The sequence below is a fragment of the Pontibacter sp. Tf4 genome (assembly GCF_014212495.1).
In the GTDB taxonomy this organism is placed as follows: Bacteria; Bacteroidota; Bacteroidia; order Cytophagales; family Hymenobacteraceae; genus Pontibacter.
In genome coordinates this window covers 57,672-115,342 of sequence record NZ_JACKZC010000011.1, presented here as the reverse complement: position 1 = coordinate 115,342, position 57,671 = coordinate 57,672, and the positions used below count along the sequence as shown (strand labels likewise).

The following is a 57,671-nucleotide window of genomic DNA, read 5'->3' as shown; positions in this document are numbered from 1 at the left end:
GCTTTTATTTATGGCATGGTAAAGGGCGCTTATGATTACCGTGTAAAGCGCGTAACGCTAAAATTCCCGAACCTGCCACAGGCCTTTGATGGCTTTAAACTGCTGCAGATTACAGACCTGCACACCGGCAGCTTCCACTCCACAGAACCGTTGCAGGAAGCCGTGCGCCTGATAAATAAACAGGAAGCGGACGTGGTACTTTTTACCGGCGACCTGGTGAACAACGTTGCCACCGAACTATACCCGCACCTGGACACACTGAAGCAGATCAAAGCTAAAAAAGCTGTATACTCTGTGCTGGGCAACCACGATTATGGCGATTACGTGACATGGAGCAGCGCGGCAGCTAAAAAGCAGAACCTGCAAAACCTGATGGAAGCACAGGGCAAAATGGGCTGGCAACTCCTGATGAACGAGCACCGCCTGATTGAAAAGGATGGGGAGCAGATTGCTATACTTGGTGTGGAGAACTGGGGCAACCGCGCCAACTTCCCGAAATACGGAGACCTGCACAGTGCTCATGCCGGTACTGAGAAGGTACCGTTTAAAGTACTGCTTTCGCATGACCCATCGCACTGGGATGGCGAAATAAACCAGAAATATACCGACATAGACCTGACCTTATCGGGGCATACGCATGGCATGCAGTTTGGCGTAAACATACCCGGCTTAAAGTGGAGCCCTGTGCAGTATGTGTACAAGCAGTGGGCAGGCCTGTACCAGAAAGGGCGCCAGTACCTGTATGTAAATACAGGCCTCGGCTTTTTAGGCTACCCGGGTCGTGTAGGCTTTTTACCGGAAATAACCGTGTTCGAATTAAAGAAGGCCTGACAGTAACAGCAACTATAGCAACGGACCAGCTCCTAAGGGTTGGTCCGTTTTTGTTTGGGCCCGCCAACTCCTGCCTGTTTAACTTTACCTGGCACTGCACGTAAAAAATCAGACGCACCGGCGCCGATATCACGCCAACTGGCGCTGCACCTATGTAAAACGCAAGAAAACAAACGATGAAAAAGATATTATATCCCGTAAGCCTCGCCACAGCCTTGTTGCTGGCTTCCTGCTCCGAAGACAGAGGTACAACGTATGAAGTAGCGGATGCCAACGAAAATGATAGAGTTGAACCAAACCAGCTGAACAACTATAACAGACCCGGCACCGCTGCCACAACAAACGTAACAACTGAAACCCCGGCTCAGCAAAACCTGTCGGCAGAGCAATTGGTCAGAGACTACTATACCCATAACAACCCTGTAGAATTCTATCATTTTACTGCTACCGAGCGAATGGGTGGTCTGGCACCGGGAACTGCTAAAACGGCAGCAATGGACTCAAGCAAGACCATTACCACCACTAACAACCAGACAGGCAAAACGCAACCAAACAGCGCAATGCCGCAAACAACTACAGCCGATACACAACCTGCCAGAACAGAAGGAACAGATAAACAGACTATCCAGAATTCGAACAAAGGCAAAGCCACAACCAAAAAAACTGATAAGAAAAAAGAACGGCTTACTCCATATAACGACAACTAACAACTTACAAGCTCAGAAAACACGCGAAATCGCCTGCAAACCAAAATTTGCAGGCGATTTTTTGTTGGCCTGAACGCTACTGAACTATAGTTACAGCATAGCTATAGTTATAAATTTTGGAGCTGGCATACTTTTTAACCATCTTTGGCGTATTACAGGCAGCCTTTATAACCTGCTACTGCACCCAACCTGTTACATGCACCGGTATCTCAATCTTACAGGCTTAATCCTTTTGCTGATGTTGCTCACCTGGGCACCAGCGCTGGCGCAACGCAACGTAAGAATCAGTGGTACCGTACTCGGCCCCGATAAAAAAACACCCGTGCCAGGCGCAGGCATTGTACGCTATGGCACCACCAAAGCAGTTATCTCCGACACCGAAGGTAAATTCCTGATAGATGTTGCGCCTCAGGACACCTTATTGATACGCGCCGTTGGCTATAAGCCTATTCTATATCTGCCACGTCACATGCCGGTTTCGGAAATGCGCGTAACTATAGTTATGCAGGAAGATAGTGTGATGCTGGGCGAAGTGGAGATCACCAACCGCCCTTCGCAGGAAATGATACAGCGTGCCCTGCGCAACATGAACCGCCCGGACCCTAACTATGTCAAAAATCCGGCGTACGTGCCAGCGCCTAAAATGCCACCACCACCTCCGCCACCGCCACCCACGGTGCTAACGCCTATCAGCCTGTTATATGACCTTTTTTCGAGGGAGGGCAAGGAGCTGAGAAAAATGAAAGAGCTGTATTTTTTACAGGAACTGGAGCGCCAGAAAAAGGAGCAGGAAAACTATAACCGCTTTTTTAAGGATAACACCGGCTACGAAGAAAAAGAACAGTAACAGCCAAACAAATCTGATGTCCGTAAGTTAGCTAAAGCAAAAAACGGCACCATGAAAATAGGCTACCCCTGCATTAACCAGTCGCTGGACTGCACTTCTTCCCGCACTTTCCGGCTGGCCTCGTATTCCGATGAGCGGCTGATAGAGACCGTACAGCTAAACCTGACCTGTCTGCAGCGCATCCTGGAATATAACGTGCAGCACGGGCTGTATTTTTTCAGGCTCACTTCAGATCTGGTGCCTTTTGCCTCGCATGAGGTAAATCAATATAACTGGCAGGAGCATTTTAAAGAGCAGTTTGTGCAGCTGGGCAACTATATCAAACAGCACAATATGCGCATTTCCATGCACCCCGACCAGTTTGTAGTGCTCAACTCCCCTAACCCCCAGACGGTAAACAACAGCATTGCCGAACTGGTGTACCAGGCCAGCATCCTCGACCTGATGGAACTGGATACCACCGCCCGGCTACAGATACACGGTGGCGGGGCCTATGGCGACAAAGGCTCAGCTATAGATCGTTTTGCAGATGTATACCATACCCGGTTACCTGAGAGCGTGAAAGCCCGGTTATGTGTAGAGAACGACGACCGCACCTATAGTTTGCTGGACTGTCTGCGCCTGCACGAGTTAACCGGCATGCCCATTATTTTTGATAACCTGCACCACGAATGCGTGAACAACGGAGAGCCGATGCGGGAAGCCGTAGAGATTGCTGCCAGCACCTGGCAACCAGACCGGGATGGCATTTTAATGATGGACTACAGCGCACAGGCGCCTGCCGAGCGAAAAGGCAAACACGTGCAAACAATATCCGAAGAGCTTTTCCACGATTTTTTAGTGGAGACCGAGGGGCTGGACATGGATATTATGCTGGAAATAAAGGATAAAGAAGCCAGTGCCCTGAAAGCAGTAGCTGTTGCAGGCAGCCTTGGCCGTTTATAGTATAGTTGCTAACTGCGTATAGATCCACTCGGCCAGTTGCCAGAGTAGCCACAGCAGCAGTACAAACAGCACAATTACTCCGATAACAACTCCAAGGATAACACCTTTGCCGCTGCCCTGGTATTTGCCTTCCTCGTAGTGGCGGGTAAGCAGGCGCACATTGCGTTGGTTTGCCTTAAAGAAAAAGTCGAAGAAGTTGCCAAGAATCGGGATGCTCCCGATAATCGTATCGAGGGTTATGTTCAGCAGCATCAGGGCTACCACTTTCCCGCTGGCACCATGTCGCGCCATGGTCATCACCAGCATAGCCGATACCCCAAACGAAGCCAGATCGCCGGCCACCGGAAACAAGCCAAGCAAAGGGTCTAACCCAAACCTGAAATTTGTGCCCGGAATCCTGAACTGGTTATCCATGAGTTTGACCATGTGGTTTACCCACTTCAGTTTTTCGGTGTGCGGCGTGCGGCTGTAGCGTATTTCCTGCGGTTCCATCATAGCCGCTTATACGCTTATATAGCTATAAAGTATACTTTAATTTGCTGCTGACTATAGCAGCTATAGTTACCCAAACTATAGCACGTTAGTCGCGGCGCTTATACTTGTTCTGCTTAAAATTTTTCTTTTTGCGGGCATCCCACTTGTCGTTGCGGCTCTCCTGGCGGTTGCGCTCAAAACGCATGCTGCGGCCGTCGTCATCCACAACTATGGCTTTTCGTCCATTCATGGGGTTGCAGGAAGCGCCCAGCAGACAGATAAAGGTAAATAACAGAAGGTGTCGAAGTATTTTCATAGGTATAAAGTAAAGGGGCTAAAACAGTTGCGAACCACAACTATAGCACATAAAACAAACTGAGGTTACTTTATACTTCGATTTGATTTATTGGTTTTATTCAAGAACAGATAAAATTTATTTAATAACTGTAGCATAGTGAATTTACTATATTTATAAACCTATATTTATTTATTTTTGTACTTTCGCCTCCAACTTGCTGATCTGATCTTGAAAACAACTTATATGCGTGCCTTCACTATTACTCTTCTGCTTGCCCTTAGTGGCTATAGTTACTCATTTGCTCAGAAAGACAAAGAGAAAGAGAAAAAACAATACGACCAGGTAGACAGGTATTTTTACAACGGGATGCTGCTTGTAGCGTCAGGAGGAAAATTTGGTTACCTGAACACCGCGTTTGAAGAAGTGGTACCACCGCGTTACGATGATGCACAGACCTTTTACAGGATGGTAGCTATTGTGAAAGCCGGAGGTAAATATGGCATGATCAATACACAGGGCGTAGAGATCATCCCTCCTGTTTATGATCAGATAAAACACCTGAAAGGCGACCTTTTCCTGATCCGGAAAGAAGACGGGTATGGAATTGTTGACAGAACAGGCACTGAGTTGGTTGCACCGGAATTTGAGAGCATACGCTGCACTAAGGCCGGCCTGCTGGAAGTGAAGCGAAACAACCGGGTCTTCATGATTGACCGGCAAGGCCAGCAGATCATTCCGTTGCAGTATGTACTCACCTCCAAAAAAGCTGCTAACTACTGGCTCTTTAAAACGATGTCATGGGCAAAGTAAGGCCGCTTAACCAAAGCGTTTGTACTTGGGCAGGCTCAGGTTATATTTTACAGCCAGTAACCGGATAACAATGATAAGCAGGGTAGCTACCAGAAACGACGTAGTACGATGCACTTCTAAATTAGCCATACCAATATAGACAAAGGCACCAGCCAGGCAGGCGCTGGCATATACTTCCTTTTGAAAAATAACCGGCGTTTCATTGGTAAGCGTATCCCGGATGACTCCACCCATTACGGCCGTAAACATGCCCATAATGGCAGCAATTACCGGGTGCACCCCAAGACTCAGCGCTTTTTCTACGCCCACTACTGTAAACAGTGATATTCCCATGGTATCGAACAGGAGCAGTGTACGGCGCAGGCGCAGCAAATGCTTGTAAAAAAGGGCTGTGAAAAGGATTGCTATAAAAATAGTGTAGAGAAACTGCACATCCCTGATCCAGACCAGCGGGTAACTGCCGAGCAGAATATCGCGCAGCGTACCGCCTCCGATGGCTGTTACAAAACCTGTAAACGCAGCTCCAAACCAGTCCTGGTCTTTTTCATCAACGGCCAGCGCTCCTGATACAGCAAAAAAGAAGGTTCCAATCAGTTCAAGTATGTATTGTATTTCCAATGGCTCAGGTAAATTAAATCCGGTAAATATAGCGAGTTAAGGCGAAAAGTGCAGCCGCAGGCCTATTGACCACATTATCCGGATAGTACCGGCAACAAAAAAGCCCCTGAACCAGAGGCTTCTGCTTTTGTGCCGTTATCTTCCGAAATCATCCTGTACCCGAACAATATCATTTTCATCAGACGGGTTGGCTGCATCGGTGTGGCGCCATATTTCGGCCAGTACGCCCCAGTCGCTGAGGCCTACCAGGCGGTGCCGCTCTCCCTGGTGCAGGGTTATAGTTGACTCCGGCAGCAATCGCTTTAACTCGCCTTCTTCGTCGGTATCGCTGGTTACAACGCCTACTTCACCTTTCAGTACTTTCCAGATCTCGGCACGGCGATGATGGTATTGCCACGAGAGGCGTTTTTCCGGGGCAACTATAAGTATCTTGGGGCTCAGCTTGCCCGAAATTTTAAGGTCTTCTACAGGTATCTGGTTAAAATACACTTCTGCAAAGCGGGCAGCCTGCTCTTCGTTGATCACAAAAAAACCGCCCCAAGGCCTGTTCAGGTCTTTGTCTGCTATGCTAAAGCCCTGGTTGGTAAGCTCTTTCTCAACTTCGCTGAAAAGCGTCTGCTTATCTTCTAATAAACTCATCATGATAAGGGTGCTCTATAAGGGTAAACTAATGTGTATAAGTAAAGAACAATACTTACACGCAAGGCTTTAGGTTACTGAATATGATTATTAAATGTTTACCTGAACCCAGTAACAGCAGACACTGCATCCGGAGTCTGGTATACATCACTAAATGGCCCGCCATTTTTGTAAACGACGGGCCTTGTTACCGCAAAGGTAAGATTTCTGGTTTACCAGCATAGTATAAGCAGTAAAAATGTTCTGTCACCAAGCCAGGTTAACTGAATCTGCCTTTACGGGCTTTTTTAAGCAGTTCGCGCCGGTGCATTTTGGCAAGTTTCTTTTTGCGAACAGCTTTTTTCAACGAATCGTTGTAGAAGTCTTTTTTGGCAGATTTAAATATGCCTGCACCTACCGCAACGGCAGATTTGTTGCTGCAGGCCAGACCGGTGCCAGCGGCAGCATGAAGCGGGATAGCCAGTATGGCCATCGTAATGCAAAACAAAAGGATTTTTAAGGGTTTCATGAGTGTAGTTATATATAGTTTTATATTGATAATACAATACACCCTTAAACCTATCACATGTATAAAAGTTTCATAATATATAATTTATTTTATTTATTATTGAATTTAACAAACAGGAAATTCCAATCTATAGCTGAAAACAAGCTAAAAAGACCTATATTATTAACGAAACGACAAACTTGGGCTCTTTCAAAATCCAGGCACATTTAGCCCAACCTAAACAGGATAAGTACACTTAGAGAGAAACAGAACTATAAGTCTGGAAACGTACCAACTATAGCATATAAAGGAAAAGCACAGTAAACTATAGTTAGCTGAAACTATAGATTATAGCCCGAATAAAAATTACTGAGTACCCATTAAAAGTCCACTACAACTATAGCCTGCTTCTTATCAGATAACCAGCCGCACGCCACCCATCTGTTGCAAACTATATGGAAAGTGGTCGCCGGGCGAGCCAATGAACATGAAGTTCTTGGGAATGCCCCATTTGCGTGAAAGCTCCTGTACCAGTTCCGGCCCGAAATGTCCTTTCATAACTATAAAATCGACTTCCAGTTCCGGGTATGCTAGATCAAGCACTTCTACTTCGTGCATCAATCTTTTGGGTGGCACCTCCCCTTCCCGGAGCACATTCACGATCTTCAGCCGGTTGGTATGCTCATTTTCCACAATGTAACGCATCACTTTGTTGATGTTGGCAATATTATCGCCCCGGGTAAAGAACACAAACTGCTGTGCCCGGATAGCGTGGATCAGACGGATGATCTTGCGGGAATTGATGGGAAGCCTCTTTTTGATTTTCCGCTCTATCTGCCGCACCAGGTAGGTCAGGAAGATCAGCAGTTCGATCCGGTACAGCATTATAAATACGACCGATACCGTCGGGATAAAATATTTCAGGAAGACCCAAACATAGGCCGGGTTTAAAAGTGCGTTACCGACCAGTGCTGCCAACACTGCAACTATAGCTACAAACAATACTAGCGCGGAAGCACGCACCGGACGTGGCAAGCGGTTTCTTCGGAATTTAAGCAGGATATTGCCCAGCCCGAATAAAGCCATCACCGACAGAAAGGAAATGGTATACACGCCTGCCAGTGCCCCAATGTCACCGCGCGTAATGAACAGGATAGAAACGCACAACAGAAAAAAGCTGATGATAATGAGGTAAGGAGATCCCTTCTTGTTCATTTTCAGCAGAAACTGGGGTAAGCAGCGGTCCAGCGTCATACGTTGTACCAGTCCTGTCATTCCAACATAAGAGGTTAGCACGGCACCGCTCAGTACCAGCGCAGCATTCACGGAAACAAGTATGGCAAGCCACTGGCCGCCGGCAACCTCTCCTAAATAGGCCAGCAGTGCTGTCTGGTTTTCGGCTACGGCTGCCATAGGAATAATAGCAATGGCCAGAAAAGCTGTGAGCGGGTTAAAAATGGTGACTGCCAGCCACATATTGCGCAGCGTTTTCGAGAAGACTCCCGGTGCCTGCTCTTCCACAAAATTGGCCGAACTCTCAAAACCTGAAATTCCCAGCATAGCGGCTGCAAAACCAAAAAACAGCGCCTGCCATATACTCCCCTTCAGTGGCTGGCTATAGTTTAACGCCAGGGTATCAAACCCATGCCCAAACAGGTAAATAAAGCCTACCAGCACCAATAATGTGAGCGTGGAAATGTGCGTGATAAAAATGATGATAGCCACAACTGAAGACTCGCCGATGCCCATGATGGTAAGGCCCATAAAAACAGCTAACAGTATGATAGTTGCTAACACTATAGGGAGCCCGGCCCAGAGATGATGTACATAATGCATGGCCTCGCTGGCCGAAATAACGGCAGTAGCCATGTAAGACAGGAGCGTGAGGCAGGCTGCCAGCGAGGCTGTGGCTTTGCTGGTAGTGTTAAGCAGGGCATTGTAGGCCCCGCCGTTTAAGGGTAATGCCCCCACCACTTCCCCGTAAATAGACCGGAACAGGAACAGCACGCCACCAACCATCAGCAAGGCGATCCAGGCATACTGGCCCGCATAAATAATTGCCAGTGCAGATACATACAAACAAGAGGAAGTAATGTCGTTACCGCAAATGGCTGTGGCCGCCAATTCTTTTAGTTTAGGCGGGTGCGATGGCGCCACGGCGGTAGATGAATCCTGCTGCATAAGGCCTTTATAAAAATACCATACAGTATACGGCCCGTAAGCTGAAGATGTAAAAAATTACCATGTAAATACGACACAGTTTTGTACGCGCTACAGCGGCTTTATAGTATTTGCGTTTGCTATAGTTTCCATGTACACGTCAGAAAGGTGCGGCATTAGAATAGCCCCATAGCGGCAGAACTTTATTAGACTTTTCGTAGTGCTAACTGTTCAGAGGTAAGAATACGCCCTGACCCACCTCAGAAAACATACCCTAAACTGGCACACCAGCAACGAATTATGTAGATTTAAGCATGCTACAAAAAATCAACCTCACCTCTTTCAAAGACTTTTTAAAATCCGGATCAGCAGGCGGCTTTATTTTAATGGCCTGCGTTGTGCTGTCTTTAATCATCGCCAATTCGCCCCTTGGCCCCGGCTTCGAACGTTTGCTGGCGCAGCAAATAGGGTATGAATCAGAAGCGCTGCAGTTAAGATACCCTGTTCTGCTCTGGATCAATGACGGCCTGATGGCTATATTCTTTCTGCTGGTAGGGTTGGAAATAAAACGGGAGTTGGTGGAGGGAGAGCTATCTTCCTTTAAGCAAGCGGCCCTGCCTGTGTTTGCCGCCATCGGCGGGATGCTGGTTCCGGCGGTGGTGTATAGTTTGTTCAACCAGGGCACCGCTACCGCTAATGGCTGGGGAATACCTATGGCAACCGATATTGCCTTTGCCATTGCCGTAATAACGCTTCTGGGCAAACGGGTGCCGCTATCTTTAAAGGTATTTTTAACGGCACTGGCTATTGTGGATGACCTGGGTGCCATTGTGGTGATCGCCTTGTTCTACTCAACAGAAATGCACCTGAATTACCTCTTATATGCAGCAGGCGTTTTCGCGCTGCTGATTGTCTTTAACCGGATGGGCGTAAAGAATATCTGGCTTTACCTGTTGCCAGGCGTCGTGATATGGTATTTTATCCACCATTCAGGCATACACGCCACCATTGCAGGTGTGCTGACTGCGTTAACACTACCTACCACTCCTGACGAAACAGAATCTCCGCTGGAGAAACTGGAGCATGCCCTGACCAAACCTGTCAACTTCCTGATCATGCCGGTTTTTGCGCTGGCCAATACCAATATTACATTTGAGATGAGCATGCTGGATGGGCTTACCAGCACCCTGGGAATGGGAATTATTTTTGGCCTGTTAATAGGCAAACCGATCGGGATTGTCTTTTTCTCCTGGTTGTCGGTAAAATTAGGAATCAGTACTTTACCTGCTGGTACCAAATGGCTGCAGTTTGTTGGCTTAGGCTTACTGGCTGGCATCGGGTTTACCATGTCTATCTTTATCGCACTGCTTTCTTTCGATGATCCGGCTTTTCAAACGCAAGCTAAGTTTGCTATTCTGGTAGCATCTGTAATTGCAGGTTTGTCAGGTTACCTGTTCCTGAGGAGGCTGGGTGCAAAGAACGAACTGACCGATGTGCCCATCACACAATAATTGTCGTGGATTCTTACGAACTACTAAAGCCGTTCCTGAAATGACAGGCTTCTGTTAGCAGATTTCATAAAAGTGTTTGACTGATATCAGAACAGAAAACAAAAAAGGGCTTCTACATAGCGTAAAAGCCCTTTTTTTATAAATGATTGTGGAGTAGCAGGGATTCGAACCCTGGTCCAGACAAGGAAACCGTCGTGCCTTCTACATGCTTAGGTTTATTCGGATTGTCGGGAGCTTGCAAGTATAAACCAAACTTATGCGCACTCCTTAGGTGCTTTAGTTTCGCCTGTGCACCACACCTTTACACAAGCTAGTAAATCGGATCGAAGCCTCTGATGTGCAGGCAGATTTACGAAACCTGCACGAGACTATGGCTAGTGCTTAATACCTAGATTAAGCAGCCATGGCGTAGTTATATTCGCCAGTTATTGTTCGAACGGATTTTTAACAGGTGGTACGTTCATCACCCGACATGCTTACACGCAATCTGCACAAGCTGTCAATTCCGGTCTACCCCATAAATTAAAGAACGAATTCTTGCTGCTTTTATACTTCAAGAAGTATGCCACAAACATACGCAATTTTATCGTATTCCGATGTCTGGCAGCTGTTATTTAAACATAACTATAGTTCGTAAAGTTCAGCTATTATAAGTTCAAAGCCCTTCCTCGGCGCGCATGGCTGCACACCTCGGAAGGGTTTGGGGTAAGCTAAACACAAACTAATCTGTAACTATAGTTATTTCCGGGCAGTGCCTGTTTTAGTGCTTGTTTCCGGGGCCTGGTAAAAATCTGCTACCGAGGTAGTGTATTTGCAATAGTCCAGTGGATTAACGATCTGGAAAACCTTTGGCTCTTTGGCTCCAACCGGCAGCAGCATCAGCGACAACTTGCCATCTATAGTTTTGCGATCCAGGGCTATGCCTTCGCGGTTATCAAATTTCACATCAAAGTAGTACAGGTACGGGTAGATCCAGTTCACGTATTGCGCTTTACTGGTACCCGACAAGCTTCTTATCTCCAGTTTATCATAGTTGTTGGCTATGGCCTGCTGAAACTCCACTGCATTGAGCGGCACATTGTTCAGTACCGGCATCACGTCGAACTGGCCATCCAGCAATACCCACTTCTTCAGGTCGGGCAGGTAAACTTCCAGCAACACGTGGCCGGCACCAAATTCAGTCGTTTCTACTTCTTTCATCTTTAAACCCAGGCGGCGAGCCGGTAACCCAATGGAATTAAGCGCGGCAGCTGTAACAGTACCGTACTCCACACAACGAAACTGTTTACCTTGTTTTACTTCGGCCAGAATCGTCAGCGCATCTGGTTGCGAGGGCTGGTTCATGCCGTTATGGTCCCACTGTTTGTGCACCCAGTTCACCATGCGCAGGGCTCTTTCGGTGTCGTTGGCAGCACCGGCAACTATAGCATCCAGGTTGTACTGCTCACGCAGGGTGTTCAGAAACTCGTTGTTCTGGTTCTGCTCATACACAAAACTATAGCCCGGCTTTGTAGCAGCCTTGTTAAATTTGAGGGCCTCAAAACCATAGCCTTTAATTTCGGTCAGTGCGTAGTCTTTGTTATTGAGCAGCACATAAAACTGGTGCGAAGAACCCGGCTTTACGGTAAAGCTGATGGAGTCGGAATCAGTATAGAAAGAGAACTTCACTTTTTTGTTGTGCACGGGTACTTTCAGTACATCCACGGCTAGCTCCGGGGTAATGTTCCAGTTGCCTTTTACCCATTCAGTGCCAACTTTATAGTCTGCAACTTTACTGGTAGCCTCTAGTACAGGCAGGCCTTTGTATGTTTTCTGAGCAATAGCAGGAGCTACCAGCACCAGCATTACAAGTAAAAATGATAATGACTTTTTCATGGTTTTAGATTGTACTTATAGTTCGGAAATAGTAATTCTTATTCTGTTCTAAGCGAAGTGACCGGGTTAGCTATAGCTGTTTTAATGGCATGGAAGCTCAGCGTAATGATAGCTATAACTATAGTTGAGATGAAAGCCGAAGCGAAGATCCACCAGCTCATGTCGGTGCGGTCTACATAGTTCTCCAGCCAGCCGTTCATAAAATACCAGCCCAGCGGCAAGGCAATCAGGTTCGCAATCAGCACCAGTTTCAGGAAACCCTTGCTCAGCATGTACACAATACTGGCCACCGATGCACCCAATACTTTGCGGATACCGATCTCTTTGGTGCGCTGCTCGGCTGTAAATAAGGCCAGCCCAAACAAACCGAGGCAGGAAATAAAGATGGCAATGATGGCAAAATATTGCGTTAACCTACCCATTACAGCTTCGCTTTTGTACATCTTCTCAAAGTCTTCGTCCAGGAAGTGGTACTCAAACGGGAAAGCAGGATTGTGGCGCTTCACGATCTGCTCTACTGCTGCCAGCACTTCGGGCATCTGTCCGGGTGCAATGCGTGCGTACAGGTAGCGTTGGTTGGCATCCTGTAACCTTAAAATAAGTGGCTGCATGCTGCTGTGCATCGAGCGGGAATTAAAGTCTTTCACCACGCCAACTATATGCCCTTTGATGTTCCAGATCTGGATCGGCTGCCCTACCGGGTCCTGAAGTTGCATCAGGCGTACAGCTTCTTCGTTAATGATAAAGGCTGATGTATCAGTGCCAAAATCTTTTGAGAAATCGCGGCCATCTTTCACCTGGATGCCCATGGCATTTGCATAGTTATAGTCCACAGCCATCATCCCAAACAGCACATTTGCATTAGGGTCTTTTCCTTTCCAGTGCACATCACCGGTCGAGTTGCTGATATCAAGCGGGATCTGGTCGGAAGCGCTCAGTCCTACAATACCCGGTATATTCTGCAGGTCACGTTTCAGTACTTCATACTTTTTGCCAAGGTCACCGTCCAGCTGAAAGTAAAGGACATTTTCGCGGTTAAGGCCAATGTTTTTGGTGCGAATATAGTGCAGCTGCAGGTATACCACCAGTGTGCTGATGATAAGCAGGCCGGATAAAATAAACTGAAACACTACCAGCCCTTTGCGGAAAACGGAGATGCGCTTACTTACTTTACTTGTGCCCTTCAACACCACTACCGGGTCGAAAGACGACAGGAAGAAAGCCGGGTAACTGCCCGATAGAATTCCGGTAACTATAGCCACACCGAATAACAGCGAAAGCAAGGCCGGGTCGCTCAGGTCCAGCGTTATAAACTTGCCGGTAAGCTCGTTAAAGTGCGGCAGCAAAATACCTGTCAGGTTTACGGATACGAACAGCGCCAGAAAAGCCACGAGCATCGACTCGATCATAAACTGCTTTATGAGTGAGGATTTGTTTGCCCCGATGGCCTTGCGCACGCCTACTTCTTTGGCGCGTTTGGCAGAGCGGGCTGTAGCCAGGTTCATGAAATTGATACACGCAATGGCAAGTATAAACACAGCGACCACCGAAAACAGGCGCACGGTTTCTATTCTGCCGCCCCCGGCTACTTTGGTGCCGTTAAATTTGCCGTACAGATACATTTCGCTCACCGGCTGCAGAAAAAGCTCTGTGTCGTCGTCTTTGCTGTACTTGGTTATATGATTTTTAATTTTCTCGTTAAAAGCCACTAGGTCGGTGCCCGGCTGCAGCTGCACAAACGTACGGATGCCATTGTTATCCCATCTTTTCAGCCAATGCCCGTCCGGGTGGTTTATCAGGTCCCCTAACGGAAGTACCCAGTCAAACTGCATAGAGGAGTTTTTAGGCGCATCCTGCATCACGCCGGTCACTTTGTAGCTGTCGCGGTTATCTACTTTAAATATTTTGCCCATGGCCTCTTCAGCAGAACCAAAGAACTGGATGGCTACTTTCTCAGAGATAACAATAGAATTAGGATTTACCAGCACCTGCCGCGCATCGCCGTGCAGCAACGGGAACGAGAACATCTCAAAAAAAGCGGGATCTGTATAACGGCCATCTACTTTCAGAATTTTATCCTGGTAGGTCAACAGCTTTTTCCATTCCCAGGTAGAGCTACGCACAGCATGTTTTATTTCCGGAAAGTCTTTTTCCAGGGCTTCGGCCAACGGACCGGGCGTGGCATCGGTTGTCAGGTTGTCGGCCCCCGGGTAGCTCTGCAGTTCCATTAACCGGTACAGGTTATCGGTATCCTGATGAAAACGATCAAAGCTCAGTTCGTCGCGCACCCACAGCAATATCAGGATGCTACAGGTCATGCCCAGCGCCAGCCCCGAGATGTTGATCAGGGAAAAAACTTTGTGGCGCAGCAGGTTGCGGTAGGCCATTTTGAAGTAGTTCTTGATCATAGTTCTGGAAATTTATTGGCTCAGTAAAAAATCTTCTTTTTGAACAGCAGCAGGTATTTGCCTGCACACTGCCAGGTATATAGAAATTTGAATGCCACTTTTACAAAAAGCTATAATTCAAACACTTACGCAAAACCAAAACTATAAAACTGTACGCTTCCGATACACAATCTGCGTGAACACCTGTGCGGTAGCGTTACAGCATTTTACCAGACAAACTATAGCAAATTGCACTGTAGCAATACTGTAACTTAAAAGAAAGGCGCTGTGAAATTAACCTATAGTTCAGTTAGTATAAATCCCCGAATAATTTATTTAAATTCGGTATCAGAATAGGAAATGCTTGTACTATGGCCACAGGAAAAACCGGTAAAGTTTTAATAGTTGACGATGAAACCGACGTGCTTTTTGCACTGAAAATGTTGCTGAAAACGGAGGTAAAAGAAGTGGTGACTGAAAAAAATCCGGACAACCTTATCAGCCTGCTATCCAAAGAGAAGTTTGATGTCATTTTCCTGGACATGAACTTTAAAAGCGCACTGAATACCGGCAACGAAGGCCTTTACTGGTTGCGCCAGATACTGGATAAAGACAAAGACGCCACCGTTATCCTGATCACGGCGTATGGCGATGTGGAGCTGGCAGTGAAGTCTTTAAAACAAGGCGCACACGACTTCATCGTGAAGCCCTGGCACAACGACAAGCTGCTGGAAACACTGCATAACGCCCTGAATGCCAAAGGCGGCAAAAAAACCGGCAAGCAAACTATAGCCACGCAGCAGACAACCATTCTTGGCCAGTCCGAAGCTCTACAGGATATCCTTTACAAGATCGAAAAAATTGCCCCCACCGAGGCCAACGTGCTCATACTGGGTGAGAACGGAACAGGCAAGGAACTGGTAGCACGCGCACTTCACGAGAAATCCTTCCGCGCAAATAAGCCTTTTGTGAGCGTGGATGTAGCTGCCCTGACCGATACTTTATTTGAGAGTGAGCTGTTCGGTTTTAAAAAAGGCGCTTTTACCGATGCCAAAGAAGACCGGAAAGGCCGTTTTGAAGCTGCCAACGGTGGCACGCTGTTCTTAGATGAGATCGGGAATATTTCGCCGGCCATGCAAGCCAAGCTGTTAACGGTGCTGCAAAACCGGCAGGTAACACCGCTTGGCTCCAACACACCCGTGCCGGTGGACATCCGGCTGATATCGGCAACCAACGAACCGATTTACGAACTGGCAGCCAAAAACCTGTTCCGTAAAGATCTGATCTACCGCATTAATACCGTAGAGATCACCTTGCCCCCGCTGCGGCAGCGCCACGGCGATGTGGAGTTGCTGGCCCGGCACTTTGCGGAAATCTATGCGCTGAAGAACCATAAACCGGTACCGGAGTTTGCACCTGCCACCCTACAAAAACTGAATCAGCATAGCTGGCCGGGCAACGTGCGCGAATTGCAGCATGCCGTAGAGCGGGCCATCATTCTGGCCGAAAACAACGTGCTGCAACCACAGGACTTCACATTCTCGGCCATGGAGCTGGCACCTGTTACCCAAACTATAGCTTCGTTTGCTGCAGAAACCAACATGCCGCTAAGCGAGATAGAGCGCGAAACCATACGCCGCGTGATCGAAAAGAACAAAGGCAACATCTCGAAGGCTGCCAAAGAACTTGGCCTTACCCGCACCGCCCTTTACCGCCGCCTGAACAAATATGATATCTAAGCGACTGGAGCTCGGGTTGTTTGTCCGGTTTACACTTTTGCTGGGCATGATGTACCTTACCGTGCAATACCTGACCAACTATACCTGGCTGCAGGTAACATCGGGTATACTGATTATGCTGGCGCAACTATGGGAGATGGCCCGTTATGTAACCCGCAGCAACAACGAGCTGGCCAAATTTCTGGAAGCAGTAAAACAGCGTGATTTTTCGCAACGCTTTAACGAGAACACAAACTCCTCATTACAACAGCTGCACAAAGCGTTTAACCTGATCAACAACACATTTAAGCAACTGCACATCGAGCGCGAGGCCCAGTTCCAGTACATGCAAACCATACTACAGCTGGTGGATACCGGCATAATGGCTGTAGATGCGGAGACTGGTGAGGTAGAATGGGTAAACGACGCGTTTAAAAAGATGCTGGGCGTGCCCTATCTGAAGAGTGTGAACAGCCTGGAGAACCGCTACCCTGCCCTGTACGAGTCACTGCAAACTATAGCATCAGGAGAAACAACCCAGGTGAAACTCAAATTACCTGCCGGTCAGGCGCAGTTGCTGGTGTCGGCTACGGCCTTTACTATGCAGCACCGCAACCTGCTGCTTATAGTTCTGAAAAACGTGAGCGCCACCGTAGATGCCACCGAGACCGAAGCCTGGCAGAAACTGCTCCGCGTGATGACGCATGAGATTATGAACTCGGTAGCCCCTATTGCCTCGCTGGCCGATACCTTAGGCAAACACCTGCACCTGGAGCGCGAACGCTATAGTTCAGAACCTGAAGCCGTAGTGGATGTAGAACTGCTGGAAGATACCGAAGAAGGCATTGGCATCATTAAAAAGCGCAGCGAAGGGCTTTTACGTTTCACGCAGTTTTACCGCAATCTCAACAAGCAACAGCACCTGAACCTGACTACCATTTACGTGCAGGAGCTTTTTAAAAGCATAGATGCCCTGATGCGCCCGCGGCTGGAAGAAGAAGGTATCAGCTATAGTTGTAAAGTATCCCCCACAGAATTAACTATAGTTGGCGACGTGAACCTGCTGGAACAAGTGCTTATCAACCTGATTACCAATGCACAGCGCGCGGTTCGGGAGCGGCAAAATCCACAGATACTGCTGGTAGCCCGGCCACAGGAAGACAAAATAACTATAGAAGTGCTCGACAACGGCTCCGGCATTCCGGAAGAGATACTGGAAAGCATTTTTATTCCCTTCTTTACTTCGCACAAAGACGGCTCCGGCATCGGACTTAGCCTTTCCAAGCACATCATGCACCTGCACAAAGGCACTATTCAGGTAGAAAGTGAAGTGGGAGTTGGTACTACCTTTAAGCTGACTTTCTGATTAATTTCAGCGCGTATCTTTATAAAGATCTCATAAACATCAGTGAGCTCTTCAAGGCTGCTTAGTTTAACAATATTTATGCAATTATAGATTTATCAAAGTTAAATATAGACAATATCTATGAACATAACTCCCTGAGATAGAGTATACCGGTTAAGTTAACGTATTAATCATCAACCGGTATCGCGCCATGAATGAAAACAAAAAGTACCGCACTGCCAGCACAGGCAAGGGCCACAAAGGCAATGGCCAGGAAAAAGGCCGCACACTTACTACCCGCCAGGGCCACCCCGTAACCGATAACCAGAACATCCGGACAGTAGGCAACCGTGGACCGGCTACCATGGAGAACTACCACTTCATCGAAAAGATCTCGCACTTTGACCGGGAACGTGTGCCGGAACGTGTGGTGCATGCCCGTGGCGCCGGCGCCCATGGCGTATTTAAAGCCTACGGCACCGTTGGCAACGACCCTGTCGAAAAATTTACCCGGGCCAAGGTCTTTAAAAAAGGAAAAGAGACACCAACCTTTGTTCGTTTCTCTACGGTAGGCCACGGCACCCACTCCCCCGAAACCCTGCGCGACCCACGTGGTTTTGCTGTTAAATTTTACACCGAAGATGGCAACTGGGACCTGGTAGGCAACAACCTCAAGATCTTCTTCATCCGCGATGCCATGAAATTTCCGGACCTGATCCACTCACAGAAACCGGACCCGGTTACTAACATCCAGAGCGCAGAACGTATTTTCGACTTTTTCTCAGGCACACCCGAAGCTACCCACATGGTTACGTTCCTGTACTCGCCGTGGGGCATACCGGCCAACTATAGACAGATGCAGGGCTCGGGAGTGAACACCTATAAATGGGTGAATGCAGACGGCGAGGCCATGCTGGTAAAATACCACTGGGAACCGCTGCAGGGCATCCGCAACCTTACACAGAAAGAGGCACAGGAGATACAGGGCAAGAACTTTAACCACGCCACCCAAGACCTGTACGAAGCCATAGAGCGGGGTGATTTTCCGGAGTGGGAACTGAATGTGCAGCTCATGAGCGACGACGACCACCCCGAACTGGATTTTGACCCGCTGGACGATACCAAACTATGGCCGAACGATAAATTTCCGTGGTACCCGATTGGCAAAATGACCCTGAACCGCAATCCGGTAGACTACTTTAACGAGGTAGAGCTTTCCGCGTTTGGTACTGGTGTGCTGGTGGACGGGCTTGACTTTTCGGATGATAAGATGCTGCAGGGCCGTACCTTCTCCTACTCCGACACCCAGCGGTACCGCGTGGGGGCCAACTACCTGCAGCTGCCTATAAATGCGCCTAAAACACACGTAGCTACCAACCAGCGCGGCGGCCAGATGGCTTTTGACACAGACTTTGCAGAAGGCCAGAACATACACGTGAACTATGAGCCGTCGATTTTAGGTGGTTTACAGGAAGCGCCGAAGCCGGGCAAAGATTACATGCCTCGGTACGAAGCCAACCTCATGCGCCAGGCCATTGACCGCGCCAACCCGTTTAAGCAGGCCGGCGAAACGTTCCGCAGCTTCGAAGACTGGGAACGCGATGAACTGATCAATAACCTGGGCAACGACCTGGCCAAATGCGACCCGCGCATACAGGAAAAAATGCTGAGCTACTTTACCCAGGCAGATGAAGAGTATGGCAGAAGAGTGAAGGAAAGCATTGAGCGGGCAGTGAAAGAAGCGAAAAAAACAATGAAGCACGACCTGCTGGAAGGCACAGATGGCCCGCTGGGCAATGTAACCGGCGAGCAGGCTGTGGAAGAAGCGCAGACAAGATCACATTCCGCTAAACCATACTAAGGTTTACATCAGTAACGTATAGTTTCTACTTTAAAACCGTGGTCAGCCCTATAAGCTGGCTACGGTTTTTTTATGCCTTTCATCCTCATTCAGAACAGGTGCACTTTTTACAACACTATAGTTTTTTAACCCTGTTGCCAACTATAGTTTAAGTTGAATATTTTTTTGGATTAATATACTTTACACCGTACAACAATGCTTATTTTCGCGCTCCGTTATTCCCAACCTACTATGAAAAAACATTACCGCTCCGAAAACGATTGCCTGAACTGCGGCAACACAGTACCCGATAAGTTTTGTACAAACTGTGGCCAGGAAAATCTCCAACTCCACGAAAGCTTCCTGCACCTGATGCTGCACAGTGTTGGCCACTACTTCCATGTTGAGTCGAAGTTTTTTAACAGCCTGGTCCCACTTTTCACGAAGCCGGGCTTTTTAACCAAAGAGTATTTTGCCGGCCGCCGTGCATCCTACCTCAACCCGTTCAGCATGTATATTTCTATCAGCATCCTGTTCTTCTTTCTTTTCACGGCTAACACCAACATCAACCAAAAAAAGATACTGAAAGAGAAAGCCGGCGCCGGTAAAACTATAGTTACCGAAAGACCGGAAGAGAAAATACCCGTGAAAGATAATATTAGCATAAACGGATGGGATGTACCGATAAAGGGCCTTAACGCTAAGTTCCGGGAGGTGAAGCAAGATGAGTTAAGAAGTGCGCTTTTCAAAAATAAGCTGGTAAGCCACCTGCCTAAAACAATGTTCCTTTTGCTGCCTCTGTTCGCCCTGATTCTTAAACTGGTAAACATCCGGTCTAAAAAGTTATATGCCGAGCACCTGATCTATTCCATTCATGTGCATTCGTTCCTGTTCCTGTTCGGGGCTATCCTTATTGCGCTAAAGTGGTTGCTGCCTTTCTTATCAAGCTGGATTTTGCTGGCCGGATTTATAGTTTCAGTCTGGTACATTTACAGATCTATGCGCACCATGTACAGGAGTTCGCGCTGGCGTACAGTTTCCAAATTTATGATGCTGGCCTTTGCGTACACTTTCCTGATGCTGCTTAGCTGCTTTGGTTTAGTGCTGATAACTTTGTATTCAGTGTAGCAACCTCTTAACCCGCTACTCAGCGTTTCGGACTTCAACCATTATACGTTACCCGCGTTCATATCTACATAGTATAAAACTATAGTTGTCAGCAACTTATACATAACGTAGAATTATGAGCGCGCAACCCCTGCAACAACAGGTAACTGCTATTTTAGCAACCGCCGGTGTAACGGTAAATGGTACTGCGCCATGGGACCTGCAGGTGCACGACAACCGCTTTTACAAACGTGTGCTTACAGAAGGTACCCTGGGTTTGGGAGAGGCGTACATGGATGGCTGGTGGGATTGCGAAAACATAGACCAGTTTGTTTTTAAAGCAATACGGGCTGACCTGTACAGGCAGGCAAAGCTTGGGTGGCGTTCGGTGCTACAGGTGTTGCTGGCAAGGCTTTTTAACCTGCAGGGCAAAGGCAGAGCCACCCGAAACGCACAGCGCCACTACGACATAGGCAACAAACTATACCAGCTTATGCTCGACAAGCGCATGAACTATAGTTGCGGCTACTGGAAAGATGCCAATAACCTGGACCAGGCCCAGGAAAACAAGCTCGACCTGATCTGCCGGAAACTATACCTGCAACCGGGGCAGCGCGTGCTGGACATTGGCTGCGGCTGGGGTGGTTTTGCAAAATATGCAGCCGAAAACTATGGCGTTGAGGTTGTAGGCATAACCGTCTCGGAAGAGCAGGCTGCACTGGCCCGGGAAATCTGCAAAGGGCTACCCATTGAGATACGCCTGCAGGATTACCGCGACCTGCAGGAACAGTTCGACCACATCGTTTCGGTGGGGATGTTTGAGCATGTTGGCTACCGTAACCACCGCCGGTTTATGCAAACGGCCGCCCGTTGCCTGAAAGAGGATGGCTTGTTTCTGCTGCACACCATCGGCAGCAATTTTTCCAGGGTCGCCGCAGATCCGTTCACAGACACCTACATTTTCCCGAATTGCCTGATCCCTTCCGTTAAACAGCTGGGTAGCGCCATGGAGCATCTTTTTATAGTGGAAGACTGGCACAACTTCGGACCGTATTACGACCTAACTCTGGTGGCCTGGTTCCGGAACTTTGACTTCAACTGGTCCCAGCTGCAGGGCGAATATGGCGACCGCTTTTACCGCATGTGGAAATACTACCTGCTCTCCAGCGCCGGCTCGTTCCGGGCACGCAACAACCAACTATGGCAACTGGTACTTTCCAAAAAAGGAACTATAGGCGGCTACGAGGCGGTGCGGTAAACTATAGCATAAGATGGTAAGGGAAGTCACCCTTGCCGAACTATAGGTTAGGCCTCTGGCCCCATAAGAGCTGAAACTATAGTTTGATACATGCCATTTGCAAATTGGCCCCATAGTCAGCCACAAGTTACGCTACTGCTAAACTTGCGGCATAATACAATCCTGAAAATCATAAAATCCTGAAAATCCTGATTCAGACTAAAGACGCAAAGTATTGTGCCTCTACAAATACCAAACACCTTTCTTTTTCTAACTTTTTAACTTCCCAACTTTCTAACTTTCCAACTATAGCCCGTGGATAACTCTATGGAAAACTGTTGGATAAAAAGCCGTCGCATCTGAGCTTCAGATTGATTATCTTTGTAGTAATGGAAAATTTCGTAGTATCAGCGCGTAAGTACCGCCCGAGCACGTTCGATAGCGTGGTAGGGCAACACCATATAACCAACACCCTGAAAAACGCCATCAGCAGTAAGCACCTGGCGCAGGCATTTTTATTTTGCGGTCCGCGTGGGGTGGGTAAAACTACCTGTGCCCGTATTCTGGCCAAAACTATAAACTGCCAGAACATTACCCCGGAAACCGAAGCCTGCAACGAGTGCGAATCCTGCCGTAGCTTTAACAGCAACAGCTCGTTCAACATCCATGAGCTCGATGCCGCTTCCAACAACTCCGTAGAGGATATCCGGAACCTGGTGGAGCAGGTGCGCTATGCCCCGCAAACCGGTAAATATAAGATCTATATCATAGATGAGGTGCACATGCTCTCTAACCAGGCCTTCAACGCCTTTCTGAAGACGCTGGAAGAGCCGCCATCGTATGCCATTTTCATTCTGGCTACCACCGAGCGCCACAAGATCATCCCAACCATCCTGTCGCGCTGCCAGATCTTCGATTTTAACAGAATCAGGATTGAGGACATGGTGCGCCACCTGGGTAATATTGCCCAGAAAGAGAACATACAGGCCGAGCCCGATGCACTGCACCTGATCTCGCAGAAAGCAGATGGCGCATTGCGTGATGCCTTGTCAATTTTCGACCAGATGGTAACCTTCTCGGGCAGCAATGTAACCTACAAAGCTACCGTAGAGAACCTGCACATCCTGGATTATGATTATTATTTCCGGCTGACGGACGACCTGCTGAACCAGAACCTGTCTGGCGCAATGCTGTTGTTTGATGAGATCCTGAAGAACGGTTTTGATGCGCATAACTTCCTGATCGGGATTGGCGAGCATTTCCGTAGTCTGCTGGTTTGCAAAGATCCTCAGACGGTACAGTTACTGGAAGTATCGGATAATATCAAAGCTAAGTATGCCGAGCAGTCTGCCAAATCTTCGGTATCGTTCCTGTTATCGGGCCTGAACCTGGTAAGCAGCTGTGACACCAACTATAAGAGCAGCAAAAACCAGCGCCTGCACGTAGAGCTGTGCCTCATGAAAATGGCGCACCTGAATGCAGCCCTGAGCTTTGCGCAAAACGGAGCAGAACCAAAAAAAGCTAAGGTAGCGGCGCCGGCACCAGCCCCTACCACATCAACAGGTGCCATTCCTTCTGCTACCATGCAGCCTACTCATGCCAATGGCACTGTTCCGTCGCAGCAAATGCAGCAACCGGTTCCGGCAGGTAGCATACCATCGGCAGAACTGCAGCAGCCGCCAAAGCCGCAGCACATAACGCCTGATGCGCACGTGGCACCACCGGCTCCAAAGGCGCCTGTAACATCGGCTCCGCCTGCACCATCCAAGCCTGGTTTGCCACCGCAGAAAAAGCTGAGCAAGCTGCCAAGCTTAAAAGACCTGCAGCAGGCCCCGGCAACAAACGCAGCCACTACTACAGCCGAGGAAGCAGAAGAAGCTGCTTACGGCACGTTTGTACCCGTAGACCAGGCAAAACTGAAAACGGCCTGGCATGCTATCCTTCGCCGCAAGAAGGACGAAAACATGATGGACTATACGCTCCTGAACCGCCAGTACCATGTAAGCGAGCAGAACGAGATCACGCTGCACCTCGATAACCATGTGATGATGGACCAGTTCTCGGCACTGCGACCGGCGTTGCTTGCTGAGCTTAAAAGCCAGCTCAACAACAGAACTATAGTTTTAAGAGCCGAAGTAGTGGAGATACAGGACGAGAAACGCCTTTATACCTCGCAGGATAAGTTTAACTACCTGGCCGAGAAGTTCCCGGTTATAGTTGACCTGAAACAGCGCCTTGGCCTCGATACCGATTTTTAATTTGTAATATACTATCTTCGTATAGTCACAAACATTACCTAAAAACCAAACTATGACAGTTAAAAAGGGATTATCCCTGTTTTTGGTTGCGTCTGCTTTTACATTAACCCAGTGTAAGAACGAGATCACCCAGACACAGGCTACAACCGGGGCTACTGCTGAAGCCAAAGCCGAAAAAGAATATAAATACGAAACAGCACCAAACGACCCGCTGAACGCCCGCATCTACACCCTGGATAACGGCCTGAAAGTATATTTATCAGATTACGAAGAAGCGCCACGTATCCAGACCTTTATTGCGGTGCGTGCCGGTTCTAAAAACGACCCTGCCGATGCCACCGGCCTTGCCCACTACCTGGAGCACATGGTGTTTAAAGGTACCACGGAACTGGGAACCCAGAACTGGGAAAAAGAGAAAGTGGAGCTGGATAAGATTGAAGCGCTTTACGAAAAATACAGAGCGACGAAGGACGAGGCTGCCCGCAAAAAGATCTATGCACAGATCGACTCTGTTTCGGGAGTAGCCGCTACGTATGCTATCGCCAACGAGTACGACAAAATTCTGAGTGCCATCGGGGCAAAAGGTACCAACGCCTATACCTGGGTAGACCAGACCGTTTACACCAACGACATCCCGAGCAACCAACTGGAGCGCTGGATAGAACTGGAAGCCGACCGTTTCGGCGACATGGTGCCACGTATTTTCCATACGGAGCTGGAAGCTGTGTACGAAGAGAAAAACCGTACGCTGGACAACGATGGTTGGAAAGTACAGGAAGCGATCAGTGCTGCCCTGTTCCCGACGCACCAGTATGGCTCGCAGTCAACTATAGGAACTATAGAACACCTCAAAAACCCTTCTATCACCGAGATCAAGAAGTACTACAACAAGTATTACATCCCGAACAACATGGCCATTGCCATGAGCGGCGATATTGATTTTGATCAGACTATAAAACTGATTGACAAGTACTGGGGAAGCATGGAAAAGCAGCCGGAACCAGCATTTGACGTTGCCCAGGAAAAGCCTATTCAGAAGCCAATTGTAAAAGAGATCCTGGGTCCGGATGCAGAGAATGTATCCATCGCCTTCCGTACGCCGGACATTAATTCTAAAGATGCCCTGGTGGTAAACATGATCACCAACCTGCTTTACAATGGCCAGGCCGGTCTGGTAGACCTTAACCTGAACCAGCAGCAGAAAGTATTGCAGGCCTATGCCTACGACACGCCTATGAAAGATTATGGCATGTTCCGGATGACGGGTATGCCACGCCAAGGCCAGACACTGGACCAGGTTCGTAATCTGTTATTGCAGCAGCTGGAGCTGATCAAGAAAGGCCAGTTTGACGAGTCGCTGATACAGGCGGTGGTGAACAACGACAAGATAAACACCATGAAGGCGTATGAAGAAAACAGCAACCGTGCTGATGCCTTTGTATCTGCCTTTATTTATGAGATGCCGTGGCAGAAATTTGTGAGTCGCCCGGCTGAGTTTGCCAAAATAACGAAGCAGGATGTAATGGATGTGGCTAATAAATACTTCCAGAACAACTATGTGATTATTTACAAAAAGACCGGCAAAGACCCGAACGCTCAGAAAGTAGAAAAGCCTGCCATTACGCCGGTAGCCGTTAACCGCGATGCACAGTCGGAGTACTATAAGGAGTTTATGGCAAAAGAAGTAGCGCCACTACAGCCTGTGTTCATCGACTATAAGAAAGACATTACAGAGTCTAAGTTAAAGCAGAATATCCCGCTTCTTTACACGAAGAATAAGGATAACGGCTTGTTCCAGCTTTACTATATCCTGGACATGGGTACCAACAACGACCCTAAACTGGGCATGGCTGTGAACTACCTGAAATACCTGGGTACCGATAAATACACTGCTGAAGAACTTCAGAAAGAGTTTTACAAGCTGGGTACTTCGTTTGATGTGTTCTCTTCCGGCGACCAGGTGTATGTAAGCTTAACAGGACTTGATGAGAACTTTGAGAAAGGCCTGAACCTGTTCGAAAGTGTACTTGCCAACGCCAAACCGGACCAGAAAGCTCTGAACGACATGGTTGCCGGCATGCTGAAAGCCCGCGAAGATGCCAAGAAAAACAAAGGCATTATTCTGCAGCAGGCCATGATGAACTATGCCAAATATGGCCCTAAGAATCCGTTCAACACGGTAATGAGCGAGAAAGAGCTGAAGGCTGTAAAACCGCAGGAGCTGGTAAACATCATTAAAAGCATTCCGACCTACGAGCACCGCGTGCTGTACTATGGCCCACGTGAAACAGATAAGCTGACAGTTGCCCTGAACGCAGGCCACAACGTGCCAGCTACGCTTAAGCCGGTGCCTGCCGAGAAGGTTTACAAGGAGATAGATTTTACGCAGCCAACTGTTTACTGGGCGGACTATAACATGGTACAGGCCGAGATGATGTTTGTGAGCAAATCTGTTCCTTATAACAAAGACATTATTCCGGTAGTGCGCCTTTACAACGAGTACATGGGTGGCATTGTGTTCCAGGACCTGCGTGAGTCTAAAGCGCTTGCCTACTCTACTTACTCCAGCTATGGCACTGCTTCTAAAAAGGATCGTGCAAACTACCTGGTGTCTTACATCGGGGCGCAGGCCGATAAATTAGCAGAAGCTATGGCAGGTATGCAGGCACTGTTAACCGATATGCCACTGGCAGATGCCAACTTCCAGAACGCGCAGGCGGCCTTACGCAACAGCATTTCTACGGAGCGTATCACAAAATCTGATATCCTGTTCAATTACGAGCGTGCCAAGAAGTTAGGCCTGACCTACGACATCCGCCAGGATGTGTACCAAAGCGCTAACACCATGACTTTTGACCAGTTAAAGGAGTTCCAGCAGAAGTATGTTAAAGCCCAGCCACAAGCTATATTGGTGATCGGCTCGAAAGACAAGCTGAACTTTAAAGAACTGGAGAAATACGGTAAAGTGAAGCAGCTGACTTTGAAGGAGTTGTTTGGATATTAATAAAGATGTTAGATGTTAGTATTTAGATATTAGACTAAAACAAAAGCGGCAGCCAACTATGGCTGCCGCTTTTGTTTTATCCGGGCTTATGCTTTGGCAAATTATAGAACTATAGAAAAAGAGGTTGTTAATCCGGTTAATATTTTGGTTTGTCTAAAAGTATAACCCGACAGTGCTATAGTTGCTATAGTTGCTATATTAGTAAACCAGCTATACTCAAATACATCGGTAACCTTAAAACCTTGCATATGGAAAACAGGCTAACTTACACAAAAGCGATACTACTTCTTTTATCAGGTATCGTTTCTATTATTTTGATGTTCTTAGTTGGATCAGAAAGCAACGCCTATGGTTTTTTAACGGGCTATGGTTACACAGCTTCTTTTTGTGGAGCAGTAGCTATAGTTTACACGTACCTCAAAAAATCAGGAAGTAAGGAAACGCAGGGCTGAGTAATTATAAATCAAGAATAAGCATTACCGCTTTGCCAGCACCTCAGCAACACTAGTCCACTTAATTTCAGGATAACGGTTATTATCCAGAGGCTCCAGCTTTGGTAAGCCGGTAAACATATCGCGCATGTACTGCATGCCCTGCCAGGCCGGAAAAACATCTTTGCTGTCAGGCGTAAGTGCTTTGGTTACTTTAATGATCGCATTCAGCAAGCCCAGTCCGCCAACCCTTAACAGTCCAAATTCTTCTCCGGTAGCTTTCGTGGCCGCATCTCTTAAACTATAAACATTCAGTACATCCCCAGCAATGCGCAGGTAACGCGGTGTGGTGGGGTCGAGTGCAGCTGCTGCGGTATAGTCTGCTGTATTCTGTATAGTTGTAAAATCCATTAGTTGGTCTGGGTTGCCATAGTACATTACCTTTTTTATCGGGAACAGAACGATAGGCGCCTGCCCGGTAAGCAGATCGGCAAACATGCCGCAAAGTATAGAAGTCGCTGCTATTGGTGCTTTGTCTAAGCGTTCTTTAAATTCTTTCCGGAAGTCCAGGTTGCGGTTATTGCCGTAGGGCAGCTTCGTGAAATCGATGGCGAAGTCGGAGGGGATAAAACGGGGAACACCGGCCGCTACGGCTGCATTCAGCAACAACGTTTGGATGCCAACTATAACATAATGCAGCCCCGACAGCGCCGAAACTACACAACTTGCCCCTTCACAAGCTTTCGTTAACTCAGCAGCATTATGGAAATCAACTTCAACTATAGTTGCTCCCGCTTTTTGTAAGGCATCTACTTTAGCTTTGTCGCTATCGTTCCGAACGAGTACTCTAACTATAGCTCCTTTCTCAAGAAGCGACCTGGAAATGCGTCCGCCTAAATCTCCGGTGACTCCTGCTAAAACTATAGTTGGTGTTTGTGATGTGTTGTTTTCCATAGTTGCTTAGTTACTATGGTTTGTAACAGGGATTTATGGGAAAGGTTGTGGTGGCACTAAAAGGGCATGTCTGCCAGTAGGGTTGCAATTGGCTAAAAAATAACTTTCTAATTTAGACAAGTATTTTTCTGAAGCTGTTTCGGATTTGTAATCCGGAACCCTGTTAATTGCGGATTTGCAATCCGCATGCTTGTTAGAGTAGTTACTGCCTTTGCCATTGCGGATTACAAATCCGCGGCTATCATGCTCTTTCGGATTGCAAATCCGAAAGAGCATGATAATCATAGCAATTATAAATTTTCACTAATTTCGGATAGTAGCCTCTAAAGCTTATATTGATAATAATTTACCACCATGAAGTTATACTTGATTTCGACCTTATTAGCGGCTGTAATTATCATAGCATCCAGTTGTAATACTGATAATAGGAAGGGAATAGATATAAAGTCTGAAATATCAAATGACAACGCTAATCAAGCATTAAAGACCTGTATTAGCGAAATAAAAATTATATACCCAGACCCACAAACAGAAGCACCTGATATAGTTGAATTTTATATTAATAGCACTGACTCAAGTTTAAATCACATATTAAAGACTAAATCTATAGAAAACTTATTATTTATAGAAGGTGATCAATCGGGTGGAGAAGAAAGTAGGTTTGGATCAGGAATTAAAATAACAGAATTAAAGAAGGATTACTTTAAGCTACATTACATAACAAGTCACTTTAGGGGCTATCCTGTTGATACAGTAGAAGAGGAAGGTTCAGATTTTCTGGTACCTATTGCCAACCCGGCAACTATACCTGTTGATACAGTAGAAGAGGAAGGTTCAGATTTTATACAAACTGCACAACTTGTAATAACTGATAAAAATGGTAAACAATGGAATATCAAATCCTGCTCTCAATTGCCTTAATCAAAAAAGGCCACCCGATCTCTCAGGCAGCCTTTTCTATTTATACTTTATACTTCAGATTAGAAGTTAGCTAAAGCAGCGTTCAGTGTTTCGCTAGGGCGCATGGCTTTGCTGGTCTTCTCTTCGTTCGGGTGGTAGTAACCGCCGATGTCAACTGGCTTACCTTGTGCTGCGATCTGCTCGTCTACGATCTTCTGCTCGTTGTCGGTTAGTTCCTGAGCCAGCTTCGTGAAGCGGTCTTTCAGCTCCTGGTTCTTGGTTTGCTCGGCAAGTGCCTGTGCCCAGTACATAGCCAGGTAGAAGTGGCTGCCACGGTTATCGATGCCACCTACTTTACGGGCCGGCGACTTGTCTTTCTCCAGGAACTCAGCGTTTGCTTTGTTCAGGGCTTCTGCCAATACTTCAGCCTTCTCGTTTTTGGTTTTGTAAGCAAGGTCTTCTAAAGAAACTGCCAGTGCCAGGAACTCACCAAGCGAATCCCAACGAAGGTAGTTTTCTTCAATAAACTGCTCCACGTGCTTCGGTGCAGATCCACCAGCACCTGTTTCGAACAATCCACCGCCATCCAGCAACGGAACAATAGAAAGCATTTTAGCACTTGTTCCTAATTCAATGATCGGGAACAGGTCTGTCAGGTAGTCGCGCAGTACGTTACCGGTTACTGAGATAGTGTCTTTACCCGCTTTGGCACGCTCGCAGGTATAACGCATCGCTTCTACCGGCGACATGATCTTGATCTCAAGGCCGTTTGTATCGTGGTCCTGCAGGTATTTTTCTACTTTCTTGATCAGGTTTGTATCGTGCGCACGCTGTGGATCTAACCAGAAAATAGCAGGTGTGTTCGTGATTCTTGCTCTTGTAACGGCCAGTTTCACCCAGTCCTGAATCGGAAGGTCTTTTGTTTGGCAGGCTCTGAAAATGTCGCCTTCTTCTACTTTCTGCTCCATCAGCGTATTGCCGTTCGCATCAACTACACACACCGTACCAGCAGCTTCCATCTGGAAAGTTTTGTCATGCGAACCGTACTCTTCTGCCTTCTGCGCCATTAAACCAATGTTCGGCACGGTACCCATTGTAGTCGGGTCGAAAGCGCCATTCTCTTTGCAGAACTGGATCACTTCCTGGTAGATCTGGGCATACGAACGGTCCGGGATGATCGCTTTGGTGTCGTGCAGTTTGCCATCCGGTCCCCACATCTGTCCAGACGAACGAATAGCCGCCGGCATAGAGGCATCGATGATCACGTCGCTTGGTACGTGCAGGTTGGTAATGCCTTTATCAGAGTTTACCATTGCCAGTTCTGGGCGATTGGCCATCTCAGCTTTAAGGTCTGCTTCAATCTCGGCACGCTTCTCAGCAGTCAGGTTCTGTATCTTAGCGTAAACATCACCTAAACCATTGTTGGCATCCACACCAATTTCTTTAAACGTAGCGGCGTGCTTGGCAAAAGTATCTTTAAAGAAAACAGTCACCGCGTGGCCGAACATAATAGGGTCAGACACCTTCATCATGGTAGCCTTCAGGTGCAGCGACAGCAGGATGTTATTGTTCTTCGCATCTTCTATCTCTTTCTCCAGGAACGAGCGCAGTGCGTTTTTGCTCATCACTGATGAATCCATCACTTCGCCGGCTTTCAGGGCAATTTTGTCTTTCAGCACTTTGGTCTCGCCGTTGGCGCCAACAAACTCAATGCGTACATCGGTTGCGCTATCAACTATAACAGACTGCTCGGTACCATAAAAATCGCCGCCGCTCATGTGGGCCACGTGTGTTTTAGAGTCTTCAGTCCATTTACCCATTGAATGTGGGTGCTTTTTAGCGTATTGTTTCACCGCATCTGCTACACGACGATCCGAGTTACCCTCGCGCAATACAGGGTTTACCGCGCTACCCAGGATTTTAGCATAACGTGCTTTGGCATCTTTCTCAGCATCGTTCTTCGGGTCGGCAGGATAATCCGGGATGTTGTAACCTTGTGACTGAAGTTCTTTGATGGCTTCTGTCAGCTGAGGGATTGATGCACTGATATTTGGCAATTTGATGATGTTCGCCTCTGGTGTTTTGGCAAGGTCGCCCAGGTACGCCAGGTCGTCGTTCTGCTTCTGCTCTGCTGTCAGGTTCTCCGGGAAGGCAGCAATGATACGGCCAGCCAGGGAAATATCTCTTGTTTCTACTTCAATATCAGCTGCTTTGGTAAAAGCCTGCACGATAGGTAAGAACGAGCGCGTAGCCAACGCCGGCGCTTCATCGGTAATGGTATAGATAATTTTTGATGCTTTTGTACTCATTTTTCTCTTAGGTTAAAACTATACTTGCTCCTTCCGGAACAGGTATAACTACGTAGTGTTTAAATCAGCTTAAGCCAACGTTGCCATCGGGCAAGGTCGGGATAGCAAATATAAGAGTCTTTTTAATACAGGGTACGGAAATACCCACCTTTACTAACTATAGCCGGATTATTTACGAGGCCGGTCCGACAAAGCGGCGGCAGGTAAAGCAAACTATAGTTCAGAACAGCAGGCACCCGGCAACCACCATGTTTTAAATAAGTTACATCCGAAATTTCTGCTCCTGGCAACCGGCAATTAGCACAGTCACCCTGCAAAAATTTAAAACCAAACTATGGGTATTACGTCTTTAGTGAGGTGCTTTCCGTTTTTAAGCGCCCCTTATACCTATGCACCTACATGTAGTGAAGATATTTTACAGACTCATTCTGTTTTTGCTGCTTTTTACCTTACCGCAACTCCTGGCTGCACAGCCGGCCCGTATCATGTGCCTGGGCAACTCTATAACACAGGGCGATGAGAACTATGCAAGCTACCGTTTTCCGCTCTGGAAAAAGCTGGTAGATGCCGGCGCGGAGTTTGAATTTGTGGGATCGCACAACAAGAACAAGTGGGGCGCAGACTCGCCGCAGCAAAATGCCACCTACAAAGGCAAAACCTTTACCAACGTAAACGAAGCGCACTGGGGCTGGCGCACCGACCAGATCCTGCAGGGAAATGAGGACGACCAGGCAGCCGGCAAATTAGCCGACTGGCTGCAACTATACACCCCGGACTATGCCCTGCTGCACCTCGGCACCAACGATGTTTTCCAGGGACAGCCAAACACCCAGACAATAGAGGAGATAAAAGAAGTGATCAGGCAGCTACGGGGCAAAAACCCGGTAGTACGCATTTTACTGGCCAAACTCATCCCCACTACCCGCGACAAAACAGCCAGCGATGAAATTGTAGCGCTAAACAATCTGATAGGTACACTGGCGCAAAACCTGAATACTGCTGCCTCCCCGGTTATAGTGGTAGACCAGTATTCCGGTTTCGATACAGCCACAATGCTGCGCGATGCGGCACATCCCAACGACCTGGGCGATCAGAAAATGGCAGAAACCTGGTACAATGCTATCGCGCCGCTTATTGCGCCGCTGCCGGTAACGCTGGTAAGCTTCAGCGCCACGGTTACTCCAGAAAATAAAGTACAACTGAACTGGGCCACGGCTTCGGAGCAGAACAATGCTTACTTCGAGATACAGCGTACCCTGGATACGACAGGCCAGTTCACTACAATTGGTAAGGTAGCCGGGGCCGGCACTACCCAGCTGCCGGTAAACTATAGTTATGTAGACGAAACAGCTCCGATGGGCGAACTATACTACAGGCTGAAACAGGTTGACTATAACGGAAAGATAACCTACTCTGCCACCGTGCATGCCTCCGCCATACCAGACGACCGTATGCTACAGGTGTACCCGACGGTAGTAGCCCAGGAGCCCGTAACGATAGATATACTGCTGCGCCAGGCCAATGCACCGGTCACCATCTCGGTCTATACTATAACCGGCAAGCACGTGAAAGACCTGACTGGCGCAACCGATGCAGCAGGGCATTTCAACTATAAACTGAACACGGCAGACCTGGATGGCAGCGGCCTGTATTTGGTGCGGGCAGTGGTAGGAACTACAGAGCTGCAGAAGAAATTTATAGTGAAATAGTGCTCACAAACTATAGTTACCCTGTTCCTTCAGAAGTGTTATTACTTCCTGGTCGGTGGTTTGGGTAAACTCTTTATAAAACTGCCCTACTGCCTGGAAGTCGGGTGGCGTCAGCAGGCAAATCACTTCGTCTACCTGCTCTTTCAGTTTTACTATTGCTGATGGTGGCGCGACTGGTACGGCTACGATAACTTTTGCAGGCTGCTTTACTTTTACCAGGGCTATAGTTGCCTGTAAGGTTTTTCCGGTTGCTATCCCGTCATCTACTATAATCACCACTTTATGCTGCAGCGGCACCGTCTCGCGGTTGCCCATAAACAGCCGGTATTTTTCGCGAAGGCTTTCCCGTACGCGTTCTGCTTCGGCGGTTACATAAGATTCGGGTACGGCTATAGTTGGGTCTGTGATGATACTGTTCAGGCTAACGGCACCGATGGCATATTCAGGGTTTGCGGGATGGCCGATCTTTTTAACCAGTGCCAGGTCTAAAGGCATGTGCAGGTACCGGGCAATGGGCGCAGCAACCGGCACCCCTCCGCGAGGAATGGCCAGTACTACGCCATCCTGGCCTTTATAGTTTGCCAGTTGCGCAGCCAGTAGTTCCGCTGCTTCCTCCCGGTTCCGGATCATATTCACCTGGAATTATGAATTCATTACTTCAAAAACTTTACTCCTGCATATTCACACATTCAATTATTCAGAATTCAGTTATTCAAAATTACTCATGGTTGATTTTGCCGCAACGGGTGCTGTTTGCCCGGCTCAAGGTATTTTCTGAACCAGTCTGTGGCTAACTGTGCGGCCATCTCCAGGGCGCCGGGCTCTTCGAACAGATGGGTGGCATCAGACACTATCTCCAGGTCTTTTATGCCTTGCAGCATATCCTGCGCCTGCATATTTAGCGCAAGTACTTCTTCATCTTTGCCGCCAACTATAAGCAGTACGGGTGCCTGCACATCAGCTAAGACCGGCGCAGCCAGATCTGGTCTGCCCCCGCGGCTTACTACAGCTTTTATAATATCTCCTAAGGCAGCCGCAGCCCCCAAAGCCGCAGCAGCACCTGTGCTGGCTCCAAAATACCCGATGTTCAGGTTGTTAATCCGTTCATCTTTTTCTATCCAATAGGTTGTCTGAATCAGGCGTTGCGTCAGTTTGGTTATGTCGAAACGGTTGCTCTGGCTTCTGTCCTCTTCCTCGGTAAGCAGGTCGAAAAGCAGGGTGGCAAACCGGGAACGCTGCAGGTGCTCTGCCACAAAACGGTTACGGGAGCTCAGGCGGCTACTGCCACTGCCATGGGCAAATACCACAAGGCCTTTGGCGTTCTCCACCACGGCCAGGTCTCCAGGCAAAGTCGCATCGTCCAGCTGGATTAAAACTGTGTCGTTAAAGCTATAGTTTGTTTCCATAGATATCAGGTAATGTGCGTGTTAAGTAGTACGCCGGTGCAGGTATAGGGTTGGTGGTATCTGATCCTGCAGCGCTGCTTACCCGTATGCAGGTAAAACAGCCACACCATGCCACGAACCATACACTATCTTTTCATCGCATTTATAGTTTATAGTTGCCAGCCCCGGGAGCAAACTATAGAGACCAGCACTGCCCGGCAACAAACAGACTCGCTGGAAGCAATACAGGAAGAGCCGGTACGCCAGCCGGAAACTATAGCCACCGACACGCCAAACTTTACAACTGCTTTTAACCGTTTCTTTTCGGCACTCCAGACCTCTGACACGGTAACTATAAACACCTTTATACACCCGGAAAAAGGGCTCTGGGTAATTGAGCAACCCGGAGCAGTACCCAAAATGACACATGTAACCGATATCCGCAATTTTAAACGGAAATACCAAGACAGATCTTTTTTAACTATAAAGGATGAAGTAAAAGACTGTGACCTGAAAGAGGAAGCCTGGCCTACCTTCAGCTGCGCCGATGTAGATTACGAAAAGAAAACCAGCGGCTATAGTAAGGACGGTTGCTTTGTGGCCGGCCCCGGCAAGTTTCAGAAAAGCGGCTACTGGAATTACGCCAGCCTACCAGAAAGTGAGATACAGACGATAAAAGCTACGTTGCCTTTTGTTCAAAAATCAGTGCTGCACACAGCCACTTCCTTCGAGTTTCATTTCGGGTTTATAGATGGCCACTGGCGCCTGCTTTTCACCAAACTAATTTACCCCTGCAGCGCGTGAGGGAAGTTGGGAAGTTGAGAAGTTAGAAAGTTTAGAAGTTTGAGGAGTTTAGGAGTTCGAGAGTTCAAAAGTCTGGAAAATTCAGTTTGGCAGCTTTTTGTCTTGATCCTCGTAAGAGAAGCAACCAATAACGTTGTTCACTCATTAACCTAACTCAACTTTCTAACTTCTCAACTTCCAAACTTTCTAACTTAACCCATGTCCTACTACCGACGCTTCGATTATCCCGCTCCTGACCCGGCTATACTTGCGCGGCTAACCGAGCAGCAGCGTGAAATGCAGGCGCGTGTTATACTTCAGAAACCGGACTTTGACCTGAAACTGATTGCCGGCTGCGACTCTTCTTTTATAGGGGAAGACAGAATACTCTCGGCTTTTGTGCTTTTAACCTATCCTGGACTAGAGCTGATAGAGAAGGTATACCATGTAGGAGCTGTTGAGTTGCCTTACATTCCCGGTTTCCTGGCCTTCCGGGAGGCGCCCAACCTGCTGAAAGCGTATGAAAAACTACAGCAGAAACCTGACCTGATCATGGTAGATGGGCACGGTATTTCGCACCCGCGCCGCCTGGGCATCGCCACGCACGTAGGCATCCATCTTAACAAACCAACTATGGGTGTGGCTAAAAAAGTGCTCGTAGGCAAATACAAAGAACCGGATACTATAAAAGGTTCGGTCTCGCCCCTGATCTATAAAGATGAGATCATTGCCAATGTGCTACGGACAAAAGATAACGTGAAACCGGTATTTGTATCGGCGGGCCACCTGATGGACCTTGCAACAGCCACCACTATAGCCATGGCCTGCGCCATAAAACACAAACTACCCGAACCTACCCGCCTGGCAGACCATTATGCTGCCGTTTTCAAAAGCGATGCTGTATAACACAGTTCTCTCATTCTCTTTATAAACTATAGTTGTCTCCTAACTATAGTTAGCCTATCGCTTAATTTCATCAGGCAGAACCGCCCCCCTCCGCCCGGCCACACAGATATAATCCTTCTTCCTCAACTATAGTTTTTCCTTTCTCTTTCCGCCTGTGTGCTGTCTTTCTGCTCATGGGCTGGCCGCGCCGGTACAACTATAATATCGCTATAAACCAATTTTGATAGGTAATACTGCCTTTCGTCATCTTTTATGCTAACGAGAGTCATCTCTTTAACTGCGCAACGTCATACTCTACCGAGGCGGCCTGCTATAGCTTTGCATTATAGAAATCAATCAAACAGTAATAACCTTTAATGCTTTGTATCATGAGAACTTTTAACACCATAAAACTGCTGAGCATGTTTGGCCTCCTATTGGGGCTAAGTTTTGGCAACACGCTTCTGGCCCAGGACCAGTACAAACTGGCCGGCAAGCCTGAACTAAAAGTAAAGGGCACCTCTACCCTGCACGACTGGGAAATGACTTCTGCGCAAGCTCAGGGTAAAGCCGAAATGATACTGGAAGGCAACACGCTTAAAAACGTAAAGTCAGCTTCTGTAACTCTGAAGACCCAGTCTATTAAAAGCGGCACCGACAAAATGGATGCCCTTGCCTACGAGTCGCTGAAAGCTAACAAATACACCGACATCGTGTTTACCATGACCTCTTTCCGCGCGCTGGATAATAACCGCGCCTTAGTAGTTGGCAACTTAACTATAGCCGGCGCTACAAAGCCTGTAACCTTTAACGTGGAAACAAGCACCAAAGCCGGAGTGGTACAGATGGCAGGCGAAGCAAACATCAAATTCACAGATTTCGGAATTAAACCACCAACAGCCCTTTTAGGCACTGTAAAAACCGGCAACGAGCTTAAACTGAGCTTCAAGGCAGGCTTCCAGCAAACATCATCTTACTCAAAAAATTAAAAGAACTTAAATACCAACCATCATGAAAAAGATTACACTTTCACTGGGCCTGTTGCTTGGGATAAGCATTAGCAGCTTTGCGCAGATCACCTTATCTGACCTGCCTTACGCCCGACCTTATGATAAAAGAGGTCTGAACATATTCGAGACATCTAAAAAGGACACCATTCCTTTCGAGGGCATAAAAGTGAGACTGGGCGGCGGCTTTGCACAGCAGTTCCAGGGCTTGCAGCACAAAAACTCGGCAACAGCCATCATGCAGCAGCAAAACGGCTCTGAGGTAAACCTTAACCAGCTGATGCCGATCGAGAACGGCTTTAACCTGGCCTCTGCCAACCTTAACCTGGATGTAGCGCTTGCCGATGGTATCCGACTGAACCTGGTTACTTACCTGTCATCCAGACACCACTCTGAGGCTTGGGTAAAAGGTGGTTACATACAGGTTGATAAAGCTGAGTTCCTGAACAGCCCGCTGGTAGATAAACTGATGGAAAACCTGACTGTAAAAGTAGGCCACATGGAAATAAACTATGGCGATGCCCACTTCCGCAGAACAGATAACGCCCACGCCCTGCAGAACCCGTTTGTTGGTAACTACATCATGGATGCCTTCACAACCGAGATCGGTGCAGAATTGATCTACCAGTACAAAGGCTTCCTGGCAGTAGGCTCCGTAACAGGTGGCGAGATACAAGGTGGTATCCAAAGCCCTGGCCAGCGCAAACCTTCTTACATAGGTAAATTAGGCTACGACAGCCAGGTAAACGATGACCTGAGACTAAGATTAACAGGCTCTGTGTATACAACTTCAGGATCTGTTAGAAACACACTCTACGGTGGCGACCGTGCCGGCTCACGTTACTTCCTGGTAATGGACCCTGCTAAGGTGGCAAGCGGTACTGCAGTAACACCTGCTACACACTTCACCTCAGGTAACATTAACCCGGGCCTTACCAACAGCATCACAGCCATGGTTATCAACCCATTCGTGAAATTCCGCGGCCTGGAGCTCTTCGGTAACTTTGAGCAGGCAAAAGGTAAAGGCAGATTAGGTGCGAACGACGAACCAACAGACCGCACCTGGAAGCAACTGGGCACAGACGTAGTATACCGCTTCGGTAACAACGAGAACCTGTACGTAGCCGGACGCTACAACGTGGTAGAAGGACGCCTTGCACCACTGGCAGCTTCTCCGAATGTACCAAACAACGATGTAACCCTGAGCAGAGTGCAGGTAGGCGGTGGCTGGTTTGTAACCAAGAATATAGTTACCAAAGCTGAGTATGTAAAACAACAGTACAAAGGGTTCGCTCCTTCTGATATCCGCCACGGCGGTGAGTTTGATGGCTTCATGATCGAAGGTGCCATATCTTTCTAACACTTAAAACCATGTTACCTGTTCGTATCTTTCTGGTTGCTGTATCCATGCTGAGTACAATGGTACTGCCTGAGAAAAAAGAGTTTGTTGTGATCACGGGAAATAAGATAACCGTAGCAGCAGGCACGACACTGGGTACTATAAACTGTGCGTACACCAGCAGCAGCTCCCAGAAAGATACACTTTTACTTAACAGGCAGATTCCGCGGGTAGACAGGCTGAAACTGGCCATACCTGTTAAAGAATTCGACTGTGGCAACGTGCTCCTGAACAAGGACTTTGCAAAAGCGCTGAACGTAAGCCAGCACCCCTACACCAGAATAGAAGTGGTTTACCTGAAGCGTGAGGCCAAAGGATACAAAGGCGATCTGAACCTGATGGTGGGAGGCAAAACAATACCGCTGCAGAATGTGAACTTTACCTCATGCACCATAAAAGGGGTACATAAGCTGAGAAGTAACATCTGCCTGAATTTCTCTGAGATAGGCTTAGCCACACCAAAGAAAATGGGCGGTTTGTTTAAAGTAGAAGATGAGCTACGGGTAACCGTAGAGCTTGAAGTAGAAGATTAAAGCAGGTTATATTAGTTTGTAAAGCAGAAGGCAGCCAGGAGGTTGCCTTTTGTTATTATGCAACTATAGCAAATGCACTCGGGTCGCACATGGCTGACCAAAATCAAATGACTGTAGCCAGGAAAGTGTAAAGAGAATAAAACAAAAGCCTGAGTTAATGCGATCTGGCATAATCCGCCATCCCCTGAAAATCAACTATAACAGCAGGTTCATCTCCCACAACCCAGGCATCGTGTCCCGGGGGTAGTGTCGATACATCGCCAGGTTTACAGTCAAACTCAGTACCATCGTCCATTCGGACCCGCAGCACGCCAGCTATATGATACTGAAAGTGCGCCGCCTCGCAGCTGTCTGTTTTCGCGATAGGTTTTACGGATTCGGACCATCTCCAACCGGGCTCTAAGGTAGCTTTGCCAACTATAGCACCACCCACTTTAATTAGTTCCAGTTTCCCTTTCGGAAAGTTTCTGACTTCGTCCGGAGAACCAAAGTTCTTTACTTCAGCTTTCGCATCTAAGGTGCTTTTTTCCATAGTTTTAAAATGATCAGTTAAACATCACCTTCATTTCTATTTTTACTATCGGGGTAGCGCTTTGTTCTATAGTTCACTCAGTATAAACTGTGCTTCAGTAAATAGTTCGTCCCCAAAAACTTACTTCTAAACTATAGACTATAATGCACCTCAGTTAACCGGTCAATTTGTCTGGATAGTGTAAAACCTTATAAAATTTATCTGCCATAATTTCAGTAAAATCCTACCATAATACCATTGGTGTATCCTTTGCTGTGTAGCTCGTAGAACTATAACTATAGGAAAACAGGCAATACGATATGAACTTTAATAACTATACCATCAAAGCCCAGGAAGCTATACAGAAGGCAACCGAGATAGCAGGCGGCAACCAGCAGCAGGCTATCGAAACCGGGCATATTTTAAAAGCAATACTGGAGACAGACGAGAACGTGACCAACTTCCTGCTCCAGAAACTGAACATCAACGGCAACATCCTGCACACCAAGCTCGACGAGATTGTGGCCGGTTACCCGAAAGTGAGCGGCGGCAGCCCGTATCTGGCCAATGATGCCAATGCAGCGCTGCAGAAAGCAACTTCTTACCTGAAGGAATTTGGCGACGAGTATGTAGCCATCGAGCATATGCTGCTGGGCATTCTGGCTGGCCGCGACCGCGTGGCAGGTTTGATGAAGGATGTTGGATTTAATGAGAAAGACCTTAAAAAAGCCATTAAAGAATTGCGCGGTGGTGCCAAAGTTACGGACCAGAACGCCGAAGCAAAATATAATTCCCTGAAGCGCTATGCCCGCGACCTGAACGAAATGGCCCGCTCGGGTAAGATAGATCCAGTAATTGGCCGCGACGAAGAGATACGCCGTGTGCTGCAGATATTGAGTCGCCGTACTAAGAACAACCCGGTTCTGCTGGGTGAGCCTGGTGTAGGTAAAACAGCTATAGTTGAAGGCCTTGCCCAGCGTATTGTGAGTGGAGACGTGCCGGAAAACCTGAAGAACAAGACCCTGATGAGCCTGGACATGGGCTTGCTCGTGGCAGGTGCCAAGTATAAGGGCGAGTTCGAAGAGCGACTGAAAGCGGTTATCAAGGAAGTAGTGGATGCGGAAGGCGACATTGTCCTGTTCATCGACGAGATCCATACCCTTATTGGCGCCGGTGCCGGTGGCGAGAGCGCGATGGATGCTGCTAACTTACTAAAACCAGCGTTGGCGCGTGGTGAGCTACATGCCATTGGTGCTACTACCCTGAAAGAATATCAGAAGTATATCGAAAAAGATAAAGCACTGGAGCGACGCTTCCAGGCGGTGATGGTGGATGAACCAAGCGTGCAGGATGCCATTTCTATCCTCCGTGGTATCAAGGAAAAATACGAGGTACACCACGGGGTGCGCATTAAAGACGATGCCATTATTGCTGCAGTGGAGCTATCGAGCCGCTACATTTCCGACCGCTTTTTACCAGACAAGGCCATTGACCTGATGGACGAAGCGGCTGCCAAACTACGAATCGAGATAGACTCGCTGCCGGTAGAACTGGACGAAATTCAGCGCCGCATTATGCAGCTGGAGATTGAGCGCGAAGCCATCCGTCGGGAGAACGACAAGGACAAGGAAACTATACTTTCTAAAGAGATTGCAGAGCTATCAACCAAGCGCGATGACCTGAAAGCCAAGTGGCAGAACGAAAAACAGATCATTGAGGGCATCCAGAAAGAGAAAGAGAACATAGAGAACTATAAGCTGGAAGCCGAGCAGGCCGAGCGCAGTGGTGACTATGGCCGCGTCGCAGAGTTGCGTTACGGTAAGATACAGGAAGCAGAAGCGAAACTGAAAGAACTGCAGGAGCAGGTACGCCAGATGCAGGGCGAAAACCCGATGCTGAAGGAGGAAGTTACTTCTGAAGATATTGCTGAAGTAGTTGCCAAGTGGACCGGCGTACCGGTAAGCAAAATGCTGCAATCGGACCGCGAGAAGCTGTTGCATCTGGAAGAAGAACTGGGCAAGCGCGTAGCTGGTCAGGAAGAAGCCATCGAGGCCATCTCTGATGCCGTGCGCCGCAGCCGCGCTGGTATGCAGGACCCGAAACGCCCGATCGGCTCGTTCATCTTTTTAGGTACAACGGGTGTGGGTAAAACCGAACTTGCCAAAGCGCTGGCCGATTACCTGTTCAACGACGAAAATGCGATGGTGCGTATTGATATGAGTGAGTACCAGGAGCGCCACGCCGTGAGCCGTATGATCGGTGCGCCTCCGGGCTATGTTGGGTATGACGAAGGCGGACAGCTGACAGAAGCCGTGCGCCGCAAGCCATACTCTGTAGTGCTGCTGGATGAGATCGAGAAAGCGCACCCGGATGTGTTCAACATCCTGTTGCAGGTGCTGGATGATGGCCGACTGACTGACAGCAAAGGCCGTGTGGTGAACTTCAAGAACACGATCATCATCATGACGTCTAACATTGGTTCGCACATTATCCAGAGCAATTTTGAGTTGATGGATGAATTTAACCACGACGAAGTGATTGAGCGCACAAAGGATGAAGTTTTCGAGCTGCTGAAGAAATCGGTACGACCTGAGTTCCTGAACCGAATTGATGAGCTGGTAATGTTCCGTCCGCTGAGCCGTGGCGATATCCGCAAGATCGTACAGATACAGTTTGGTCACATTCAGGATCGTCTGGACGAAGCTGGTATCCGCCTGATTGCGACAGACGAAGTGCTGGATTACCTGGGCGAGCAAGGCTACGATCCGCAGTTTGGTGCCCGACCACTGAAGCGTGTGCTGCAACGCCAGGTATTGAACGAACTATCGAAAGAGATACTGGCCGGAACTATAAGCAAGGATTCTGTAGTGGAAGCCGTGCTGGAAAATGGCCGCATCCGCTTTAACAATGTGGATGTAGAAATCCCGACTGGAGAGTAAGTTTTAAGTTTTAAAGTTTAGTTTAGCAAAAAGCCTCACCCTTTGGTGGGGCTTTTGTATTTTACTACCGCGAGCTTTCAGCTCGTGGTAATGTATTGGGCCAGCTTTCAGCTGGGGTAAACCACACTTTATATTTTTCGCAAGCTGAAAGCTTGCCTCATGTACAACCACGAGCTGAAAGCTCGCGGTAGGAGTTGTAACTATACTTTCTGCTGTTCAGTTAAGAAACCTATGAGTCGCAACTACAAAATCCGGGATCAATCGAAGCTATACTTTGTATCGTTTGCTGTAGTGAATTGGATAGATGTGTTTGTGCGTCGGGAATATAAAGACGTGGTGGTGGAAAGCTTACAGTATTGCATCAGGCACAAAGGGCTGGAGGTTTACGCCTGGTGCATTATGCCGAGCCATGTACATCTCATTATAGGCAGCAATAAAGAGCCAATAGAAGCTATACTTCGGGACATGAAACGGCATACGGCCAAAGCCATACTCCAAATGATAGAAGAGCATAACCAGGAAAGTCGTAAAGAATGGATGCTGTGGATGTTTCAGAGAGCTGGCAGTAAGAATCCAAGTATTGAGAAATTTCAGTTCTGGCAACATCATAACCACCCTATCGAGCTATCCAGCAACCAGATGATGGAGCAGCGCCTTGACTACCTGCACCAAAACCCTGTTGAAGCCGGTTTTGTGGAAGAGCCGTGGGAATACCTTTATAGTAGCGCCAGAGATTATACAGGGAACAAAGGCTTGGTTGATATAATATTAATTGAGTAATCCCTGCCACAAGCTTTCAGCTGACGTGAATACAAAATGTAGTCCGTAAAGCTGTATGTAGAAATCAACTATAGCACACCATATTATCCCCTGCTGAACTACTGCACCCCCCTTCCGTATAATTAGCTGAATTTTAACATATTAATAAAAAGCTATGAAAAAACTATTCTTCTTATTCGCTGCCGGCGCCTTAGTTGCAGGATCAGCCTGCACCAGTTCCGACACGACAACGGATACGACCACTGATATGGCTACCACCACAGATACCACCACTACAGATCAGGAACTGGGTGTGGTAGGAACCGGAACAGCTGTAACAGGCAGAACTGATACTGATGTAGACGTAAGTTCTGTAACCAACCTAGATGATGCCACTTTTATGTCGACAGCGGCAAGCAGCAATGCCTTTGAGGTACAGGCCGGCAACATAGCCCAGCAGCGCGCTACCGACCAGAAAGTAAAGGATTATGCCAAAATGATGGTGGAGCACCATACTCAGGCTTCACAGGAAATGAACACCGTAGCGTCGCAAATGAGCCTGACCCTAACACAGGCGCTGCACCCGATGCACCAGGAAATGCTGGATGAACTGAACAACTATACCGGCAACGACTTTGACGAAAAGTATATGGACATTATGGAAAGAGCCCATAAAATGGACATTGCGATGTTCGAAGCCAAGAGCCAGAATGCCCAGAACCCATCGGTGAAAGCCTTTGCCACCAAAACAGTTCCTACCCTGCGTAACCATCAGCAAATGGCCGATGACATTGAAGATACAGTAGACTAACCATACAGCTCAACTATAGCAAAAGCGGCGACAGGAAAACCTATCGCCGCTTTTTGTATTAACGGGCAAACCGATAACGGAAATGCCGGATCAGTTTTTTTAGCTTCACCCGTGAAATATCGTAGAACATGGCCACTATAAGCAGGCCCGCCGGAATAAGGAAGGTATAGTGCCGCAATACCGGATAAATGTAGCCACCTGCCACAGCACCCGCCAGAAAAAAAAGGATAATGACTACCCGCAACAAAATACGCTGCCGCAACCAGGGCTTCTGCTGCGCTACAGGCAACGTAATGGCAGCCAGCTCTATACCCAGATCCGTAAAAATACCTGTTAAGTGTGTGGTACGCACCACCGATCCTGATATCATGGACACCATGGCGTTCTGCAGGCCCATGGCAAAAAGCAAACTCCCCGCAAAAAACTCTTTCCTGATCAGGCTGCCATCGTAACTATAGCCGTACACGCCGTTTACCAGCAGAATGCCGAACTCCAGCAATATGGGTATAGTATAGGCAAATACCTGGTCGCGGCCCATTCTGCCAATAATAAAGCTCGAGGTAAAAGCGCCCAGCAGGAACAGGAACATCCACAACCCAATGATACGCGCCAGGCGCAGATCGCCCTGCGACAGGCTTTCGGCAAAATAGGCAACGTGGCCGGTCACGTTAGTAGTGAGCACTGCAAAGGCAAGCAGACCGGCAATGTTCACAAACCCGGCAATCAGGCAAAGGATTGCAGCCAGCCTGATATTGTGCCTGAAATTTCTATGGTTTCCGAGGTGGCGTAACATGTACAAAAGGTAACAATTTTCAGGAGACCATACCTTTTATTTAAGATAATTCTGCATCGTAAATTACACCAATAGCCTATAGTTGCAATTAAAGGTTTAAACACTTAATTTACCGCCCGGCTAATCTTTCAACTATACTTTTGTAACCTTGTCGTCTGTATTTTACACCTACGTAGAGCTGGGCTTTCATCATATTTTTAACCTGCAGGCCTACGACCACATGCTGTTCCTTTTTGCCCTGTGCGCGATTTACACCTTAGGCGACTGGCGTAAAGTAATAGCACTTGTCACCAGCTTTACCATCGGGCACTCTATTACGCTGGCGCTCTCTACGTTCAACATCATCCAGTTCGACACCGCCCTCATCGAGTTCCTGATACCGGTTACGATCTTTTTTACCTGCGTTACCAACTTCTTTAAGCTGAAAGGGGCCGCCGGCAAGCAACATACCATCTTCTCGTTGCACAACCTGATGGCGGTGTTCTTTGGACTGGTGCATGGCATGGGCTTCTCTAATTACCTGAAATCCCTGCTTGGCCGAAACTCCGATACCTGGCTGCAGTTGCTGGCCTTTAACATCGGTATTGAGCTGGGCCAGCTGCTGATCGTTTTTCTCTTACTGCTAGCGGCTTTCCTGATACTGAACCTGTTCAATGCCAAGCGCCGCGACTGGATCATGGTACTTTCGAGTGCAGCAGCGGGCATCGCCTTGATTTTGATGATGGAAACCAATATCTTTTGATTTACAAACACAACTACACCTTACTAAACTATAACCTTAACTCACCTACACTTAAATGAAAAACCTACTCACAGGTTTAGTTTTCTTCGGCCTGGCAGCGGCTCCGTTTGCAACCATGGCCCAAAGCAATACTGATCAGTCCAAATTCAAGCAATTGCAGCAGGAGCTTCCTACACCAAACACCTACCGCTCGGCATCGGGTGCGCCGGGCCACCAGTACTGGCAGCAGCGCGCCGATTACAACATTAAAGTAGAGCTGAACGATGAGAAGCAGTCCATTACCGGTTCTGAAACAATAACCTACACCAACAACTCGCCGGATGTACTGACCTACCTGTGGCTGCAGCTGGACCAGAACATTTATGAGCCAAACTCCATGGCCAATTCCACCCGCACCGGCGAGCTGAACCAGCAGATGCCCCTGCGTGCCGTGGAATACATGACGCGCGAAGATTTTGACGGTGGGTTTAAGATAAAGTCGGTGAAAGACAAAAATGGTAAACCGCTGAAGTTCACCATCAACAACACCATGATGCGTGTAGACCTGCCGGCTAACCTGAATCCGAAGCAAAGCTTTACCTTCAGCATCGACTGGAACCACAACATCAACAACCAGCTGACGCTGGGCGGCCGCTCCGGCTACGAGTTCTTCCCGGGAGATGGCAACTACCTGTACGAAATGGCACAGTGGTTTCCGCGCATGGCTGTATACGACGACGTAAATGGCTGGCAGCACAAGCAGTTCCTGGGCAGCGGTGAGTTTGCCCTGCCTTTCGGCGACTACAAAGTAAGCATAACCGTACCTGCCGACCATATAGTTGGTGCAACCGGCGAGCTGCAGAACGCCAGCCAGGTGCTGACCTCAACACAGCAAAAGCGCTGGGCACAGGCTGCCAAATCAGATAAGCCGATTGTTATTGTTACACAGGAAGAAGCCACCAAAGCCGAGAAGAACAAAGCAAAAGGCACTAAAACCTGGGTTTACGCTGCTAAAAACGTACGCGATTTTGCGTGGGCCAGCTCCCGTAAGTTTATCTGGGATGCCATGAACGTAAACGTAGCCGGCAAAAATGTACTGGCTATGTCGTACTATCCGAAAGAAGGTAACCCGCTGTGGGGCCAGTACTCTACCGAAGCCGTAGCGCATACCCTGGAAGTTTACTCCAAACATACTATAGATTATCCTTACCCGGTTGCCATTTCAGTACACGGTCCGGTAGGCGGCATGGAGTACCCTATGATCTCATTCAACGGCTATCGCCCTGAACCGGATGGCACATATTCAGACCGCACCAAGTATGGCCTTATCTCTGTAATTATTCACGAAGTGGGCCACAACTTCTTCCCGATGATCATTAACTCGGATGAGCGCCAGTGGACCTGGATGGATGAAGGCCTGAATACCTTTATGCAGTACCTGGCTGAGCAGGTGTGGGAACGTAACTATCCGTCGCGCCGGGGTGAGCCAAAGAACATAGTGGACTACATGAAGAGCGCCAAGAACACCCAGGTACCGATCATGACCAACTCCGAATCGGTGCTGCAGTTTGGCAATAACGCTTACGGCAAGCCAGCTACCGCTCTTAACGTGCTCCGCGAAACCGTAATGGGCCGCGAGTTATTTGATTACGCTTTTAAAGAATACGCCAGACGCTGGGCCTTTAAACACCCGATGCCGGCAGACTTTTTCCGGACGATGGAAGATGCCTCGGGCGTTGACCTGGACTGGTTCTGGAGAGGCTGGTTCTACACTACCGACCACACCGACATTTCTATTGAAGGAGTGAAATGGTATACGATCGACTCGCAGAACCCGGAATTTGTAAGCGCCCAGAAGCGTGCCGAGCAGAACAAAGCCCCTAAAACATTGTCGGAGCAGCGTAACCTGACGGATATTAAGAAAACACGTGTGGAACTGCGCCCTGAACTGAACGACTTTTACAACAGCTACGACGAGCTGGCTGTTACAGCTGCCGACCAGCAGCGCTACCAGGGCTTCCTGAAAGGCCTCACCCCAGAGCAAAAGAAAACCCTTGACTCAGGCCTTAACTTTTATGAGGTTGGTTTCAAGAACCTTGGCGGCCTTGTAATGCCACTTATCGTTAAGATGACGTTTGAAGATGGAACCGAAGAAGTAGTAAATGTTCCGGCTGAAGTATGGCGTTACAATAACGAGGAGATTACAAAAGTTTTTGTAACGGAAAAGCCGGTCGTTAATTTCGAGCTGGACCCATACCTGCAGACAGCGGATACCGAGTTATCGAACAACTACTTCCCGCGCAAACTGGCTCCAAGCCGCTTCGAGATCTTCCAGCAGCAGCAACGTAACCAGTCGAACCCAATGCAGCGTCAGACCACCTCACAGAACAACAACGCTGGCCGCTAAAGTTTAGCGTTTATAGTTGGTAAAAAGCCTTCGGATGCTCTCCGAAGGCTTTTTTATTTGTCTGAATCAGGATTTACAGGATTAAAGGATTTTCAGGATTGGGCCTTGGTGGCTATAGTTTAGGGTATAGTTCTATAGTTGAAATTATAGTTTTAAGGTTAAGAGGAAACACACCCCTACCCCTCTCAAGAGGGGAATTTATGCTGCTACTATAGATTCAGCTATAGTTCTATAGTTACAGACCATGAGCGGACAGGTCACGACCTGTCCCTACGGAAATACAAACACGAGAAAAGCTGATCTACTCAAGCTAATAGCAAGCACAGTAACTATAGCCAAATCATAAATTATCGAATGTGATTTCAGTCTTTGGGTTGAGCGCCTTTGACTTGTTGCGGTGCCGCAGGCAATCCGACGCAGGAGGATAGCAAGAAGGCAAAGGCGCGATGCCCGAAGACGGGGCCTCCCGGCCTGGGAGGGAGCCAACGAAACTATAAGACTATAGGTAAGTAGAGCTCCCAGGAATAGAAGCAGCTATAATAAAATGGTTTGTGTCGAATAGTAGGCAAAGTTAACTACAGTTCGAGATAGATTTCTCACCCTGTTCGAAATGACAATAGTTACTGTGGGACAAATAAGATATCCCTCGCAGCTATGTGGGCTCTATTCGACTCGTGCCTCAAGAATGCTCAGGATGACAGAGGAAAACTATAGCACCCTTTTACATAAACTATAAAAGCAGCCTTCCAGCTGCTTTTATAGTTTATGGTTTAATCTGTGTTATACTGATCTACAAACCGTTGTTTTGCCCGGTCGCCTTTACGCACGAAAGGCCGGATAATAAGGCGGGTACCGTTCTCGTAGGTAAAGAATTTATAAACCCAGTTACTCAGCACCACCAACTTGTTACGGAAACCAACCAGCGCCATAACGTGCACAAACAGCCAGATGGCCCAGGCAATAAACCCTCCGAAGTGCATATTACCCGGCAGATCGGCAACAGCCTGGTTACGACCTATAATGGCCAGAGAACCTTTGTCGGTGTATTCGAACGGTTGTAAGGGTTCATTTCGTTGCAGGCGCACCAGGTTCTTACCCAATAGCTGTCCTTGCTGAATGGCGGGCTGTGCCACACCCGGGTGCCCTTTCGGCCATTTATCCGTCTTCATTAGCGCTATATCACCTATGGCAAACACCTCCGGGTAGCCCAGCACCTGGTTGTACTCGTTCACAAGTATACGACCGCGTTCCACGGTTTCAGGGGGCAGGCCGTCGATCAGCGCACCTGCTACGCCGGCAGCCCATATCAGTGTGTTGGTATGGATCCGGTCACCGTTTTTCAGGACAGCCACTTCCCCATCATAACTTTCTACCAGCGTGTTCAGAGTTACATTAACACCAAGGTGCTTGAGGTATTTATAGGTCTTCTCGCTCGACTCCTTCGACATAGGTGGCAGCAGGCGATCCATGCCCTCTACCAGGTAAATGTTCATCTTATTGATGTTCACTCCCGGATAATCGCTGGGCAGTACGTGGCGTTTCATTTCGGCCAGCGCACCGGCCAGTTCCACCCCGGTTGGTCCCCCTCCTACTATCACGAAGTTCATCAGGCTTTGCTGGGTTTCGGGGTCCGGGGTCATGCTGGCCTGCTCAAAACATTGCAGCATCTGGCTGCGCAGGTTCAGGGCATCCGGTATCTGCTTCAGCGGGAACGAGAACTTCTTGATCTGGTCGTTGCCGAAGTAGTTGGTTTTGGTACCGGTAGCAATTACCAGGTAGTCGTATTTTAGATCCCCGACAAGGGTGTGCACTATTTTGGTGACAGGGTTTACGCTCTTCACCTTCACCAGCCGGAAGTGGAAATCTTCATAATTGTCGGAACCGAAAAGTTTGCGCAGCGGCTCTGCAATGGCATCAGGCTCAAGACCAGCTGTAGCAACCTGATATAGCAGCGGCCAGAAACCATGATAGTTCTGCTTATCAAACATCACTACCTGGAAGTTTTTACCGCGTAGTTTTTTTGCCAGGTTTATTCCGCCAAAGCCACCACCAATGATGACAACCCGCGGCTTTCGGGTTTCGGGTATATTAAGGGCAAGATCTGCAAATGGAATCATACGTTTCAATGTTTAGCTTGGCAACAAGCGTAATAGCGCTGTTACGGATGTAGCTTACAGTATATAGCTACATTGCAAACTAACGAAACGGACAATTGTTAGTTACTTTTACAACATAAGGGGTGTATTAGCAACAGGAAACGGAGGGAGCAAAATAGCTACAGGAACAAGCAAAGAGCAACAGCCGCAGCTGTGTTTATTTCTTCTTAAATTCCCCATTCTTCAGCATATCTATCAGCTTGAGCACTGCAAACGGACTTATAGTTGGCAAAAGATACCGGTTCTGTTGCTGCAGCTGTTGCTGCTGATTAAATACTTTCGCGTTGGCGGCGCCGTCCATCGGCACTACGTCAAAGAGTTCGCGAAGGCGTTCGGGGTCCAGGTTGCGGGTGGCGGCAGAGCGGCCTTCGTCTGGCAGCTTCAGGGCCATTACAGCTTCTTTAAAGTCGCGCTCCGTGGCCCAGGGTATTACACGTACCTCTGCCAGTTCAACGGCATCTTCCTGCATCTGCAAAATAATAGAATAACTATCGGAGGCGTAATTTTTAGGGATGACCAGCGTTTCTTTTTTATAACCAAGTGCTCTGAACACAACGGTGTCGCCGGTAAGCACAGGCACCGAAAAGAATCCATAGCGGTTGGTCTGAACACCACGGCTGGTGTTTGGCACGTATACGCTCACGCTGCTTACGCCGTACAGGCTGTCGCCTATAGTTACAAAACCCGACAACTGCACCACGCGCTTATCGCCCTGCGCTTTGGCCTGCCCGGGCATCAGGGCAAAGGCAACAAGAATACAAATGGTGGCTGCTAAAATTCTGTACAACTTCACGTTACTGGTCATCGGCTTCATGTAGTACAATTATAGGGTTTATTATTTTATTATAGCAGCTTTTGGTTATTTTTGTTTGCATTGCAACAGAAACATGCGTTTAAAACATTTTAGTTTAGCTTTCGGAGAACAGATCTTTAAAGCGCTGGCCGATGAGTCGCGGGTACGTATCCTGCACCTGATCCTGCGCAATAAGGAAATGTGCATCTCAGACCTGGAACAGGTACTTGATTTTACCCAGACCAAAACTTCGCGGCATCTGGCTTACCTGCGCAGTGCCGGCCTCGTATTTCCGCGTAAGCTCGACCAATGGGTGTATTATTCGCTGAAAGAAGAAGCAGCCGACCTGTTGAACCAGATATTTACATACCTGGAGCGCGACAGCACGTTACTGAAAGACCAGGAAACCTACCAGATTCTGTACTCTAACCGCGAACTCGCCGTAAATAAACTCCACAACCGCCACTGGGCTAATTTTTAAACTATAGACTATAACTCGGCGGGCTGAACTTTATTGTTAAACCGGCAATTACACCGGCTTATTTCAACTCATAAACAGTACAATTTTAAACAATAGCCGCAGCCGCCCGTTTATCTTTTTTCAACTACTATGCGCATGAAAGCTTACTCCCATATCCTCTTCGATTTAGACCACACCCTCTGGGATTTTGAGAAGAACTCCGAAGAAACACTGCACACGCTTTTCCATACCTATAACCTGGCAGCCTTCAATAAGTTTGACTGTAACTCGTTTTACCGCAAGTACAAATTTGTGAATACCTTGCTCTGGGACCAGTATAACAAAGGCAAAGTAACGCAGCAGGAATTACGGGAACAGCGCTTTGTAAAAACCCTGACGGGCCTTGGCCTGAAACCAGAAGATGTGCCACAGGGCCTATCTGAAGCCTATACTGACATCTGCCCTACCAAAACGGCCGTTTTTCCTTATACCCACGAAGTGCTGAGCTACCTGCAGCCTAAATATGGCCTGCATATTATTACCAATGGCTTTAAAGATGTGCAGGCAATTAAAATGACCTCGTCAAATTTGCATGGCTATTTTCAGGAAGTGGTTACGTCGGAGTGCTGCGGCTATAAAAAACCAGACAAGCGGATGTTTGAGCACGCACTGGAACGCATTAAAGTAAAGCCGGAAGAGTGCCTGATGATTGGTGATAACCTGGAATGTGATATAGAGGGTGCCCGTGCCGCCGGTATAGACCAGGTATATTTTAACCCGGAAAAGAGCCGGACAAAGCTACGCCCCAAACCAACTTACGAAATACACTGCCTTAGCGAACTACAGGAGATCTTATAAAAAAAGAGCGAGGCCGGTTACATTTACCGGCCTCACTCTTTTTTATAGTTGCTTGTGTTAGTCTTTAATGTCTTTCTTGGTTTCCAGGGCACGAAGCTCGGCGTGCAGTAGCTTGATCTTGGCTTTATCGTCAGTCTCCAGGTCTTTTTCCACTACTTTTTTACGGGCATCCAGCTTCTTCATTACGGCCTGGGCCTTGTTCCATTCGGCGTTTGTCCAGTTGTCGCTGCGGCTTCTTACGCTCTCCAGCAAGGTAATGTAAGCGGCACGCAGGTCAGCAGCCGGAATTTTGTTGATATCCGCATACGGGCCTAACAACTCCTTCTCGAAGGCTGGTACTCCGTTGTTATCCTGCTGCGCTGTTGTCAGTGGTTTGTTTCCTTGTGTGTTCAGCGTATAGTTTGCAGCCTCAGCTGCTACCGAAAAGCTAAGTGCGCCGGCAAGCATTATTCCGAGGTATGTTTTGGTTGTCTTTTTCATAGTTGATCAAATTAAACTTTTACAAATTGTAAACAGCAAGCACTTAATACGTATTACAGTGCAATTTTTGTTTCGCCGGATCTGCATTTCAGGCTAACAAACTATAGTTATAACGTATTAGCAACTATAGTTCCGGTAACCTGCCAGTGCAATTTAATATATCCGGATGTGAGAAGTACAATAAAAAAGGCTGCCCTTTTCAGAGCAGCCTTTCTATAGTCTATAGTTTCCTGTTACAGGGCATTGCTTACCAGGCCAGGCGCTAAACCTAACAGAATAGTAAGCACTGCACAAATGATCAGCACCAATGTCGCGAAGCCACTAACAGGCACCCTTGTATTTTCGCCGGCTGGCTGCATGTACATAGCAATAACTACTTTAATGTAGTAGTAGATACCAATGGCTGCCAGCACAACAGCTAACACGACCAGCCACATCAGGTTACCGGTCTCTATTACAGCGGAGAACACGAACAGCTTACCAAAGAAACCAGCTGTAAGCGGAATACCTCCCAGCGAGAGCATCGAAATGGTCATTACCAGAGCCAGCAGCGGATTTGTTTTACCCAGTCCGTTGAAGGCTCCAAAAGAATGGTTTCCTTCGCGCGCATCTTCTACCAGTTTCAGCACACCAAACGAGATCACCGAAGCAACAGCATAAGACAGGGAATAGAAGAAGATCGCATTCTCAGACAGGTCATTAAAGGCAACCAGCGTCATCAGCAGGTAACCGGCATGTGATATAGATGAATACGCCAGCATACGCTTTACGCTTGGCTGAATTACCGCACCAATGTTACCAACTACCAGCGTCAGTACGGTGATAGCAATAACGGTCGGGAACCAGGAAGCAAAGGCACCTGCAAAAGAGGCATCCATCAGCTTATAGAACGCGGCTACACCGGCAGTCTTCACCACAGTAGCCATGAACGTAGTAAAGAACGTTGGCGTCCCCTCGTACACGTCCGGCGTCCAGAAGTGGAACGGAGCAGCAGCAATCTTAAAGGAAATACCGATCACCAGGATCAGCAGTCCCAGCGTAAACATGGTATTAGTGGTACCGTCCACCATTACATTGGCAGCACCAATCTCGGTGATGTCAAATGTACCAGTCGCACCGTAAATCAGCACGATACCAAACAGCAGCACACCTGTAAAGAACGAACCCATCAGGAAGTACTTCAGGGCAGCTTCGTTGGAGCGCAGGCTGCGTTTGTTGCTACCTGCCAGCACATACATGGCAATGGAAAGAATCTCGATACCGATGAACAGCATGATCAGGTTCTCATAGGCCACCATCATAATAGCACCTACCAGCGAGAACAACAACAGCGAGTAATACTCCGCCAGGTTCTCATCTTCGGCGTCAATATAACTTTGCGAGAACGGAAGGATAAGCAGTGTCGTCAGCACCATAATGCCCGTGAAAGCTACCGCATAGTTGTCGATGGTGAGCATGTTGTTAAAGTAGGTCTGGGTATTGTTCCAGCCAAGCATGTTCACGCCGAACACTACTATCAAAAACAGCAGGGCCAGCGGCAAAAGTATTTTCTTAGACTTCAGGAAACCTACAAAAAGGTTAACGATGCCAAAAACTGAAAGAAGTATGATCGAGGTCATGTCGTCGTATTTCCTGTTAATTAGCGGTTAATGATGTTCAGCAGGTTACCTACAGCCGGCTCCGAAATGCTCAGGAACGTGTTGGGGAACAAACCGATCCAGAATACCATGATCACCAGCGGAATAAGCACCGCTTTTTCATTGAATGTCAGGTCCGTGAACGCATCTGTATGCTCCGACTTGGTACCGAACATCACACCCTGGAACATGCGCAGCATATAAACCGCACTTAGTATAATGGTTAAGCCAGCTATAGCACCAAACCATGCATTGTAATTATACACACCCAACAGCAGCAGGAATTCACCCACGAAACCGTTTGTCAGCGGCAGCGCTACAGCACCCAGCAACAGGATCATAAAGAAGATCGAAAGTGCTTTCGCATTCTGCGTGATACCGCCCAGACTGGAGATTTCTCTTGTATTGGTTCTTCTGTAAATAATGTCGATGATGAAGAACAGACCGGTCACGTTGATACCGTGGCTCAGCATCTGGATAACGCCACCTTGCAGGCCTTGCTCGTTCAGGGTGAAGATACCGGCTGCAATAAGGCCAACGTGTGCGATAGACGAATAAGCGATCAGGCGTTTCAGGTCGTGCTGGCGGATGGCGATAACAGAGCCGTAAACGATACCGATGATAGAAAGGATAAGCACCAGTTCATCCCACTGGCTAACGCCCATTGGCACAACCGGTAATAACCAGCGCAGCACCCCGTAAATACCCATTTTCAGCATGATACCGGAAAGTAACATGGTAGCCTGTGTAGGCGACTCAGTATAGGTATCCGGCTGCCAGGTATGGAACGGGAACACCGGCATTTTAATAGCGAAGGCAATGAACAGGAACCAGAAGATCCAGCTCTGCGTCTCAGCACTTAAGGCCAGTTGGTAAAACGCCTGCACATCAGAAGAGTGTGCTGCTGCATCAGTTGCGCCCGTCTGGAAGTACAGGTATACAAAGGCGGCCAGCATGAAAAGCGAACCAAACACCGTATACACAAAGAACTTGAGCGTAACCTTAATGCGGTTTGTACCACCCCAGATGGCCGCAATAAAGTAGATCGGAATAAGCGCCACTTCCCAGAAGAAGTAGAATAGGAACGCATCCAGGGCCACAAACACACCGATAAGGCCGGTCTGCATGAACAGGATAAGTGCGTAAAAAGCGTTCGGGTTCTTATAGTCGTGCTTAAAGGCCGAAAGGATGATCAGGGGAACCAGGAAAGTCGTCAGCAACATCATCAGTAAGCTGATACCGTCCATACCGATATGGAAACCGATACCGGCATTCGCTACCCATGGCAGGTTCAGTTCGTACTGCATACGGCCGTCAGCCGCATCAAAACCTGTAGTTGCAACTATAGCTATGGCAAACTCAATGAGTGCTGCCACAAAAGCCACTTTCTTGGCACCTTGTCCTTTTATAAGCAACACCAATAGTGCAGCTAAGGCAGGCCAGAAAAGTAAAAGAGCTGTTATCATCTTCTAAGAACCTTATCCGATAAAGAAATTTAAAAACAGAATAAGCGCGATGCTTACTACCATCAGCAGAATGTAGAACCCGATAGCACCGCTCTGCGCAAAGCGAAGGGTACGGCTGCTCTGCATCACAAACTTGCCAACACCATTCACGATACCATCAACTATAACCACATCAAACACTTTGTGGAAGATAGATGACAGCCACATGATAGGGCGCACGATGATCGCGTTATATAATTCGTCGATGTAATACTTGTTGTAGATCAGGTTGTGGATTGGAGAAAGCTGGGTGCCTTCTGCTGCCGGAACCTGCTTTTTGCTCACATACATGGTATAAGCAAGGCCCGCCGCAACTATAGCCACCGCTACCGAAATACCCATCAGCATCCATTCTGTAGCATGATCGATGTGAAGTGGAGCAACTGCTGCTGCGTTAGCAACCTGTGCGTAACCATAAATTGGCGCCAGGTAATTTTGCAGCACGTGCATGTTCTCGCCAAACACAGCCGGAATACCCAGGAAACCACCGATCGTTGACAGGATAGCCAGCACAATAAGTGGCAGCGTCATCGACATAGGAGACTCGTGCAGGTGAGATTTCTGGGCTTCAGTGCCTCGGAAGGTACCAAAGAAGGTCAGGAACACTAAGCGGAACATGTAGAATGATGTCATGAACGACACCAGCACACCTAAGCCCCAAAGTACTTTGCTATGCTCCCAAACATGCGCCAGCAACTCGTCTTTAGAGAAGAAACCAGCAAACGGCGGAATACCGGCAATGGCCAGCGTACCGATCAGGAATGTCAGGAACGTAATTGGCAGATACTTGCGCAGACCACCCATGAAACGGATATCCTGCTCATTGCTCATGGCATGGATAACTGAACCCGCACCTAAGAACAGAAGCGCTTTGAAGAATGCATGCGTCAGTACGTGGAAGATAGACGAATCGAAGGCCATTACGCCCAGTGCCAGGAACATGTAACCAAGCTGCGAAACAGTAGAGTAAGCCAGTACCTTTTTAATATCGTTTTGCGCCAGGCCTATAGTTGCCGCCAGCAGGGCCGTAACTATACCAACTATAGCGATCACTTCCATAGTTGATGGAGCCAGCACATATAACACATTCGAGCGAATTACCATGTAGATACCAGCTGTAACCATGGTTGCCGCGTGTATCAGGGCCGAAACCGGTGTAGGACCCGCCATGGCATCCGGTAACCAGGTAAACAACGGTACCTGCGCACTCTTACCCATTGCACCAACAAACAGCAGCAGGGTAATCGTGATCATTACCGTAGAATCGATACCGCCAGTGTAACGGGCAGCCTCCGCGAAAACCTGCGGGTAGCTAACCGAACCGAACGTGATAAAGATCAGGAAAATAGCCAGCAGGAAGCCAAGGTCACCAATACGGTTCATTACGAAGGCTTTCTTGGCAGCATTGTTATAGTTAGTGTTCTTGTTCCAGAAACCGATCAGCAGGT

The 57,671-nt window shown here is 48.0% G+C and carries 48 protein-coding genes and 1 other RNA gene (2 of these 49 cut by a window edge); 27 read left to right on the top strand and 22 right to left on the bottom strand.

What is annotated here, in order from left to right; all coding sequences use genetic code 11:
* From H7F15_RS17400 to uvsE, 4 genes are all read left to right on the top strand, one after another.
* A protein-coding gene (locus H7F15_RS17400; protein WP_255481313.1) for a metallophosphoesterase crosses the window boundary here: on the top strand, nucleotides 1-831 show its 3' portion. 393 nt of this gene lie to the left of the window's left edge; the window shows 831 of its 1,224 coding nt (coding positions 394-1,224); its start codon lies beyond the left edge, outside the window; it ends in the stop codon at nucleotides 829-831.
* Between the two features lie 176 nt (nucleotides 832-1,007).
* A complete protein-coding gene (locus H7F15_RS17395) occupies nucleotides 1,008-1,538 on the top strand; it encodes a hypothetical protein (protein WP_185198270.1) in 531 nt (176 codons plus the stop codon).
* Nucleotides 1,539-1,734: 196 nt separating this feature from the next.
* The gene (locus H7F15_RS17390; RefSeq protein WP_185198269.1) at nucleotides 1,735-2,385 is read left to right on the top strand and encodes a carboxypeptidase-like regulatory domain-containing protein; all 651 of its coding nucleotides are present in this window, start codon (nucleotides 1,735-1,737) and stop codon (nucleotides 2,383-2,385) included.
* Nucleotides 2,386-2,436: 51 nt separating this feature from the next.
* Nucleotides 2,437-3,330, top strand: coding sequence for a UV DNA damage repair endonuclease UvsE (uvsE, locus tag H7F15_RS17385; protein WP_185198268.1), 894 nt, complete (start codon nucleotides 2,437-2,439; stop codon nucleotides 3,328-3,330).
* Here the strand turns inward: uvsE and H7F15_RS17380 are convergent.
* Entirely contained in the window at nucleotides 3,325-3,825 is a 501-nt protein-coding gene (locus H7F15_RS17380; protein ID WP_255481312.1) for a DUF4112 domain-containing protein, read from the bottom strand. The genes uvsE and H7F15_RS17380 overlap by 6 nt on opposite strands.
* A gap of 85 nt (nucleotides 3,826-3,910) precedes the next feature.
* Nucleotides 3,911-4,120, bottom strand: a complete 210-nt coding sequence (locus tag H7F15_RS17375) for a hypothetical protein (protein WP_185198267.1) — start codon at nucleotides 4,118-4,120, stop codon at nucleotides 3,911-3,913.
* A 225-nt stretch (nucleotides 4,121-4,345) separates the two neighbouring features.
* Between H7F15_RS17375 and H7F15_RS17370 the strand changes: the two genes are divergently transcribed.
* Nucleotides 4,346-4,912, top strand: a complete 567-nt coding sequence (locus tag H7F15_RS17370) for a WG repeat-containing protein (protein WP_185198266.1) — start codon at nucleotides 4,346-4,348, stop codon at nucleotides 4,910-4,912.
* Nucleotides 4,913-4,918: 6 nt separating this feature from the next.
* Here H7F15_RS17370 and H7F15_RS17365 read toward each other — a convergent pair whose 3' ends face one another.
* The 4 genes from H7F15_RS17365 to H7F15_RS17350 form a co-directional block, all read right to left on the bottom strand.
* Nucleotides 4,919-5,530 (bottom strand): trimeric intracellular cation channel family protein, encoded by a 612-nt coding sequence (locus H7F15_RS17365; protein ID WP_185198265.1) that lies wholly within the window; start codon nucleotides 5,528-5,530, stop codon nucleotides 4,919-4,921.
* A gap of 135 nt (nucleotides 5,531-5,665) precedes the next feature.
* Entirely contained in the window at nucleotides 5,666-6,172 is a 507-nt protein-coding gene (locus tag H7F15_RS17360) for a phosphoheptose isomerase (RefSeq protein WP_185198264.1), read from the bottom strand.
* 256 nt (nucleotides 6,173-6,428) lie between these two features.
* Complete coding sequence (locus tag H7F15_RS17355; protein ID WP_185198263.1) at nucleotides 6,429-6,677, bottom strand: hypothetical protein; 249 nt, start codon at nucleotides 6,675-6,677, stop codon at nucleotides 6,429-6,431.
* 393 nt (nucleotides 6,678-7,070) lie between these two features.
* Nucleotides 7,071-8,837 carry an APC family permease gene (locus H7F15_RS17350; protein WP_185198262.1) on the bottom strand — a complete coding sequence of 589 codons (1,767 nt, stop codon included), beginning with the start codon at nucleotides 8,835-8,837 and terminating at the stop codon, nucleotides 7,071-7,073.
* Nucleotides 8,838-9,130: 293 nt separating this feature from the next.
* Here H7F15_RS17350 and nhaA point away from each other — a divergent pair, with 293 nt between their 5' ends.
* The gene (gene nhaA / locus H7F15_RS17345) at nucleotides 9,131-10,327 is read left to right on the top strand and encodes a Na+/H+ antiporter NhaA (protein WP_185198261.1); all 1,197 of its coding nucleotides are present in this window, start codon (nucleotides 9,131-9,133) and stop codon (nucleotides 10,325-10,327) included.
* 146 nt (nucleotides 10,328-10,473) lie between these two features.
* Here nhaA and ssrA read toward each other — a convergent pair.
* The 3 genes from ssrA to H7F15_RS17330 form a co-directional block, all read right to left on the bottom strand.
* Nucleotides 10,474-10,844, bottom strand: a transfer-messenger RNA (tmRNA) gene (gene ssrA / locus H7F15_RS17340).
* Nucleotides 10,845-11,065: 221 nt separating this feature from the next.
* Nucleotides 11,066-12,202 carry a transglutaminase-like domain-containing protein gene (locus tag H7F15_RS17335; RefSeq protein WP_185198260.1) on the bottom strand — a complete coding sequence of 379 codons (1,137 nt, stop codon included), beginning with the start codon at nucleotides 12,200-12,202 and terminating at the stop codon, nucleotides 11,066-11,068.
* Nucleotides 12,203-12,240: 38 nt separating this feature from the next.
* Nucleotides 12,241-14,610 (bottom strand): ABC transporter permease, encoded by a 2,370-nt coding sequence (locus tag H7F15_RS17330; RefSeq protein ID WP_185198259.1) that lies wholly within the window; start codon nucleotides 14,608-14,610, stop codon nucleotides 12,241-12,243.
* Nucleotides 14,611-14,960: 350 nt separating this feature from the next.
* On the opposite strand from H7F15_RS17330, the gene H7F15_RS17325 reads away from it, so the two are divergent.
* The 7 genes from H7F15_RS17325 (at nucleotide 14,961) to H7F15_RS17295 (ending at nucleotide 27,098) form a co-directional block, all read left to right on the top strand.
* Nucleotides 14,961-16,328 carry a sigma-54 dependent transcriptional regulator gene (locus tag H7F15_RS17325; RefSeq protein WP_185198258.1) on the top strand — a complete coding sequence of 456 codons (1,368 nt, stop codon included), beginning with the start codon at nucleotides 14,961-14,963 and terminating at the stop codon, nucleotides 16,326-16,328.
* Nucleotides 16,318-17,673: a PAS domain-containing sensor histidine kinase gene (locus tag H7F15_RS17320; protein ID WP_185198257.1), complete on the top strand. Its 1,356-nt coding sequence runs from the start codon at nucleotides 16,318-16,320 to the stop codon at nucleotides 17,671-17,673. The genes H7F15_RS17325 and H7F15_RS17320 overlap by 11 nt, the downstream gene beginning before the upstream one ends.
* A 190-nt stretch (nucleotides 17,674-17,863) precedes the next feature.
* Nucleotides 17,864-19,513 (top strand): catalase, encoded by a 1,650-nt coding sequence (locus H7F15_RS17315; RefSeq protein ID WP_185198256.1) that lies wholly within the window; start codon nucleotides 17,864-17,866, stop codon nucleotides 19,511-19,513.
* Nucleotides 19,514-19,744: 231 nt separating this feature from the next.
* Entirely contained in the window at nucleotides 19,745-20,620 is an 876-nt protein-coding gene (locus tag H7F15_RS17310; RefSeq protein ID WP_185198255.1) for a DUF3667 domain-containing protein, read from the top strand.
* Between the two features lie 115 nt (nucleotides 20,621-20,735).
* Nucleotides 20,736-21,857: a cyclopropane fatty acyl phospholipid synthase gene (gene cfa, locus H7F15_RS17305; protein ID WP_185198254.1), complete on the top strand. Its 1,122-nt coding sequence runs from the start codon at nucleotides 20,736-20,738 to the stop codon at nucleotides 21,855-21,857.
* 368 nt (nucleotides 21,858-22,225) lie between these two features.
* Nucleotides 22,226-24,094: a DNA polymerase III subunit gamma/tau gene (locus H7F15_RS17300; RefSeq protein ID WP_185198253.1), complete on the top strand. Its 1,869-nt coding sequence runs from the start codon at nucleotides 22,226-22,228 to the stop codon at nucleotides 24,092-24,094.
* Between the two features lie 52 nt (nucleotides 24,095-24,146).
* Nucleotides 24,147-27,098: a pitrilysin family protein gene (locus H7F15_RS17295; protein WP_185198252.1), complete on the top strand. Its 2,952-nt coding sequence runs from the start codon at nucleotides 24,147-24,149 to the stop codon at nucleotides 27,096-27,098.
* Between the two features lie 476 nt (nucleotides 27,099-27,574).
* Here H7F15_RS17295 and H7F15_RS17290 read toward each other — a convergent pair whose 3' ends face one another.
* The gene (locus H7F15_RS17290; RefSeq protein ID WP_185198251.1) at nucleotides 27,575-28,483 is read right to left on the bottom strand and encodes an NmrA family NAD(P)-binding protein; all 909 of its coding nucleotides are present in this window, start codon (nucleotides 28,481-28,483) and stop codon (nucleotides 27,575-27,577) included.
* Nucleotides 28,484-28,837: 354 nt separating this feature from the next.
* Between H7F15_RS17290 and H7F15_RS17285 the strand changes: the two genes are divergently transcribed.
* A complete protein-coding gene (locus H7F15_RS17285) occupies nucleotides 28,838-29,404 on the top strand; it encodes a hypothetical protein (RefSeq protein ID WP_185198250.1) in 567 nt (188 codons plus the stop codon).
* Nucleotides 29,405-29,463: 59 nt separating this feature from the next.
* Here H7F15_RS17285 and H7F15_RS17280 read toward each other — a convergent pair whose 3' ends face one another.
* Complete coding sequence (locus H7F15_RS17280) at nucleotides 29,464-31,692, bottom strand: NADP-dependent isocitrate dehydrogenase (protein WP_185198249.1); 2,229 nt, start codon at nucleotides 31,690-31,692, stop codon at nucleotides 29,464-29,466.
* 122 nt (nucleotides 31,693-31,814) lie between these two features.
* On the bottom strand, nucleotides 31,815-31,982 hold the full coding sequence (locus H7F15_RS17275; protein ID WP_185198248.1) for a hypothetical protein: 168 nt from the start codon (nucleotides 31,980-31,982) through the stop codon (nucleotides 31,815-31,817).
* 99 nt (nucleotides 31,983-32,081) lie between these two features.
* On the opposite strand from H7F15_RS17275, the gene H7F15_RS17270 reads away from it, so the two are divergent.
* Complete coding sequence (locus tag H7F15_RS17270; protein ID WP_185198247.1) at nucleotides 32,082-33,401, top strand: GDSL-type esterase/lipase family protein; 1,320 nt, start codon at nucleotides 32,082-32,084, stop codon at nucleotides 33,399-33,401.
* A 3-nt stretch (nucleotides 33,402-33,404) separates the two neighbouring features.
* Here the strand turns inward: H7F15_RS17270 and H7F15_RS17265 are convergent, their stop codons facing one another.
* Nucleotides 33,405-34,031 carry a phosphoribosyltransferase gene (locus H7F15_RS17265; RefSeq protein ID WP_185198246.1) on the bottom strand — a complete coding sequence of 209 codons (627 nt, stop codon included), beginning with the start codon at nucleotides 34,029-34,031 and terminating at the stop codon, nucleotides 33,405-33,407.
* Nucleotides 34,032-34,123: 92 nt separating this feature from the next.
* Entirely contained in the window at nucleotides 34,124-34,807 is a 684-nt protein-coding gene (locus tag H7F15_RS17260) for a dienelactone hydrolase family protein (RefSeq protein WP_185198245.1), read from the bottom strand.
* Between the two features lie 108 nt (nucleotides 34,808-34,915).
* On the opposite strand from H7F15_RS17260, the gene H7F15_RS17255 reads away from it, so the two are divergent.
* The 5 genes from H7F15_RS17255 (at nucleotide 34,916) to H7F15_RS17235 (ending at nucleotide 39,393) form a co-directional block, all read left to right on the top strand.
* Entirely contained in the window at nucleotides 34,916-35,590 is a 675-nt protein-coding gene (locus tag H7F15_RS17255; RefSeq protein WP_185198244.1) for a hypothetical protein, read from the top strand.
* Between the two features lie 198 nt (nucleotides 35,591-35,788).
* Nucleotides 35,789-36,475, top strand: coding sequence for a deoxyribonuclease V (nfi, locus tag H7F15_RS17250; RefSeq protein WP_185198243.1), 687 nt, complete (start codon nucleotides 35,789-35,791; stop codon nucleotides 36,473-36,475).
* 368 nt (nucleotides 36,476-36,843) lie between these two features.
* Nucleotides 36,844-37,443: a YceI family protein gene (locus H7F15_RS17245; protein ID WP_185198242.1), complete on the top strand. Its 600-nt coding sequence runs from the start codon at nucleotides 36,844-36,846 to the stop codon at nucleotides 37,441-37,443.
* 22 nt (nucleotides 37,444-37,465) lie between these two features.
* Complete coding sequence (locus H7F15_RS17240; protein ID WP_185198241.1) at nucleotides 37,466-38,821, top strand: hypothetical protein; 1,356 nt, start codon at nucleotides 37,466-37,468, stop codon at nucleotides 38,819-38,821.
* An 11-nt stretch (nucleotides 38,822-38,832) separates the two neighbouring features.
* Complete coding sequence (locus H7F15_RS17235; RefSeq protein ID WP_185198240.1) at nucleotides 38,833-39,393, top strand: hypothetical protein; 561 nt, start codon at nucleotides 38,833-38,835, stop codon at nucleotides 39,391-39,393.
* A gap of 154 nt (nucleotides 39,394-39,547) precedes the next feature.
* Here the strand turns inward: H7F15_RS17235 and H7F15_RS17230 are convergent, their stop codons facing one another.
* Nucleotides 39,548-39,925, bottom strand: a complete 378-nt coding sequence (locus tag H7F15_RS17230) for a cupin domain-containing protein (RefSeq protein WP_185198239.1) — start codon at nucleotides 39,923-39,925, stop codon at nucleotides 39,548-39,550.
* Nucleotides 39,926-40,224: 299 nt separating this feature from the next.
* Between H7F15_RS17230 and clpB the strand changes: the two genes are divergently transcribed.
* The 3 genes from clpB (at nucleotide 40,225) to H7F15_RS17215 (ending at nucleotide 44,413) form a co-directional block, all read left to right on the top strand.
* The gene (gene clpB / locus H7F15_RS17225) at nucleotides 40,225-42,843 is read left to right on the top strand and encodes an ATP-dependent chaperone ClpB (RefSeq protein WP_185198238.1); all 2,619 of its coding nucleotides are present in this window, start codon (nucleotides 40,225-40,227) and stop codon (nucleotides 42,841-42,843) included.
* A gap of 231 nt (nucleotides 42,844-43,074) precedes the next feature.
* Nucleotides 43,075-43,623 carry a transposase gene (locus H7F15_RS17220; protein WP_185198237.1) on the top strand — a complete coding sequence of 183 codons (549 nt, stop codon included), beginning with the start codon at nucleotides 43,075-43,077 and terminating at the stop codon, nucleotides 43,621-43,623.
* A gap of 154 nt (nucleotides 43,624-43,777) precedes the next feature.
* The gene (locus H7F15_RS17215) at nucleotides 43,778-44,413 is read left to right on the top strand and encodes a DUF4142 domain-containing protein (RefSeq protein ID WP_185198236.1); all 636 of its coding nucleotides are present in this window, start codon (nucleotides 43,778-43,780) and stop codon (nucleotides 44,411-44,413) included.
* Nucleotides 44,414-44,471: 58 nt separating this feature from the next.
* On the opposite strand, the gene H7F15_RS17210 is transcribed toward H7F15_RS17215, so the two are convergent.
* Entirely contained in the window at nucleotides 44,472-45,206 is a 735-nt protein-coding gene (locus H7F15_RS17210; protein WP_185198235.1) for a YoaK family protein, read from the bottom strand.
* A gap of 148 nt (nucleotides 45,207-45,354) precedes the next feature.
* Here H7F15_RS17210 and H7F15_RS17205 point away from each other — a divergent pair, with 148 nt between their 5' ends.
* Nucleotides 45,355-45,948, top strand: coding sequence for a HupE/UreJ family protein (locus tag H7F15_RS17205; protein WP_185198234.1), 594 nt, complete (start codon nucleotides 45,355-45,357; stop codon nucleotides 45,946-45,948).
* Nucleotides 45,949-46,003: 55 nt separating this feature from the next.
* A complete protein-coding gene (locus H7F15_RS17200; RefSeq protein ID WP_185198233.1) occupies nucleotides 46,004-48,334 on the top strand; it encodes a M1 family metallopeptidase in 2,331 nt (776 codons plus the stop codon).
* 770 nt (nucleotides 48,335-49,104) lie between these two features.
* Here the strand turns inward: H7F15_RS17200 and H7F15_RS17195 are convergent.
* Entirely contained in the window at nucleotides 49,105-50,451 is a 1,347-nt protein-coding gene (locus H7F15_RS17195; RefSeq protein WP_185198232.1) for an NAD(P)/FAD-dependent oxidoreductase, read from the bottom strand.
* Between the two features lie 196 nt (nucleotides 50,452-50,647).
* Nucleotides 50,648-51,304 (bottom strand): carboxypeptidase-like regulatory domain-containing protein, encoded by a 657-nt coding sequence (locus H7F15_RS17190; RefSeq protein WP_255481311.1) that lies wholly within the window; start codon nucleotides 51,302-51,304, stop codon nucleotides 50,648-50,650.
* A gap of 73 nt (nucleotides 51,305-51,377) precedes the next feature.
* Between H7F15_RS17190 and H7F15_RS17185 the strand changes: the two genes are divergently transcribed.
* Both H7F15_RS17185 and H7F15_RS17180 read left to right on the top strand, forming a co-directional pair.
* The gene (locus tag H7F15_RS17185; protein ID WP_185198231.1) at nucleotides 51,378-51,764 is read left to right on the top strand and encodes a metalloregulator ArsR/SmtB family transcription factor; all 387 of its coding nucleotides are present in this window, start codon (nucleotides 51,378-51,380) and stop codon (nucleotides 51,762-51,764) included.
* A 135-nt stretch (nucleotides 51,765-51,899) separates the two neighbouring features.
* On the top strand, nucleotides 51,900-52,601 hold the full coding sequence (locus H7F15_RS17180) for a YjjG family noncanonical pyrimidine nucleotidase (RefSeq protein WP_185198230.1): 702 nt from the start codon (nucleotides 51,900-51,902) through the stop codon (nucleotides 52,599-52,601).
* A 57-nt stretch (nucleotides 52,602-52,658) separates the two neighbouring features.
* Here the strand turns inward: H7F15_RS17180 and H7F15_RS17175 are convergent, their stop codons facing one another.
* The 4 genes from H7F15_RS17175 to nuoL form a co-directional block, all read right to left on the bottom strand.
* Nucleotides 52,659-53,081, bottom strand: a complete 423-nt coding sequence (locus tag H7F15_RS17175) for a hypothetical protein (protein ID WP_185198229.1) — start codon at nucleotides 53,079-53,081, stop codon at nucleotides 52,659-52,661.
* Nucleotides 53,082-53,314: 233 nt separating this feature from the next.
* Nucleotides 53,315-54,700 carry an NADH-quinone oxidoreductase subunit N gene (locus H7F15_RS17170; protein ID WP_185198228.1) on the bottom strand — a complete coding sequence of 462 codons (1,386 nt, stop codon included), beginning with the start codon at nucleotides 54,698-54,700 and terminating at the stop codon, nucleotides 53,315-53,317.
* A gap of 20 nt (nucleotides 54,701-54,720) precedes the next feature.
* Nucleotides 54,721-56,184, bottom strand: coding sequence for a NuoM family protein (locus H7F15_RS17165; RefSeq protein WP_185198227.1), 1,464 nt, complete (start codon nucleotides 56,182-56,184; stop codon nucleotides 54,721-54,723).
* 12 nt (nucleotides 56,185-56,196) lie between these two features.
* On the bottom strand, nucleotides 56,197-57,671 hold the 3' portion of the coding sequence (nuoL, locus tag H7F15_RS17160) for an NADH-quinone oxidoreductase subunit L (RefSeq protein WP_255481310.1). It continues 490 nt past the right edge of the window; 1,475 of the gene's 1,965 nt are visible here — the last part of the coding sequence; its start codon lies off the right edge, out of view; the stop codon is at nucleotides 56,197-56,199.

Excerpts from the sequence above, each read along its gene's own strand:
- H7F15_RS17395 (WP_185198270.1), top strand. The coding sequence starts at position 1,008 with ATGAAAAAGATATTATATCCCGTAAGCCTCGCCACAGCCTTGTTGCTG.
- H7F15_RS17390 (WP_185198269.1), top strand. The coding sequence starts at position 1,735 with ATGCACCGGTATCTCAATCTTACAGGCTTAATCCTTTTGCTGATGTTG.
- uvsE (WP_185198268.1), top strand. The coding sequence starts at position 2,437 with ATGAAAATAGGCTACCCCTGCATTAACCAGTCGCTGGACTGCACTTCT.
- H7F15_RS17380 (WP_255481312.1), bottom strand. The coding sequence starts at position 3,825 with ATGATGGAACCGCAGGAAATACGCTACAGCCGCACGCCGCACACCGAA.
- H7F15_RS17375 (WP_185198267.1), bottom strand. The coding sequence starts at position 4,120 with ATGAAAATACTTCGACACCTTCTGTTATTTACCTTTATCTGTCTGCTG.
- H7F15_RS17370 (WP_185198266.1), top strand. The coding sequence starts at position 4,346 with ATGCGTGCCTTCACTATTACTCTTCTGCTTGCCCTTAGTGGCTATAGT.
- H7F15_RS17360 (WP_185198264.1), bottom strand. The coding sequence starts at position 6,172 with ATGATGAGTTTATTAGAAGATAAGCAGACGCTTTTCAGCGAAGTTGAG.
- H7F15_RS17355 (WP_185198263.1), bottom strand. The coding sequence starts at position 6,677 with ATGAAACCCTTAAAAATCCTTTTGTTTTGCATTACGATGGCCATACTG.
- H7F15_RS17350 (WP_185198262.1), bottom strand. The coding sequence starts at position 8,837 with ATGCAGCAGGATTCATCTACCGCCGTGGCGCCATCGCACCCGCCTAAA.
- nhaA (WP_185198261.1), top strand. The coding sequence starts at position 9,131 with ATGCTACAAAAAATCAACCTCACCTCTTTCAAAGACTTTTTAAAATCC.
- H7F15_RS17335 (WP_185198260.1), bottom strand. The coding sequence starts at position 12,202 with ATGAAAAAGTCATTATCATTTTTACTTGTAATGCTGGTGCTGGTAGCT.
- H7F15_RS17330 (WP_185198259.1), bottom strand. The coding sequence starts at position 14,610 with ATGATCAAGAACTACTTCAAAATGGCCTACCGCAACCTGCTGCGCCAC.
- H7F15_RS17325 (WP_185198258.1), top strand. The coding sequence starts at position 14,961 with ATGGCCACAGGAAAAACCGGTAAAGTTTTAATAGTTGACGATGAAACC.
- H7F15_RS17320 (WP_185198257.1), top strand. The coding sequence starts at position 16,318 with ATGATATCTAAGCGACTGGAGCTCGGGTTGTTTGTCCGGTTTACACTT.
- H7F15_RS17315 (WP_185198256.1), top strand. The coding sequence starts at position 17,864 with ATGAATGAAAACAAAAAGTACCGCACTGCCAGCACAGGCAAGGGCCAC.
- H7F15_RS17310 (WP_185198255.1), top strand. The coding sequence starts at position 19,745 with ATGAAAAAACATTACCGCTCCGAAAACGATTGCCTGAACTGCGGCAAC.
- cfa (WP_185198254.1), top strand. The coding sequence starts at position 20,736 with ATGAGCGCGCAACCCCTGCAACAACAGGTAACTGCTATTTTAGCAACC.
- H7F15_RS17300 (WP_185198253.1), top strand. The coding sequence starts at position 22,226 with ATGGAAAATTTCGTAGTATCAGCGCGTAAGTACCGCCCGAGCACGTTC.
- H7F15_RS17295 (WP_185198252.1), top strand. The coding sequence starts at position 24,147 with ATGACAGTTAAAAAGGGATTATCCCTGTTTTTGGTTGCGTCTGCTTTT.
- H7F15_RS17290 (WP_185198251.1), bottom strand. The coding sequence starts at position 28,483 with ATGGAAAACAACACATCACAAACACCAACTATAGTTTTAGCAGGAGTC.
- H7F15_RS17285 (WP_185198250.1), top strand. The coding sequence starts at position 28,838 with ATGAAGTTATACTTGATTTCGACCTTATTAGCGGCTGTAATTATCATA.
- H7F15_RS17280 (WP_185198249.1), bottom strand. The coding sequence starts at position 31,692 with ATGAGTACAAAAGCATCAAAAATTATCTATACCATTACCGATGAAGCG.
- H7F15_RS17270 (WP_185198247.1), top strand. The coding sequence starts at position 32,082 with ATGCACCTACATGTAGTGAAGATATTTTACAGACTCATTCTGTTTTTG.
- H7F15_RS17265 (WP_185198246.1), bottom strand. The coding sequence starts at position 34,031 with ATGATCCGGAACCGGGAGGAAGCAGCGGAACTACTGGCTGCGCAACTG.
- H7F15_RS17260 (WP_185198245.1), bottom strand. The coding sequence starts at position 34,807 with ATGGAAACAAACTATAGCTTTAACGACACAGTTTTAATCCAGCTGGAC.
- H7F15_RS17255 (WP_185198244.1), top strand. The coding sequence starts at position 34,916 with ATGCCACGAACCATACACTATCTTTTCATCGCATTTATAGTTTATAGT.
- nfi (WP_185198243.1), top strand. The coding sequence starts at position 35,789 with ATGTCCTACTACCGACGCTTCGATTATCCCGCTCCTGACCCGGCTATA.
- H7F15_RS17245 (WP_185198242.1), top strand. The coding sequence starts at position 36,844 with ATGAGAACTTTTAACACCATAAAACTGCTGAGCATGTTTGGCCTCCTA.
- H7F15_RS17240 (WP_185198241.1), top strand. The coding sequence starts at position 37,466 with ATGAAAAAGATTACACTTTCACTGGGCCTGTTGCTTGGGATAAGCATT.
- H7F15_RS17235 (WP_185198240.1), top strand. The coding sequence starts at position 38,833 with ATGTTACCTGTTCGTATCTTTCTGGTTGCTGTATCCATGCTGAGTACA.
- H7F15_RS17230 (WP_185198239.1), bottom strand. The coding sequence starts at position 39,925 with ATGGAAAAAAGCACCTTAGATGCGAAAGCTGAAGTAAAGAACTTTGGT.
- clpB (WP_185198238.1), top strand. The coding sequence starts at position 40,225 with ATGAACTTTAATAACTATACCATCAAAGCCCAGGAAGCTATACAGAAG.
- H7F15_RS17220 (WP_185198237.1), top strand. The coding sequence starts at position 43,075 with ATGAGTCGCAACTACAAAATCCGGGATCAATCGAAGCTATACTTTGTA.
- H7F15_RS17215 (WP_185198236.1), top strand. The coding sequence starts at position 43,778 with ATGAAAAAACTATTCTTCTTATTCGCTGCCGGCGCCTTAGTTGCAGGA.
- H7F15_RS17210 (WP_185198235.1), bottom strand. The coding sequence starts at position 45,206 with ATGTTACGCCACCTCGGAAACCATAGAAATTTCAGGCACAATATCAGG.
- H7F15_RS17200 (WP_185198233.1), top strand. The coding sequence starts at position 46,004 with ATGAAAAACCTACTCACAGGTTTAGTTTTCTTCGGCCTGGCAGCGGCT.
- H7F15_RS17195 (WP_185198232.1), bottom strand. The coding sequence starts at position 50,451 with ATGATTCCATTTGCAGATCTTGCCCTTAATATACCCGAAACCCGAAAG.
- H7F15_RS17190 (WP_255481311.1), bottom strand. The coding sequence starts at position 51,304 with ATGAAGCCGATGACCAGTAACGTGAAGTTGTACAGAATTTTAGCAGCC.
- H7F15_RS17185 (WP_185198231.1), top strand. The coding sequence starts at position 51,378 with ATGCGTTTAAAACATTTTAGTTTAGCTTTCGGAGAACAGATCTTTAAA.
- H7F15_RS17180 (WP_185198230.1), top strand. The coding sequence starts at position 51,900 with ATGAAAGCTTACTCCCATATCCTCTTCGATTTAGACCACACCCTCTGG.
- H7F15_RS17175 (WP_185198229.1), bottom strand. The coding sequence starts at position 53,081 with ATGAAAAAGACAACCAAAACATACCTCGGAATAATGCTTGCCGGCGCA.
- H7F15_RS17170 (WP_185198228.1), bottom strand. The coding sequence starts at position 54,700 with ATGACCTCGATCATACTTCTTTCAGTTTTTGGCATCGTTAACCTTTTT.
- H7F15_RS17165 (WP_185198227.1), bottom strand. The coding sequence starts at position 56,184 with ATGATAACAGCTCTTTTACTTTTCTGGCCTGCCTTAGCTGCACTATTG.